The 57,318-nt window shown below is 60.5% G+C and carries 53 protein-coding genes and 2 pseudogenes (1 of these 55 only partly in view); 33 read left to right on the top strand and 22 right to left on the bottom strand.

Going from position 1 to position 57,318, the window contains the following annotated elements:
* Positions 1–312, bottom strand: partial view of a tyrosine-type recombinase/integrase gene (locus IYW40_RS02800; protein ID WP_196399292.1) — the 5' portion only. It extends 258 nt beyond the left edge of the window; 312 of the gene's 570 nt are visible here — the first part of the coding sequence; its start codon is at positions 310–312; the stop codon falls past the left edge of the window.
* Positions 313–348: 36 nt separating this feature from the next.
* Here IYW40_RS02800 and IYW40_RS02795 point away from each other — a divergent pair, with 36 nt between their 5' ends.
* Positions 349–918: a hypothetical protein gene (locus tag IYW40_RS02795; RefSeq protein ID WP_196399291.1), complete on the top strand. Its 570-nt coding sequence runs from the start codon at positions 349–351 to the stop codon at positions 916–918.
* Positions 919–1,418: 500 nt separating this feature from the next.
* Here IYW40_RS02795 and IYW40_RS02790 read toward each other — a convergent pair.
* Both IYW40_RS02790 and IYW40_RS02785 read right to left on the bottom strand, forming a co-directional pair.
* A pseudogene (locus tag IYW40_RS02790) lies at positions 1,419–1,991 on the bottom strand (ParB/RepB/Spo0J family partition protein); the annotation flags it as partial.
* A gap of 76 nt (positions 1,992–2,067) precedes the next feature.
* Complete coding sequence (locus IYW40_RS02785) at positions 2,068–2,445, bottom strand: hypothetical protein (protein WP_109027276.1); 378 nt, start codon at positions 2,443–2,445, stop codon at positions 2,068–2,070.
* A gap of 380 nt (positions 2,446–2,825) precedes the next feature.
* Here IYW40_RS02785 and IYW40_RS02780 point away from each other — a divergent pair, with 380 nt between their 5' ends.
* The 7 genes from IYW40_RS02780 to IYW40_RS02750 all read left to right on the top strand — a co-directional run bounded on the left by IYW40_RS02780 (position 2,826) and on the right by IYW40_RS02750 (position 14,736).
* A complete protein-coding gene (locus IYW40_RS02780; protein ID WP_158273669.1) occupies positions 2,826–3,389 on the top strand; it encodes a transcriptional regulator in 564 nt (187 codons plus the stop codon).
* A gap of 733 nt (positions 3,390–4,122) precedes the next feature.
* Positions 4,123–4,494, top strand: coding sequence for an XRE family transcriptional regulator (locus tag IYW40_RS02775; protein WP_109027252.1), 372 nt, complete (start codon positions 4,123–4,125; stop codon positions 4,492–4,494).
* Positions 4,491–5,810 carry an SIR2 family protein gene (locus IYW40_RS02770; RefSeq protein WP_109027251.1) on the top strand — a complete coding sequence of 440 codons (1,320 nt, stop codon included), beginning with the start codon at positions 4,491–4,493 and terminating at the stop codon, positions 5,808–5,810. Before IYW40_RS02775 ends, IYW40_RS02770 begins: the two co-directional genes overlap by 4 nt.
* A complete protein-coding gene (locus tag IYW40_RS02765; protein ID WP_109027250.1) occupies positions 5,810–6,340 on the top strand; it encodes a hypothetical protein in 531 nt (176 codons plus the stop codon). The genes IYW40_RS02770 and IYW40_RS02765 overlap by 1 nt, the downstream gene beginning before the upstream one ends.
* A complete protein-coding gene (locus tag IYW40_RS02760) occupies positions 6,337–8,385 on the top strand; it encodes an AAA family ATPase (RefSeq protein WP_175095517.1) in 2,049 nt (682 codons plus the stop codon). The genes IYW40_RS02765 and IYW40_RS02760 overlap by 4 nt, the downstream gene beginning before the upstream one ends.
* Positions 8,382–10,700 carry a hypothetical protein gene (locus IYW40_RS02755; RefSeq protein ID WP_109027248.1) on the top strand — a complete coding sequence of 773 codons (2,319 nt, stop codon included), beginning with the start codon at positions 8,382–8,384 and terminating at the stop codon, positions 10,698–10,700. The genes IYW40_RS02760 and IYW40_RS02755 overlap by 4 nt, the downstream gene beginning before the upstream one ends.
* A gap of 46 nt (positions 10,701–10,746) precedes the next feature.
* Positions 10,747–14,736 carry a hypothetical protein gene (locus IYW40_RS02750; RefSeq protein WP_175095516.1) on the top strand — a complete coding sequence of 1,330 codons (3,990 nt, stop codon included), beginning with the start codon at positions 10,747–10,749 and terminating at the stop codon, positions 14,734–14,736.
* A 128-nt stretch (positions 14,737–14,864) separates the two neighbouring features.
* On the opposite strand, the gene IYW40_RS02745 is transcribed toward IYW40_RS02750, so the two are convergent.
* Genes IYW40_RS02745 through IYW40_RS02720 form a run of 6 tightly spaced genes read right to left on the bottom strand, consistent with a single transcriptional unit; the run spans position 14,865 to position 18,843 of the window.
* On the bottom strand, positions 14,865–15,773 hold the full coding sequence (locus IYW40_RS02745; protein WP_175095515.1) for a toprim domain-containing protein: 909 nt from the start codon (positions 15,771–15,773) through the stop codon (positions 14,865–14,867).
* A 2-nt stretch (positions 15,774–15,775) separates the two neighbouring features.
* Positions 15,776–16,339, bottom strand: a complete 564-nt coding sequence (locus IYW40_RS02740; RefSeq protein WP_146190125.1) for a thermonuclease family protein — start codon at positions 16,337–16,339, stop codon at positions 15,776–15,778.
* An 8-nt stretch (positions 16,340–16,347) separates the two neighbouring features.
* On the bottom strand, positions 16,348–17,115 hold the full coding sequence (locus IYW40_RS02735; RefSeq protein ID WP_175095514.1) for a hypothetical protein: 768 nt from the start codon (positions 17,113–17,115) through the stop codon (positions 16,348–16,350).
* A 20-nt stretch (positions 17,116–17,135) separates the two neighbouring features.
* The gene (locus tag IYW40_RS02730; protein ID WP_109027244.1) at positions 17,136–17,858 is read right to left on the bottom strand and encodes a hypothetical protein; all 723 of its coding nucleotides are present in this window, start codon (positions 17,856–17,858) and stop codon (positions 17,136–17,138) included.
* 44 nt (positions 17,859–17,902) lie between these two features.
* Entirely contained in the window at positions 17,903–18,475 is a 573-nt protein-coding gene (locus tag IYW40_RS02725) for a hypothetical protein (protein WP_109027243.1), read from the bottom strand.
* 38 nt (positions 18,476–18,513) lie between these two features.
* On the bottom strand, positions 18,514–18,843 hold the full coding sequence (locus IYW40_RS02720) for a hypothetical protein (RefSeq protein WP_109027242.1): 330 nt from the start codon (positions 18,841–18,843) through the stop codon (positions 18,514–18,516).
* 147 nt (positions 18,844–18,990) lie between these two features.
* Between IYW40_RS02720 and IYW40_RS02715 the strand changes: the two genes are divergently transcribed.
* From IYW40_RS02715 to IYW40_RS02650, 14 genes are all read left to right on the top strand, one after another.
* A complete protein-coding gene (locus tag IYW40_RS02715) occupies positions 18,991–19,836 on the top strand; it encodes a lytic transglycosylase domain-containing protein (RefSeq protein WP_246720593.1) in 846 nt (281 codons plus the stop codon).
* Positions 19,833–20,150, top strand: coding sequence for a TrbC/VirB2 family protein (locus tag IYW40_RS02710; RefSeq protein ID WP_175095513.1), 318 nt, complete (start codon positions 19,833–19,835; stop codon positions 20,148–20,150). Before IYW40_RS02715 ends, IYW40_RS02710 begins: the two co-directional genes overlap by 4 nt.
* Complete coding sequence (locus tag IYW40_RS02705) at positions 20,150–20,440, top strand: VirB3 family type IV secretion system protein (RefSeq protein WP_196399290.1); 291 nt, start codon at positions 20,150–20,152, stop codon at positions 20,438–20,440. The genes IYW40_RS02710 and IYW40_RS02705 overlap by 1 nt, the downstream gene beginning before the upstream one ends.
* Positions 20,441–20,449: 9 nt before the next feature.
* Complete coding sequence (locus tag IYW40_RS02700; protein WP_196399289.1) at positions 20,450–22,885, top strand: VirB4 family type IV secretion system protein; 2,436 nt, start codon at positions 20,450–20,452, stop codon at positions 22,883–22,885.
* Positions 22,875–23,543, top strand: coding sequence for a hypothetical protein (locus IYW40_RS02695; protein ID WP_175095511.1), 669 nt, complete (start codon positions 22,875–22,877; stop codon positions 23,541–23,543). The genes IYW40_RS02700 and IYW40_RS02695 overlap by 11 nt, the downstream gene beginning before the upstream one ends.
* A 12-nt stretch (positions 23,544–23,555) precedes the next feature.
* Positions 23,556–24,272 carry a type VI secretion protein gene (locus IYW40_RS02690; RefSeq protein ID WP_196399288.1) on the top strand — a complete coding sequence of 239 codons (717 nt, stop codon included), beginning with the start codon at positions 23,556–23,558 and terminating at the stop codon, positions 24,270–24,272.
* Positions 24,273–24,472: 200 nt separating this feature from the next.
* Positions 24,473–25,567 carry a type IV secretion system protein gene (locus tag IYW40_RS02685; protein WP_196399287.1) on the top strand — a complete coding sequence of 365 codons (1,095 nt, stop codon included), beginning with the start codon at positions 24,473–24,475 and terminating at the stop codon, positions 25,565–25,567.
* A 5-nt stretch (positions 25,568–25,572) separates the two neighbouring features.
* The gene (locus IYW40_RS02680) at positions 25,573–26,364 is read left to right on the top strand and encodes a type IV secretion system protein (protein ID WP_196399286.1); all 792 of its coding nucleotides are present in this window, start codon (positions 25,573–25,575) and stop codon (positions 26,362–26,364) included.
* On the top strand, positions 26,361–27,209 hold the full coding sequence (gene virB9 / locus IYW40_RS02675; RefSeq protein ID WP_196399285.1) for a P-type conjugative transfer protein VirB9: 849 nt from the start codon (positions 26,361–26,363) through the stop codon (positions 27,207–27,209). The genes IYW40_RS02680 and virB9 overlap by 4 nt, the downstream gene beginning before the upstream one ends.
* A gap of 17 nt (positions 27,210–27,226) precedes the next feature.
* Complete coding sequence (gene virB10, locus IYW40_RS02670) at positions 27,227–28,468, top strand: type IV secretion system protein VirB10 (RefSeq protein ID WP_196399284.1); 1,242 nt, start codon at positions 27,227–27,229, stop codon at positions 28,466–28,468.
* A complete protein-coding gene (gene virB11 / locus IYW40_RS02665; protein WP_196399283.1) occupies positions 28,446–29,519 on the top strand; it encodes a P-type DNA transfer ATPase VirB11 in 1,074 nt (357 codons plus the stop codon). Before virB10 ends, virB11 begins: the two co-directional genes overlap by 23 nt.
* A 15-nt stretch (positions 29,520–29,534) precedes the next feature.
* Positions 29,535–31,949, top strand: coding sequence for a type IV secretory system conjugative DNA transfer family protein (locus IYW40_RS02660; protein WP_196399282.1), 2,415 nt, complete (start codon positions 29,535–29,537; stop codon positions 31,947–31,949).
* A gap of 126 nt (positions 31,950–32,075) precedes the next feature.
* A complete protein-coding gene (locus IYW40_RS02655) occupies positions 32,076–33,071 on the top strand; it encodes an ATP-binding protein (protein WP_196399281.1) in 996 nt (331 codons plus the stop codon).
* Between the two features lie 103 nt (positions 33,072–33,174).
* Entirely contained in the window at positions 33,175–35,568 is a 2,394-nt protein-coding gene (locus tag IYW40_RS02650) for a S8 family peptidase (protein WP_196399280.1), read from the top strand.
* Positions 35,569–35,676: 108 nt separating this feature from the next.
* Here the strand turns inward: IYW40_RS02650 and IYW40_RS02645 are convergent, their stop codons facing one another.
* On the bottom strand, positions 35,677–38,646 hold the full coding sequence (locus IYW40_RS02645; protein WP_196399279.1) for an LPD7 domain-containing protein: 2,970 nt from the start codon (positions 38,644–38,646) through the stop codon (positions 35,677–35,679).
* Entirely contained in the window at positions 38,643–39,050 is a 408-nt protein-coding gene (gene mobC / locus IYW40_RS02640) for a plasmid mobilization relaxosome protein MobC (protein ID WP_175095789.1), read from the bottom strand. Before mobC ends, IYW40_RS02645 begins: the two co-directional genes overlap by 4 nt.
* Positions 39,051–39,467: 417 nt before the next feature.
* Here mobC and IYW40_RS02635 point away from each other — a divergent pair, with 417 nt between their 5' ends.
* From IYW40_RS02635 to IYW40_RS02625, 3 genes are read left to right on the top strand one after another with little or no spacing between them, the layout of a single operon-like run.
* Positions 39,468–39,866: a hypothetical protein gene (locus tag IYW40_RS02635; RefSeq protein WP_196399278.1), complete on the top strand. Its 399-nt coding sequence runs from the start codon at positions 39,468–39,470 to the stop codon at positions 39,864–39,866.
* 11 nt (positions 39,867–39,877) lie between these two features.
* Positions 39,878–40,564 carry a P-loop NTPase gene (locus IYW40_RS02630; RefSeq protein ID WP_196399277.1) on the top strand — a complete coding sequence of 229 codons (687 nt, stop codon included), beginning with the start codon at positions 39,878–39,880 and terminating at the stop codon, positions 40,562–40,564.
* Entirely contained in the window at positions 40,557–40,985 is a 429-nt protein-coding gene (locus tag IYW40_RS02625; RefSeq protein ID WP_196399276.1) for a hypothetical protein, read from the top strand. The genes IYW40_RS02630 and IYW40_RS02625 overlap by 8 nt, the downstream gene beginning before the upstream one ends.
* Positions 40,986–41,070: 85 nt before the next feature.
* Here the strand turns inward: IYW40_RS02625 and IYW40_RS02620 are convergent, their stop codons facing one another.
* The 6 genes from IYW40_RS02620 to IYW40_RS02595 all read right to left on the bottom strand — a co-directional run bounded on the left by IYW40_RS02620 (position 41,071) and on the right by IYW40_RS02595 (position 45,038).
* Positions 41,071–41,706 carry a phospholipase D-like domain-containing protein gene (locus IYW40_RS02620; RefSeq protein ID WP_348644219.1) on the bottom strand — a complete coding sequence of 212 codons (636 nt, stop codon included), beginning with the start codon at positions 41,704–41,706 and terminating at the stop codon, positions 41,071–41,073.
* Between the two features lie 65 nt (positions 41,707–41,771).
* The gene (locus IYW40_RS02615; RefSeq protein WP_196399275.1) at positions 41,772–41,927 is read right to left on the bottom strand and encodes a hypothetical protein; all 156 of its coding nucleotides are present in this window, start codon (positions 41,925–41,927) and stop codon (positions 41,772–41,774) included.
* Between the two features lie 137 nt (positions 41,928–42,064).
* Entirely contained in the window at positions 42,065–42,799 is a 735-nt protein-coding gene (locus tag IYW40_RS02610) for a GIY-YIG nuclease family protein (protein ID WP_196399274.1), read from the bottom strand.
* On the bottom strand, positions 42,792–43,616 hold the full coding sequence (locus tag IYW40_RS02605) for a hypothetical protein (RefSeq protein ID WP_348644218.1): 825 nt from the start codon (positions 43,614–43,616) through the stop codon (positions 42,792–42,794). The genes IYW40_RS02610 and IYW40_RS02605 overlap by 8 nt, the downstream gene beginning before the upstream one ends.
* A 29-nt stretch (positions 43,617–43,645) precedes the next feature.
* A complete protein-coding gene (locus tag IYW40_RS02600) occupies positions 43,646–44,791 on the bottom strand; it encodes a DNA cytosine methyltransferase (protein WP_196399272.1) in 1,146 nt (381 codons plus the stop codon).
* Positions 44,784–45,038: a hypothetical protein gene (locus tag IYW40_RS02595; RefSeq protein ID WP_246720590.1), complete on the bottom strand. Its 255-nt coding sequence runs from the start codon at positions 45,036–45,038 to the stop codon at positions 44,784–44,786. The genes IYW40_RS02600 and IYW40_RS02595 overlap by 8 nt, the downstream gene beginning before the upstream one ends.
* A gap of 80 nt (positions 45,039–45,118) precedes the next feature.
* On the opposite strand from IYW40_RS02595, the gene IYW40_RS02590 reads away from it, so the two are divergent.
* The gene (locus IYW40_RS02590) at positions 45,119–45,712 is read left to right on the top strand and encodes a hypothetical protein (RefSeq protein ID WP_196399271.1); all 594 of its coding nucleotides are present in this window, start codon (positions 45,119–45,121) and stop codon (positions 45,710–45,712) included.
* Between the two features lie 226 nt (positions 45,713–45,938).
* Here IYW40_RS02590 and IYW40_RS02585 read toward each other — a convergent pair whose 3' ends face one another.
* Positions 45,939–46,316, bottom strand: a complete 378-nt coding sequence (locus IYW40_RS02585; RefSeq protein ID WP_196399270.1) for a single-stranded DNA-binding protein — start codon at positions 46,314–46,316, stop codon at positions 45,939–45,941.
* Between the two features lie 678 nt (positions 46,317–46,994).
* Here IYW40_RS02585 and IYW40_RS02580 point away from each other — a divergent pair.
* The gene (locus tag IYW40_RS02580) at positions 46,995–47,222 is read left to right on the top strand and encodes a hypothetical protein (RefSeq protein WP_196399269.1); all 228 of its coding nucleotides are present in this window, start codon (positions 46,995–46,997) and stop codon (positions 47,220–47,222) included.
* Positions 47,223–47,382: 160 nt separating this feature from the next.
* Here IYW40_RS02580 and istB read toward each other — a convergent pair whose 3' ends face one another.
* Together istB and istA are read right to left on the bottom strand one after the other, a co-directional pair.
* A complete protein-coding gene (gene istB / locus IYW40_RS02575; RefSeq protein ID WP_196399268.1) occupies positions 47,383–48,174 on the bottom strand; it encodes an IS21-like element helper ATPase IstB in 792 nt (263 codons plus the stop codon).
* Positions 48,164–49,702 carry an IS21 family transposase gene (gene istA, locus IYW40_RS02570; protein ID WP_196399267.1) on the bottom strand — a complete coding sequence of 513 codons (1,539 nt, stop codon included), beginning with the start codon at positions 49,700–49,702 and terminating at the stop codon, positions 48,164–48,166. Before istA ends, istB begins: the two co-directional genes overlap by 11 nt.
* A gap of 114 nt (positions 49,703–49,816) precedes the next feature.
* Between istA and IYW40_RS02565 the strand changes: the two genes are divergently transcribed.
* The gene (locus IYW40_RS02565) at positions 49,817–51,025 is read left to right on the top strand and encodes an NnrS family protein (protein ID WP_175095641.1); all 1,209 of its coding nucleotides are present in this window, start codon (positions 49,817–49,819) and stop codon (positions 51,023–51,025) included.
* Positions 51,026–51,364: 339 nt separating this feature from the next.
* Here IYW40_RS02565 and IYW40_RS02560 read toward each other — a convergent pair whose 3' ends face one another.
* The gene (locus IYW40_RS02560; protein ID WP_232366180.1) at positions 51,365–51,832 is read right to left on the bottom strand and encodes a DUF4142 domain-containing protein; all 468 of its coding nucleotides are present in this window, start codon (positions 51,830–51,832) and stop codon (positions 51,365–51,367) included.
* A gap of 216 nt (positions 51,833–52,048) precedes the next feature.
* Between IYW40_RS02560 and IYW40_RS02555 the strand changes: the two genes are divergently transcribed.
* From IYW40_RS02555 to IYW40_RS02535, 5 genes and pseudogenes are all read left to right on the top strand, one after another.
* Positions 52,049–52,747, top strand: coding sequence for an RNA polymerase sigma factor (locus tag IYW40_RS02555; RefSeq protein ID WP_175095643.1), 699 nt, complete (start codon positions 52,049–52,051; stop codon positions 52,745–52,747).
* 227 nt (positions 52,748–52,974) lie between these two features.
* Positions 52,975–54,510, top strand: a complete 1,536-nt coding sequence (locus tag IYW40_RS02550) for an FAD-dependent oxidoreductase (protein WP_175095644.1) — start codon at positions 52,975–52,977, stop codon at positions 54,508–54,510.
* Between the two features lie 1,255 nt (positions 54,511–55,765).
* A complete protein-coding gene (locus IYW40_RS02545; RefSeq protein ID WP_175095645.1) occupies positions 55,766–56,086 on the top strand; it encodes a hypothetical protein in 321 nt (106 codons plus the stop codon).
* Positions 56,080–56,313 (top strand): annotated as a pseudogene (locus IYW40_RS02540) (transposase domain-containing protein); the annotation flags it as partial. The gene IYW40_RS02545 and the pseudogene IYW40_RS02540, both read left to right, overlap by 7 nt.
* The gene (locus IYW40_RS02535) at positions 56,271–56,726 is read left to right on the top strand and encodes a TniB family NTP-binding protein (RefSeq protein WP_175095664.1); all 456 of its coding nucleotides are present in this window, start codon (positions 56,271–56,273) and stop codon (positions 56,724–56,726) included. The pseudogene IYW40_RS02540 and the gene IYW40_RS02535, both read left to right, overlap by 43 nt.
* A gap of 98 nt (positions 56,727–56,824) precedes the next feature.
* On the opposite strand, the gene IYW40_RS02530 is transcribed toward IYW40_RS02535, so the two are convergent.
* Positions 56,825–57,318, bottom strand: a 494-nt coding sequence (locus IYW40_RS02530) for a transposase (protein ID WP_196399266.1), incomplete at its 5' end; no start/stop codon positions are given.

Here is a 57,318-nt window from a genome sequence, read left to right as displayed (position 1 = left end):
CGGCGCGTGCGAACGCAGGAACACGCGGTCTTCCGGAACGACTGGGCGAGCCTGCTCGATGTAGGCCAACAGCGCGTCGCCTGCGTCCTGCGGGAGTGGCAGTTGCGCCGCCCTTCGACTCTTGCCATCTACGCGCAACAGCGCATTGGCCCAATCTATGTCGGAGAGCTTGAGTTGGCACACATCCCCAGCGCGAAGGCCGAGGCGAGCGAGCAGAAGGATGATTGCTCGATCCCGGATACCCGTCGACGTGGCGTCGTGACAGGACGTGACGATACGCTCGACAGCTTCCGGGCTGATGAAGCGCGGCAACACGGCGTCGCGCCGGCGTGACGCGTAGGGCACTGCATGGACGAGTTCGGGACGGCACGCGCCGTTGGCCGCAAGAAACCTGAGATACGCCCGCAGCACTGTCGCAGTCAGCTGGACCGAACCGCGGGACCGAGTCACGGGCTGGTCCAACACGATATTGCGGATCGTAACGGCGTCATATTTGCTCGGGTCCTCGCCGAGCGACTGCAGCCAACGCGCCGTTTCGGCCAGATAGCGCACAACCGTCTGTTTGGTGACGCCGCATCGATGAACAAGCCAGGTCCGGAATGCGCGAAGGCGCGGATCTTCTTCAGCGACACCGCGCGTCGGCGCCAGTCCACGGTCGCGCAGGAACTGAAGAAATGCAGCTCCGCTTCGCCGCCGTCGAAGCACGCCCGAGGCGGTCAGCCTGCCGCGTTTGCGACAAAGAAAGCACTGGCAGTCGTGCTGAGCGAACCGTTCGACGTCGGCGTCACTCACGACCTGCGCGCCAACCCGCGACAAGCGGAGCCAATGAACAAAATGCTCCGCGCCGGAAATCAACATGCCTCGGCATCCTCGGCTGTAGCTCAGGGCGACGAGGTGATCGCCATACGCTGGCAGTAGAGCGACCACTGGGCCAAGATCGGGAACGGGAATCGCGCCTTGATCTTCAAGAAACGCGACGAACCGGCGGACACTGGTGACGTAGCCTGGCTGTTGAATGGCTCGCGGGCTGAAGCTCACGCATTGGCACCGATGGCGTGTGAAGCGCTGTACGACTTCGGCATCCACACGGCTTAAGGGCACGTGGCGTAGCCGCACCCAATGGAGGAAATGCCGTGCGGCGCCGGCGCGGTTCCTAAAACTGGGAGAACCAAGTTGCGCGTCGAGATACCGAGCAAGGATTGCATCGGCTCGAAGGCGGTGACCGTGAGCAGGCGGCTCATCCAAAGTAGGCAGTTCACTGGTGATCATGCTGATCCTTTCGGCTTTTAGAGGCTGAACGGATCGAAATTATGCCGAGTAAATCCTTGAGGTCATCCAGGCCGCGCAATGCCCCGCCCACTCTTGCTCGGCATAATCTCCTGCTCGACATAAGAAGTTTTATGCCGATATCGGCATAACACCTGCTCCTGCCGCGCATGGTCGTCGGTGACGCAAAAGGCCATGAGCTGCTCAAGACTCAATTCTTCGGCGACGTAGAGATCAAGCAGCTTCTCGCTCGCCGCCGCGAGTTTCAGTCTTTGCCGCACCACCGGCGCGCCGACGAAAAACCGCGCGGCGATCTCGTCAATCGTGACGCCCTGATCCTGGAGATTCTTGAACGCCCGAAACTGGTCGAGCGGATGCAACGCCTCGCGCATCGTGTTCTCGGCGAGCGAATCTTCTTCTTCGATGCCGTCGGTTTTCATGATGCAGGGTACGGCTGCGTTCTTCGCGAGGCGCTTCTGCTTGACGAGCAGTTTAAGCGCCACGAGACGTCGCCCGCCCGCGCTGACCGCGAATTGACCCGTTTCCGCGCCCTGGTCGTCCACGACAGGCCGCACGCTCAAGGACTGCAACAGTCCCCGCCGCGAAATATCCTCGGCCAGATCCTCGACGCTCACCCCCGCCGTGATCCGCCGCACATTCGCGTCGGACGCCACAAGCTTGTCGAGCGCGATATCCCGCGCCGCCGTCAAAACAATCTTCGCCATATCCCTGAACTCCGCGACGGATGGGCGAGAACCTCTCTCTCACCCTCTTCTCCGTCGAAAAGCCCAAAGGGCCCTCTCACTCTCGGGCTGCCGAGTCCTCGCCGCCGCACCCGGGCATGTTCAGCACATCGGCGCCGGCGCGCGCGTAAGCCTCGGCACCCTCGGCAAGTGGCGCATAGGACAGCGCGCGCCAGGGCGGCGGATCTGGCGGCTTACCGACCGCGATCATCGGACCGCGAAGCGCGAGGTCCGCGACTTTGCCGACATCGACCGTGCGGCTATCGATCACGGGCAAGCCCGCCGCGATCAGCGCGGCTTTGACTGGCTCGCAGTCATAACCACCGCTCAGCCATCCGGTCTCGTAATGCAATGAAAACCCGCCCCTCCCGATAAAGAGATGCCCGCCTTGGGTGGCGAGGGCCTTGGCGATCGTCTCACCGTAATTGTCGGTCATGAGCGAAATCTCCGCGACGAGCGCGCGGGAGCCTTTCTCTCGCTTTCTGTCCCGTCGTGAAGCGCGCTCACCGCTCTCGCTCTTCGCAAAAGCAGCGTGAAAGGCCCGGCGCGCGACCGGGGGCGGCATCCTGTCCTGCCTTCCGCGCTTGTCGAGCCACAGCCTTGCTTCGGATGCCGCGCCGCAAAGCGCAAGCAGGCAAAGTCTAATAAACTGGCAAAAATTCCCGAATTGCCCTTGGCAGCCGCGCGAGAATCTATGACAGTGCTGGGGCGGTGTCGTGATTTTTCCGGGGCAAAATGATCGGCGGCGAGCCAAAGTGGTCGCGTAAGGCGGGTAAAGCGGGGGGAACGGCTCAGGCGGATCGACGACGCCGGCTCATGGTCGTCACGATCGCTGATCGGCTCGAGTCGCCCTATCTCGCAAACCTCTCGAACCGCCTAATCGCCGAACAGGCGAAGAGCGGCTTGTCGAAGCCGGAATTCGCCGAATTCGTCGGCATGTCAGGGTCGCAATTTCGCTATGTGCGTCGCCGGCTCGGGAACCCGTCCATCACAATGTTGGCGGAAATTTCGAAAAAGCTTCGCGTCCCGCTCTACGAGTTGCTCGAAGCCAAGCCGGTTCGCGATCGTAAGAATCCCTCCGGGGCGAAAATGGTCGAGACGATGGGCGCCGTCGTAAACGAGCGCTTCCGCAATAGCGGCCTGACCAAACAGGAATTTGCAAAATTTCTGAACGTATCCCTGCCGCAGCTCTATCTCATCACCGATGGCGTATCGAACCCGTCCCTGCTCGTGCTCGTGGAACTCGCGGAACGATTGGACATCAGCTTGTGGGAATTGCTCGGCGTCGAGTCGCCACGCAAAGCGGCGAGAGGCGCCAAACGCGCGGCGACCCCGAAAACTTCGCGAGCTGCGCGGCTTCCATCTCAACGAGAAGCGTGAGGAAAGAGCGCAGAGGGACCATTTCCTCGTTTTTCGTTACCTGAGGAAGGCAACAATATGACGCTTAGCCGAAGTTCGGAACGTCCGGTATTGGGCATTTCGCCGGCTTGGCTTGTCCAGCGAGGATCGGGCTGAATGCAGAATGGCAGGTTTGGCTTGAACCACTTGGAGTCGTGAGCCGTGCGACCTCAGCATGTGCCGATTCATGCAAGATACAGCTACAGTTTCAAACCAGCGTTCGACCGCGTGATTGCTCGTTGCGAAATCCAATTAAGGAGCATCGGCGATCTCCCTTGCGTTTCCCAGGAGTCCCCGAGGGTGGCAACTGATGCCGTCCTCATCAGCCTTGACCCGACATAGCTCCGAAGCTATATACATTAAATATCAGACTTTACGACGCCCGTGAGGCGGAGTTTCTGGCTGTGGAGCATCGGAGTCAGACCGAACTACTCGCCATTGCGAAGCTGTTCGCCGAATTCGGTCTGCAGCTCGGTCGCCCATCGTCGACACGCTCAAAGGCTCGAAACAGGCCAAGAGAAAGGAGATGCATTCTCTGCTGCAGACGATGAATGTCGTGCAGCCTTCGCGTGCGATCCTGAGAGGAGCACGATCGAGGTCGCGACAAGTCGGCCAGTAGCCAGAGGCGCTTCTACAAGCAGCTTATCGCCAAGGCGGGCAGCTGGTTTTCCGACCATCTGGAAAACCTTAAATCCGTAAAGAAGGGGACGATCCTGTGGGAAGGAGCATCGATCAGGTCATAGCTTCCCTGCCCCGCGACCAGCAGGAGCAGATCGAAGCGCGCTATGACGAACTCCGGCAGGAGGTCGAAGGACTCCGCGGGCTGCGCCAGATCGCGGGCAAGGCCCAGGAAGATGTCGCGACCGCCCTGAACATCAAACAACCCTCCGTCTCCAAGATCGAAAACCAGGCGGATATGTATCTCTCGACGCTACGCAGCTATGTCGAAGCGATCGGTGGCAAACTCGAACTGACGGTGAAGCTGCCGGCCCGGCCGCCCGTACGGATCGAACATCTCGGCGTCCTAACTCAGCCGGCAGCGAAGCCAGCAGCAAGGCGAGCTGGTTCTCGGCGGAGGCTTGCTTGACGCCCGAGACAATCACTCGACTTCTGGCCTCAATGAACGCCGGCCGCCTTTTGGTGGTCTGCGGCGCCGGGCTGTCGATGGCGCCGCCCAGCAGCCTGCCGTCTGCCCGAACTGTCGCCGAGCGCTGCTTCGACAAATATCGTCTTGAATCAGACCCGAACTGCGAGCTTGCTCTACGGGAGAATCTTGAGGCTCTCGCCGAGCACTTCGCGGGCCTCAATGCCCTGCAATCGGTCTTCATCGAACATCTGGTGCCCTGGCCCGCCTTCGTGCGGCCTTCGAACACCGGGCATGCCGCAATAGCCGATTTTCTCATCATTCGCGCCGCCGTTGCCGGCATATCGAGCAACTACGACACGCTTATTGAGCGGCGGGCATGGGACTACGGCGCGGACTTCCGCGGTTCACTCGACGGCGACGAGGCTACCGCCGATGCAGTCCGTCAGGCGCCCCTGCTGAAATTCCACGGCTGCTCCCATCGCGACCGGCCGTCCACAGTCTGGGCACCTTCGCAGATCGACGATCCGATAATATCGGCTCGCATCGCTCGAAGCAAAGTATGGATGGCCGCCAACCTTCGGCAAAAGGACCTGCTCGTCGTCGGCTTCTGGTCGGACTGGGAATACCTCAACGCTGTGATCGGCGAAGCGCTGATTGACGTGCAGCCGCTGTCTGTAACGGTGGTCGATCTTTCGCCGCCGAATGCGCTCGAGCAGAAGGCTCCGCAGCTCTGGGAGATAGCGCACGCTCAGAACGTGACGTTCGAGCATGTCCAAGAGTCTGGGGCCGTGGCGCTCGACGAGCTTCGTCGCGCGTTCTCATCGAACTACCTTCGTCAGGTCCTGGACGCCGGGCGGGCTGCCTTCGAGCACGCCACCGGAGTTCAATGCGACCCGGCTTGGCTAGACGTCGGAAACTTCGACAGCGAGGCCCTTTATGGTCTGAGGCGGGATGCCGAGGGTGTCTCGGCGGCGGAGCCGGCCAAGCTGCTACGCCCGGCGAATCCGGAGGCCTTGGGCTTCTTCCACTTGCTGCTCCGTCAGGCGGGAGCAGTTCAACGCGCCGACGGTTACGAGCTCAACAGCCGGACCATTCGCGTCATAAACGGGGCGCAATCCGTCCTCGGGACGCTACGCGGAAAGTTCGTCGAGCCGCCTGCTGCGATGCAGTCCGACATTGTTGTCGCGGTCGGCGCAACCGACCTGGGAGTCCCCGACAACGTCGTCCGGAGCGGGCGCGCAGGCGATGTCATTCGTCCAGACCCGACGGGCAAGTGGTTCGATCTCCCTGCGGCAAGAGCGGTGTTGGGCATCTGATGGACATCTTGACGCAAGCAGAAATCCTCCTTCGGGACGCCCATTACGAAACCTGGACGTGGACTGGCTCGGCCGGCCCGGTGACCTGTTTGGAAAGCGCGGCGCTGATGGGATTCGTCCACGTCTTCGACACCGCAGATGCGCTCCTCACCACCTGGAAGGAGAACCAGCAGATCGCGCTCGCTCGGCACGCCGCTTCGTTGCGCGGTGCCGGAGCGAAGGCGTGGAACGTCTACTCGGTTTTTCTGACTCCGGATCAGGATGCGCGTCGAGGGCGCGAGATCGAGCGCATCGAAGAGGATTTTTCTTTGACCCGAAAGATCGCCCGGGCCTCGATTACCACAGCCGATGACGTTGAGAAGGCGCTTCTACCTCTGCTGTCCATGCGCTCCAAGCCGCTGCTCGGCGCGTCCAACTTCGAAACGAGATTGCGTACCAGGCTGAAGGACATTCCTGCCGATGCCGTTACCGCGTTCCTCAACGAAACCACGCCGGCGGAGGTCGCTCGCATTTTGGGAGCGACATCATGAGGCTCGATTTCATCGAAGTATGCGGCTTTCGTGGCTTCAGGGATCTCGTCCGGATCAACTTCGGACGGGGCTTCACCGTCATCACCGGCCGGAACGGCGTGGGCAAGAGCACCCTGTGCGATGCGGTCGAGTTCGCGATCACGGGCTCCATCGACAAATACGCCGTCGAGAAGGCGGCGAAGGAAAGCCTCAGCGATTACCTCTGGTGGCGCGGTGAAGGTGTTCCCAATGCCCATTACGTCACGGCCTCTTTCGTTGACGACGACGGGAAGCCATTCACCATCACGCGGACGCGGGAATCCGGCTCCGATCGCTCATCAGAGGAGATCCACGCCGCGCTCTGCCGCGGACCCGCGCCAGACGACGCGCTCAGGCAACTCACTCGGACCTCGATAATCCGCGACGAATGGATCGCTGCGCTCAGCCTGGACCTCACCGAAACGGAGCGATTCGATCTCGTGCGCTCGGCGCTCGGCGCATTGGAAGGCTCCGAAGCGGGTAGCAGAGCCAAGGAGGTCGTGGCGTCCGCCGAAGCCGCTCACTCTAAAGACGAGGCCGCCTATGAGGCCGCCCGTTTGCGCCTCGCGGACAGGCTAACGCAGCAGTCTGAGACACAAGCCTCCTTTAGCCGATCCGGGGATGTTTCTGCCGCGCTCCAGGTGATCGCCGCCGCGGCGCCGGATGCGCAGCCCGAGCTGACGGCGCGGCTGGTAGCAGGTCGAAACGCGCTCGTGAACGGACGGGCCCGATTGGGTCGAATGGGCGACGCGCTTCAACTCGGTCGCGAGGTCGCGTTTGCGCAGGCGGCCTTCAACGCCCCGGAGGCCGTTGCGAACCGGGAGGCCGCATCAGCGGCGAACGAAGCGGCGCAGCGCGAGCATCAGTCTGCGCAGCAAGCCGTCTCGGAAGCCGAACAGCGCCTCGTGCGCGAAGAAGAGATGGACGCGATCGCGGCGTCGCTGAGCCTTCTCGTCGAGCACGGTGAGCGCCTCGGGCTGCACGACGATCATTGCCCGCTATGCGCGGCCCACCGAACGTCGGACGAGTTTGCCGCCGGTCTGGCCGCTGCACGGCGACGGATTACATCACTGGCGTCGGGCGTTCAGGCCGCTCGCGATGCTCTCGCCACCGCGAAAGACAATGCGCGGCAACCCAGCCTCGCGTTCCAGGCAGCAGCTGCCTCCGTTCAAATTCATGCGGACGAGCTGCGCCGCCTGCGCGTCCAGGAAGCGGCGCATGTGGATTTCTACACTCAGTGGGGGCTCGATCACCGCTTGATCCATGATCCTGACGGGCTGGAGCAGGCGATTTCTCTCGAACGAGACCGGTTGATCGACCTTGAGCGTGCGCTCCTCGTGCTGGAGGCCTCACAAGCGGTGGCGCGGATGTCGTCGATCGAAAACAACATCTCGGCGCTGCGAGTTGAAATCGAGAAGCTGGCGCAGGCGGTCAGCCAGTCACAAAATGCCGTCACCGCAGCCCGCGAAATCGAACGCTCTGTCAAGCGCGTGAGCGCTGAGATCATCGACGAGCGGCTCGCTCAGATCAGTCCTCTGCTCAACGAACTCTATCAACGCCTGCGACCGCACGCCGACTGGCGAACGATCGACTACAGCATCCGCGGCGACGTCCGGCGTTTCCTCAGCCTCAAGGTGGGAGACGGCCTGAACCCGCAATTCGTCTTCAGCAGCGGCCAGCGCCGCGCAGCAGGTCTGGCCTTCCTTCTCTCGGTCCATCTTGCGCGGGCGTGGACACCACTCAGGTCCCTTCTGCTCGACGACCCCGTTCAGCACATCGATGATTTCAGGGCTCTTCACCTAGTCGAAGTGCTCGCCGCTCTCCGCTTGGACGGGCGCCAGATAATCTGCGCGGTCGAAGACCCCGCGCTGGCCGATCTGCTATGCCGGCGCTTGGTGAGCACCTCGACGGAGGGAGGCCGGCGTCTCGACATCGAACTTGGACTGCTCGGCACCACAAGCGTAGTCATCGACCAGGATATTCATCCGATGCCGGTCGGCGTTCTACGTGGTGTCGCCACCGCATGATGACCGAGACCGCGCAAATCGAACTTCCGGCGCCGCGCAAACGTCGAGCGCACGGCCCCTGGAGCGATCTGGCGCTCCACACGATCGGCTGGCGCGCGTTTCAGGATCTCTGCTCGCAGGTATGCGAGGTCATACTCGGCCGACCCGTGGAGATCTTCCGTGAAGCCCAGGACGGCGGCCAGGACGCGGTCTTCCTCATCCCCTCTGTAACAGACGCACCGCCCATCGGCACGGTCCAGTGCAAGCATACGTCCGATGCCATGAGGGCATTGAAGCTCAGCGATCTCACCACCGAGCTTGAGAATGTCGAGGAGCTGGTCAAAGCCGGTCAGGCTGACACCTACGCCTTCATGACGAACATGAGCGTAGATGCGCCTGTCGCGGCGGCGATGCGTGACAGGCTTCGGGCGCTCGGCGTGCGTAAGCCGCACATTCTCGGTCGCCAGTATATCGTCCGGGTCATCAGAACCAGCGCGCGCCTACGGGCTCTCGTTCCGCAGGTCTACGGCCTGGGGGACCTCACCTCAATCGTGGATGAGCGGCTAAGCGAGCAGAGTCGGGCGCTGCTTGACAGCTGGATTCCAAAGCTTCGCACGTATGTGCCGACAAAAGCCCATCGCGACGCCGTCAACGCCATTTCCAACCATGGCGTAGTGCTGCTGTTGGGCAATCCCTCAAGCGGCAAATCAGCGATCGGCGCGATCGTCTCGACAATCGCTTCTGAAAATCCGGATAACACCGTTCTCGCTTTGACCAGTCCCCGCGACTTCGAGGCCGGGTGGAATCCCAACGATCCGGGTCGCTTCTTCTGGATCGACGACGCCTTCGGCTCGAATGTGCTACGCGACGACTATGTACAGGACTGGGCGTCGGCATTCTCCAAGCTCCGGGCAGCGATCAAGCACGGCAACCGCTTTCTCCTAACCTCCCGCAAGCATATCTATGAAGCGGCGCGGCGTCGCCTCGGACAGCGCAACCTTGCCCAATTCGCTGATGGCAGCGCCGTAGTCGATGTCGGCGAACTGACGTTCGAAGAGAAGGCGCAGATTCTCTATAACCATGTGAATTTCGGCGAGCAGAGCCAGAGCTGGCGATCAAGTGTCAAGCCACACCTGGCCGCCGTCGCCGCCGTTCGTGACTTTCTTCCTGGGATTGCCGAACGCCTTGGTGACTCGAACTTCACCAAGGGGCTCTCGCCCCGCGAAAGTTCGCTCGTGCGTTTCATGGAAGAGCCAACAGAGCATCTGATCGATACGGTCAACGCCTTGGATGATCAGCTGCAAGCCGCGCTCATCCTGGTTTACGTCCATCAAGCCGGCTTCAATCCCAGGGACCATGATGTGTTGGCTGCCCAGGCGGTCGCGGAGCTGACCGGGTACACCCTGACTAAGATCCAGGATTGTTTCGCTGAGCTGAAGGGCTCGTTCCTGAAACTCTCCGGATCAAAATGGACCTTCGCCCATCCGACGATTTCCGACGCCCTGACAGAGATCCTCCGCCAGAAGCCGCATATGATGGCGGCGCTCATTCGGGGCGCGACGATCGACACCATTCTCAGCAGCTTTACGTGCGAGGGTTCGCCTCTCATTCGAGACGCGCTTGTCATCCCAACGATGCTCGACGATGCTCTGGTCGCCCGGCTCGGCCACACCCCCGATGAATGGCACCGCAATTGGATGCTATTCCACTTCCTGTCTTATCGAGCGAGCGGGCCCGTGTTCGCCAGAGCGGTCCAGCAATTTCCAAATTTACTTCGACGGTCCTGCTGGCAAACCGACCTCGCCGGCAACGATCCCCAGATCGCGGCCTACGCCCGAGCCCACCACCTCGGCATCTTACCGGACGATCTGCGCTCGGAGGCGGCCGACACCCTGGAATCCGCCGTGCTCACGAACCTAGATGCTTCCTTCTTCGACGAACCAGAGATGCTAGCGCTTGTACCGCCGCTGAGACTGGTCGGCATGGGGCTGGCACTGCGAACAACTGTGCTGCCTTCGCTCGAAGAGCGGATCGACGAGATCGTCGCCGACGCTGATTTGGACGAGGAGCCTGATAGCCACTTCAAGAAGCTTCTTGGCGTACTCGATCGCATTGAGGCGATCGGTGTCGACGCGGACGCCACAGCCCTGATCGACAACGCGCGCAATCAGGTGAAGCGGTCAGTCAAGGGACTGGAAGAGCGCAAGCGCGAGCAGGAGGAAGGCTCGGAAGATGAAGCGGATTGGACGCACATCGTGACGCAAAAGAAGGAAGAAGCTCCGGCTTCCACTCCGGTCGCCACGAAGCGCTCGGTGTTCGACGATGTCGACAAATAGTCGTGGAGATATCAAGCGATTGCACTCCAACCAGTCGGACTCGCCCTTGACCAACAGCGCGGACGCAAAGCGTCCCCTACGAGGTGCCGCCGCCGCTCAAGCAGGTTTCGACTATCAGCTCGACGTCTCAATCCTCGCTGCCTTGCAACTCCTCCTTATTTCCAAGGCGGCTACGCGCCTCGTGCTCGAACCAGCGAACGATGAGGATTTGGAAGCGGATCTGGAGCCCCACGTGCCAGGACGCCTACAACCCAGTGCGACCGTCGCAGGCGGGTACAAGCTTGTCGTCCAAGTCAAAATGGACAACGGTGAGCCTTGGTCGGTCGAGGATTTCGAAGCCCTGCTCAAGCACGGCTCCGACAAAAAGGGTGGGCGCCGAAAAGCACTACATCATCTCGACGAGCCGAACACCCGCTATCTGCTCGTCACCAATGCCGATGTAAAGGGCGCAGCGCGTGGACTGCGGGTCGAAGGCTTCGAAGAGCTCTCCGACAAGGCAAGCTTTCCTCCGAGCCTGTACGCCACATTGAAAGCGTCGCCCGAAGGCCGCGTCGCGATCTGGGGCAAGCTCACCGAGAAACAGCTCGCATCCGATATCCGAGCGCTAATGTCGGACCTGCTGCATGTTCCCAAAGTCGAGCAGCAAAATCTCATCCAAAAGCTGCGTCTCGAAGCCGGGCGGCGGACCCGAGGCAGCACGCCCGGTCTATGGACGAGCGATGACCTTCTCGCAACGGTGCGGGCGCACGGCGGGTTACTGGCCAGCTCCGCCAGCCTCGAGCATTTCGTGCCCCCTGCGAACTTCGACGAGATGCTCAAGATCCTGAACGACAAGAACGCAGTTGTCATTCGGGGGCCCTCGGGCACGGGCAAGACGCAGGCGGCGCTCAAGCTGTGCGATATAGCGCGACGGCGCGATGGTGCGTTGGAGGTTGTCACTGTTGGGGCGGACGATGCGCCGACTAGCGTACGCAAGGTCGTCAACAATGGACCGACACTCTTCTATGTCGATGATCCATGGGGCCAGTTTAGCTTACGCGGGGGCAGCGAGGCATGGACCGAGCAGCTGCCACGCCTCCTCTCCAAAGCTACGCCGGATCATCAGTTCGTCATCACGTCCCGCAGCGACATGATGCAGAGCGCCAAGGTCGGCGATAGTCTCAACGCGTGGTCCATCGAGCTGGATGCAGGCCATTACCGGGACGGTCAACTCCGCGACATTCATGACAGGCGCATGGACCAGCTACCGGCCGCTTTGCAGACCAAGGCGTACGCGTTTCGCAATAAGGTGCTCGACAGGCTTGGCACGCCGCTCGAGATCGAGCTGTACTTCGCGCATATGCAAACCGGCCCCGATGTCGGCGAAGAAGAAAATGCCTTCTTTCGCCGGCTGCTTGAGCTGGCGCAGCGCGATGCGGTGGAAGGTGTTGTCCTCAGAGCCCTATCGTCGATCGACACTTGCGGCACCTCAGCCATCGTTTGGGCGCTGCTGGCGGCACGCGGTCAGTTCGACCGCAGCCGACTCCACCCTCTTCAGCGCGCGCTACGCGGGCTTGATCGCGCGCTCGGCGACGGCCTAGACCGTCTGATCGACCGCATGGTCGCGGCCCGCCATTTGCGTCAGCCGGCCCGCACCATCGCCTTTGCTCATCCCAGCGTCCGACAAGGTTTTGAAGCCTTCGCTAGAGACAACTGGGGCCAGAGCGAGTTTGCGATCGAGACTCTGATCGCCGCGCTCGTTCAGCTGCCGTCAGCGCATCGCAGTTGGGGCATGGAAACCGCAGCCCGGATTTTTGAAGTGACGCGCTCGTTCGCTCGCCGAGAGGACGTTGATCAAGCCTTCGACATTGACTCCGGCAGCCAGAAAGCGATCGATGCCTGGCTGGACGAAAGCCTCATGGATTCGGCTTCCAAGTTCGCGCCTTTGCTGGAGCTGGCGTCGGAGGTGGGCAGCGATGCGTCCATACCGAGCCGCGTCGCGCGGTGGCTGTTGAAAGGAACGCAGCGGGGGGCTTCCTTCTTCGTCCGTAACTGGCAACCGCCGGTCTTCGACAATGCCTGGTACGACAGCGTGTCCGCGAGCCCGCTCGCAGCCAAAGTCGCCGAACGATTTATTCGTGAGGAGCTTGGCTTCGACCGAGGGAATTACGGATCGGGATTCGCCAAGCGGCTCGATCGCTTCGCACCCAACCTGACCGCTGCCTATCTCGACGCCGCGCGCCAGATGGTCGGCAACGGCTTCGAGCTTAATGCCGATGCCGTGGCAGCCGGCGCCGTGCGCGACCTAAATGGATTTGAGAGCGTCGTGCAGGCTGCGCTGGATGACCTCGCGAGCATCCACCGTCAGCACGTTCAGAGCGGCCGGGAGGAGTGGCGCGCGATTGAGGATGGCGAACGGGATCATGCCGTCGAAGAGGCCGCGCAGTCGAGCCATGAAGGCGACGGTTACACTTCCGGTGTCTTCATCGACGCCTATATCCGCCAGCTTCGCGCAGAGGGTCGCTGGTTGGTCCTCGCCAACCATCCGCGGGTCGCGGAGTTAGTCCGCGCCTGGTCGCAGGCGCTCGTGACGTCCCCCGGGCCGGTGGATGAAGACGAGCTTCTGGCTATTCTCGCGGCGGGCAAGGAGATGGATGACGAGCCAAATGTCTGGGCGGCGGTGCGAGAGCACTGGCGTGCAGCGCTGGAGCCTGCGCTTACCGCGCGCATCGGCCCTGTCCCCTCTGCGGTGCATCTGCGTGACGAGCTTGCGCTCACAGCGTTGAAAGTCGCACCAAATGCGCTGGTCGCCGCATTCCAGGAGAATGGCGAGCAGCCCGACCGGCAAGTCACGCTGCTCACTGCCATGCAGGGAGCTCGCCGGCGGCTTGGGAAAAACAGTCACGCCAAGCTGAGGCGCATCACTGGTGCACTTCCAAAGGAATTCGAGGAAATTTTCAAAGCCCTTCCCACCACGAAGCGGAAAGCTCGCCGGGTCAACGGTCCGGCGCTCGCGCTCCTGACGGGCTGTGCATCGCAACTCGATGCGGAGGTACTTGATCTCGTGGTGCCGGTCATCATCGAAAGCAGAGGCGACGCCTCGCCAGCGATTGCTCAATGGCTGACGATTGCCAGCCGCAAGGAGCATGCCGTCAGTGCGACCGAGGCGGCGATTGCAATTGGCGATACCACCCTCGTTCAAGCGGCGCTGCGGCATCAGCGCGCCGATGCGCGCCGTACGGCGCTACTTCATCTGGTGCCGACATTCCCGGATCCTTTGCCGCCGGCAATCCTCGAAATGGCATCCGATCCCGGTAGCCGCGTTCGCCGCGCTCTGGTCGCTCTGCTCGCAGAACGGCCGCATCCGGATCACCTCAAAACGCTGTTGGCTCTGATCCATGACACTTGGTCGAGCGCTGAACCGTACCACGACGAGCCCGAAAGCTTTGATATCGCCCAAGAAGCCGTCGTTGCCCTTGCCGCCAACGGTACCTTATCCGATGCGATCGGCGATACGCTTGTCGATCTTGCCGATACGACGGTAGACCGAACGCTCAGCCAATACGCCCTGATCGTCGCAGCAAATTGCTGCAGCGCCGGAATCCAGCAGAAGATCTCGAACCTCGTCAACATCCCGGAAGCGCGCTGGATCCGGCTCGACGCCCTTGATGCCTTGGCCGATGCAGGTTCCGTGGACCCGAGCATTGTCGCGCGTCTGACACCCGCGTTTCTACTGAGGTCGCCGGCAATCCTTGCGGCGCCAGCCGCTCATCTCGTCGGCGCCCATGCTCCCGCGGAAGATGCGCTTAAACTGTTTGAGCGAGTCGCCAGCTCGAACAAGCGACGCGCTCTGCTGCTCGTCGGGGCTAACGCCATGGCCAGGCGCGACAGCACGACTGCCGAGCGAATTCTCGATCTACTGGAACCCGGTCATCCGGGGCGTCAATTGTTCACTGCGGCCGGACCCCTTCCAGCGTCCATTCTGGGCGATCTTGGCAGCGTTCAAGTGCGAGAGGCTGTCCGAAAGCGGCTAGGGGATCGACTCGCCCACTCTTGATTCCAATTATTGTAAGGTCTGATTTTGAACGGTCCACTCGAAGCGTTTGACGACCGGTGTGGGGTTCGGAGCCGAACGCCCGCTAGCGGGCGACGAGCTAATTTCTGCTCTTGGCGCCAAGCAGCCGCTCATTCCTCAATGATGCGTTGCAAGGCTTTGCCCCGATCCGCTGCGACGGTCTTGTAAAGCTTGTCGAAGTCCTGACCCTCCGCAACGCAATGGAGGATTCGAACCGTAATTTCAGGATGCGCGGCGCGCAGTTCACGTGCGGCCTTGAGGCCGGGCGCATCGTTGTCGGCATAAATCGTGAGCCTCGTCACGTCGTTGGGCCAATTGACGACGCCGAAACGGTCGGCGCCAAGCGTCGCCCATACAGGCTCGCCGAATAGCAACTGCGCGGCCCATGCCTTCTCGAAACCCTCGGCGATCCCAAGCGAGGGAGTGGCCTGTGCGAGGCGGAGCATAGACGCGCCAAGCGGGCCGATTGTGCGCCGGGGAAATTCGACATCGGCTTTACGACGGCCGCCCGGATGCAAAAATGTGAGTTGAACGCCGACGATCTCGCGTGTCGGCTCCTGGGCGGCAGCGATCAGGCAGGGCAGGGCGCTTCGCGCCCGGCACCGATCGTAGCGATACGACGGCAGGAAGCGAATTGACGCCGGCGGCCTGGTCGGCAACCCGCGCTCGCGCAGGAAGCGTTCTCCGATCGTGCCCGGAACACTGAGCGCCGATCGCCAGAGACGACGCGCATACCCGCTGGTCGTTTTCGGCGTGCTCCGCTCACTGAGCGCGGGCCGATCGACGATTCCTCTGCGCGTATTGGGACAGAGCCCGTTAATGGCGGCAAATACATCGCGCGGATCGCAACCGGCGAAGCAATGCAGGATCACGCCCTTGTCGCCGTCATTGACGCTGAGCGAGGGACGCTTGTCGCCGCGCTGCTTGCCATGGGTCTTTACCGGGCAATGGCAGAGATAGCCGCGCCCCTCGCGTCGTCCTCCAAGGATTTGAGCGACGGCGTGAGCACTCCCAAGCATGGCTATTGCGGTCGGGCCGCGCGCGCCGCGTTCATCAGAATCGTGGACGGGTGCGGCAGATCGGACGCTGACCATAAGCCGCGCTTCGCTCTGGAGGCCTCACGCTCGGCGACGGCGTATTCAAATTTCGTCGGCTTACCAGCGGCGTCGGTCGCCGCGAAGGCAAAGCCCTGTGTGATTAGCACGGTGCCGAGGTCGAGTGTGTTGTTCCCAATATGGGCGGCGCAAACCGCGAAAATCATGGGCGGCTCGGCGGCCTGTGCAATCGCGGTACATCGGGGCTTCGCGTCGCGAACAAGCGCAGCGAGATAGGCGACCGACGCCTCCCCGCAATCGGTTAGTTTCTGCGCAGCATTTGTGAAAAACGTCCCGCGAATACAGCTCTGAACGCCATAGAGGCGGAAAGCCTGGCCGTTCGTGGACCAGCTGTCTCCCGTCTGAAAGGTGACGCCGGACTGCGGAAAGTCAAACACGGGGAGCGCAGGCGGTGTCTGCGTCTGTGCGCGGCCGACCGCGGGGAGCGCCATCGATGCGATGACGAGGGCGAGTCGTACTACGGTGCGCATGACTTTAATCAAGCCAGATTTGGGGGAAGTTGCACGGGCGCATTGCCCGGCATCGGCGGAATGACGCCGTTCGGCGTCGTGCCGTTGCCGGGGCACTCAGTGCCGCCATTGTTTCCGCCATTACCCGGTTTGCAGGTGGCGGCCGCCTGGTTGATCTTGCTCTGGATCGCGCCGCCCCAAGAGCAAATCGACTGGTTATTTCCGTCGAGGTTTGCGGAACCGTTCGCGAGGGTCGCATTTGTTGCCCGCACACCGCCATTGCCTGCAGTCGGACACGCGCCGCCGTGTGACTGCATCGACGCAATGTCGCTTTTGCAGATAAGCGGACCGAACTGAAAGCAAGCCATCAACATTCCTGATGTGACGCGAGTTCCGCCGATATTGCCGTTGTTGGCGAGCGTCTGATAACCGCCTTGCGTGTTCGAATTGCCGACCTGTTGCGCCCATATGCAAACCTGTTGCTGCATGGGGAGGTTCAGATATTGATCCGAGGAGATCCCGGTGCCGTTGAGATTACTCCGAGTAAGCTGCAGAACGCCGAAATTGTTGCCGTTCGACTCGCACGTGTTGCCTCCGGACTCCGCCATCGCCGCGCCGCCAAAGTTACAGGCGTTGTCCTTCAACACGTCGTTCGCGCTGTCGCACTTTTTGAGAGCGGAGGCGATATCGGAGGCTGAGTAATGGGAGTTCGAGCATCCCGATGCCAGAATGGCGTTGACCGGCGAGTTCCCCGCCGCGGCGAGCAAGGCGAACGTAATATAAGGCAAGCAGCGCATGTCGGTCCTCGCGAAACGGCCTATTCTAGATTGATGCGAATGGGCAGGGTGGTTTGCCGGCCGTCGGAAACATCGGTGAAGGTGAGCGCCCGCGTCGCGGGATCGAATGATGCGATCGTCATGTACCGTGATTGCGCATTCGTCTTGGTGCCCGTCGCGTCAGGTTGGAATGACACCACAAAATTGGGGACTTCTTGTATCAGTCGCGGCGTGCTCCCGCTTATTTCAGCGATCCGAGCCGGGCACGACAACGAATGTTCCAGACCTGTATTTACGCATTGATGATTGAGGACTGAAACCACATAAAAGCGCCTGTCGACCTTAAACTGAGTTTCGTATACGAGCCCCGTAAGCCCGATGTTCGCGTCCGGCGCAGCTGCTTGGAGATGCTTGCGGCCCGAAAGCAGCGCGGGCAGTTGATCGGACCAGATTCGTGTTTGCAAATTGCTCGTCGTTAGGCTGAAAGATTCCGCGACAAGGCGATGTGATTCGGGTTGCTGAGCGCCAGCGGTGAAGGGGATCAAAAACGCGATCACGCTTGCGGCAATCATGACGACCTCCTTCGCATAGCGAGCCAATGCGATGGATACGGCGTGACGGCGCGGCGGCGTCAAAGGCGCGAAGCGCCGACAGAAAATCCGAGCGTCCGCTTGTGGAGCCGGATTTTGTGATTGACGATCATAGCCGCCCGCTCGCGCCATCATCCGCATGGTCGATCGCGAGAGAATGGCGATGTGCTTCATGGCGTTGCTCCTTTTCATCAGCAGCTGACGGCGCGTTACCGCGTCTAATTCTCCGGGTGAAGCGGCACGGATTGAGCGCAGCGGTCGATCTCTTGATGCGACACAGTGTAGCGCAGGCGAATCGAGCGTGACGGAACATCATAAGCCGCGTAGGTGACAGTCGCGGTCGAGTCCTCCGCCGGCGCGCCTGGCGTCTTCTCGACAAAGCATGCGGCACCGTCGATGACGCTGTAGCTGTTGCTTTGAAACGTCACAAGACGCGATGGGCAAACCTTGATCCGGATACCTTGCGTCGGCGACGGATATTCATCCGTGCACAAGTAGGGCGTACTGAGCACGCTAAGGGCGACAAGTTTCGTCTGGAAATTGATCGAAAAATGCCACTCGCTGGCGCCGCGATTGCCAACAGCGATGCTCATATTGAGCAGCCCACCAGAATTGATGGGCGCCGACTTCTTGTTGCTCTCGTCGAGCCGGTCCTGCCAAAGCGAGGCGTATGATTCTGCTTCGCCCAGAGGAAAGAGAAGGTCCGAGTAAGCTACAGGACGCCACGCGCCGGGGTCGGACGTATAGGTCTGCGCGTGCGTGACCGATAAGCAACACGCGCCAAGGAACATTGCCGTTGTTGCAAAGTAGCGAACCGACGTCGAAGTCATTAGGGGTGCACCGATCGGGAGCGCTTGACAAGAGAAAACAAAGCTTTTGAAAGGCGATAGACAGCGCAAAGAAGCGCAAACGTCGGCAGGGCTATAAACAACGCAACGGCATTGCTGCGCAAGGGCGTCTGAACTTCCGGAAAGAAGACGGCGTTCGACAGATATTCGATCGGAAAGAGAACCCAGCCAATGACTTTTAAGGGCTGTGCATCGAGCCATGCCACAGCCGCAATTGCGGCGGCGATGGCGAGCGTGACGGCAATTCCGAACAAGCTGACGCCAGACATTTCCGCGTCGTAGTAGTGATTATTTTCGCCTTCATTTCTCATGAAACGCCCCGCCTGACTGGTTGTCGCGCGCGGTCGCGCAAGCGCCCGCCGCAACGACGCGCTCGAAAGCTTAATAGCGCACTTTTTTGGAGATTGCCATTTTATTAGATGCGCGTTACAGGAGGGGCGACTCCCGGGAGTTTCGCCATGCGGAAACTTTTGCTGCCTGCCCTGTGTTGCGTGTTCCCAGCGCTAAACGCCCACGCACAAGAGCACGGCGCGCGCATAAGCGCGCCGACCGCGGTGATCGCGAGGGCTGAAGGTGTTCATCAGGATGCGCCGACCAAAGTCGTGCCAGAGAGGTTCGGGCGGCTCGTCGCCGTTGACGCGGCGGCACAATCGGACATCCCCGTCGCTCAGCCTCCCGCCAAGATGCGTCAGCCGTCGATCGACGCGGCGCTGACCGGAATAGGCGCTCTCAGCGAGCGTTGTGAAAGCGCGATGGACGACGCAAGCCTGCGTGAGCTTGTCGCGCGCGAGGCGGCAAGCGTCGGCGTCGATGAAAAACTCGCCCTCACGATTCTTTGGCTCGAATCCAATGACGGAGCGGCGCTCAATTCATACAAGGGCGCGCGCGGCCCCCTGCAGCTGATGCCGGACACAGCGGCCCAATATGGCGTTCACGACATATGCAATCCGGCCGAGAATGTGCATGGGGCGATGCTCTTCCTGAGAGACCTCAGCGCACAATTTGGCGGAAACCTGATGCTGATCGCCGCCGCCTACAACGCCGGGCCTGAGCGGGTTTATCAGTCGCGCGGCGTTCCGGCGATTGCGGAGACGGTGCGCTACGTCGCGAACGCAACCAACAAATATTACGGCCTTGAAGGGGTTTCGACGCGGCAATTCGGGGGCGTGACCAAGCAATCCAGATTCCACGAGCAGACCGTTCAAGAAACTTCGGAGAAACCCAAGACTTACGTCAAAGGACAGCAATGGATCGGCGGCTCGGTGCTCTACGTCAGCAGCGATGATCAGGGAGAGCAGAAATGAAATTTGGGAATGGGCGCGATTGTCGATTGTTGAGTTTGATTATCTGCATTTTGATTTTTGCGGCAAGCGACGCGGCGCTGGCCTCATCCGCAACCTTTCAGCCACTCAACACCGCGCTGTCGAGCGTTCTCGATTTTATGACGGGGACCTTCGCTACCACAGCCGCAACGGTCGCCGTCGCGGCTGTCGGCTATCTCGCGCTCACATCGCGCATTCCGTGGGGATGGGCGTTTTCTGTCGTCATCGGCGTCGCGCTGATCTTCGGGGCAGCGCAGGTCGTCACGTCACTCACCGGCGGGATGGGGGGACGCTGATGGCCTTTAGAAGGCCCAAACTAGACCCTCTCGTTGGCGGCCTAACGCGGCCGCCTATGATGCTCGGCGTTCCCTATGTGCTGTTTGTTCTTGAATGCTGCGTTGTCGTGCTGATCTTCATCAACACGAAGAATCTGGCGATGTTCCTGCTGTTTCCGCCGATTCATGCTGTGGCCTATGTGCTCACGGTTCGGGACAATCGCTTTGTCGATGTGATCCTGACGCGCTTCGGCAAGTGCCCGATTACCCGCAATCACCGATTTTGGGGCGGCGACTCCTATCAGCCATAAGGTGGCGACGTGGCGAAACTCGCAAAGCACATTCTGCGGTCTCTAACGTTTGGCGCGATCGAGGCGAAAGAGGCCGCGATTGCGAAACATATTCCCTATCTGCGCCACATAGAGGAACAGATAGTCAAAACCAAAGACGGTCATTTCCTCATGGTCGTGCAAATCGGCGGCTTTTGCTTCCAGACGGCCGATCAAGCCGACATCGACATGCGGCTCTCTGCGCGCAACACGCTGCTGCGCGCGATGAACGATAGCCGCTTCGCCGTCTATTGCCACACGATACGCCGGGAGGTCGTCCCCGAAATCGGCGGCGCTTTCGACAACTGGTTCTGCCGGGAACTGGATCGCCGCTACATGGCGGGACAGGCAACAAAACGCATGTTTGTCAATGATCTCTATGTGACGATCATCCGGCGCGGCTTCGTCGGCAAGGTCGGTATGGCGGAGAGGGCCGCGACTCTCTTCCGCAAGGGCTTTGGCGTCGACACAAAGGAAATCGAGCGCGAGGCGATCCGCGAGCTGAAGGACACGACGGCGAACTATTGCCGGGAGATGGCGAGCTATGCGCCGCGCACCCTCGGCTGTGTGATGCGAAAAGGCGTCGTCTGCTCTGAAATCGCCGAGTTCCTGGCGATGCTTATCAATGGCGGCGCGCCGCTGAGCCTTGCGCTGCCGCGCATGCCGCTCGACGCCTATCTCCCGACAAAACGCGTCACCTTCGGCAAAAAGGCGATGGAGCTGCGTGGCGCGTCATCGGCCGATACGCGTTTCGGGGCCCTGCTCTCGGTACGTGAATATCCCGCATATACAGGGGCGGGGATGCTCGACGGACTGCTCCGCATTCCCCATGAGCTGATCGTGTCGCAATCCTTCGCGCTCGAGGATCGCGCGCCCGTCATGACGCATATTTCGAAGGTCGAGCGCCAGATCAAGGCTTCCGACGAAGCCGGAACGGAAGTCGAGGCCGCGATCACGATCGCCCGCAACGAGCTCGTCACAGGGGCGACGGTGCTTGGCTACCATCATCTGACGGTCTTGTCGCTCGGCCGCACGATCCGCGAGATGGAATCCTGCGTGCAGGCCGCGACGCAGGAGCTGCAGAATTTCGGGACGATCATCGTTCGCGAAGATATGAATGCTGAGCCGTGCTTTTGGGCGCAGTTACCGGGCAATTTCGGTTATATCGCGCGCCGCTCGCTGATTTCTTCGCGTAATTTCGTCGGCTTTGCGTCGCTTCACAATTTCGCGGTCGGTCAGAAGGACCGGAATCGTTGGGGCCCGGCGATCTCGGTCCTGGAGACGACGAGCCAGACGCCCTATTGGTTCAACTTCCATCGACGGCAGGTTGGCAATTTTACCGTCGTCGGCCCGACCGGCTCCGGCAAGACCGTCGGGCTCGGCTTTCTGCTCGCGCAAGCGATGCGTGTCACGCCGCGCCCGCGCGTCGCCTTCTTCGACAAGGATCGCGGCGCCGATCCGCTAATCCGGGCGATGGGCGGCTCCTATGACGTGCTGGCGCCGGGCGTGCCAACCGGCTTCAACCCGCTGCAACTGGCGGGGTCTGCCGAAGACCGCGCCTTTCTCCACGACTTGCTGAGCTTCATGGTCCGGCCACGCGATGGCTCGGACCTGTCAGCACTGCAAATCAAAATCATCGAACGCGCGGTCGACCAGATTTTCTCGATTCCCGCGCGCGAGCGCCGGTTTTCCGACGTTGCGCAATTGCTGCGCGGCGCGGAACGAATGGGGCAGGACGATCTCGCGTCGCGCTTCGACGTCTGGACCAAGGCGCGCGGCTGGCTGTTCAATAATGACGTCGATCGCTGGTCGGCCACAAACGGCGTCTTCGGCTTCGACATGACGAAAGTGCTCGAAGACGACGATATTCGCACCGCAGCGCTCGGCTACATTTTCCACCGCATTGAAGCGATGATGGATGGCGCGCCCATGATGCTGTTCATCGATGAGGGATGGAAAATCCTGACCGACGACAGGTTTGCGTCCTTTCTCAACGACAAGCTGAAAACCATCCGTAAGCTCAACGGCATTGTCGGATTCGGAACGCAGTCGGCGAAAGACATTATCCAGTCGCCCATGGGGCACACGCTGCTCGAACAAACGCCGACGAATATCTTCTTCCCGAATGCGAAGGCGGATCACGCGAGCTATGTCGAAGGCTTCAAGCTGTCGGAACGCGAATTCGAATGGGTTCTCAACACCCACCCCGACTCCCGTCAGTTTTTGATCAAGCATGACCAGGACTCGGTCATCGCGCGTCTCAATCTTTCGGACATGCCCGATTTTGTGAAAGTGCTCTCGGGCAATGTCGAAACGGTCGCCGAATGCGAGGAATTGCGCGCGCGGGTCGGGAATGATCCGCGCATCTGGGTGCCCATCTTCTGCGATTGGACCGAAGCCCGAAAGGAGGTCGCCGATGCGGCTTAGCCTTGGCGTCGCCGTGGCCGGCTTCTTGTGGGTCGCCACGGCGGGCGCGGTCGTGCCTGTGATCGATCCGCCACGCGAGGGGACGGAAAAGAGCATCGCGGACTGCATGAAGAAGGCGCGGGTCTATAAGGACCAGACGCTCGAGCCGTCTAAGGGGATCACAAAGAGTCACAATACGCCCGGTTCAGCGGCCGGCTCCGTGCCGCCTGCGGGCGGCGCTGATGTGTCGGGTTCGCGGGCAGACGCGTCCGGTGGTTCGCTCTCCAATATGGATCTGAGCAATCTAACGCCGGCGCAGCCGACAAGTGGGCCGGCCGCCTATACACCGCAGTCCCTGAATTTGAAGACGTCGGCGCAAACGGTTTCATCGCTGCAAAATATGGCGCCAGCGCTCGCCTCGAATACGTCGGAACAACGCTACGCGTCGCTGGCGATCGGCGCGCTGCCGCTCGCGCAAGGCGCATGGGACCAAAACAGCCAAGCGAGATCGAATAATGGCGCGCTTTGGAACCAGCTGATTATGGCCGGGCTTCTGACCACGCAACTCGTGAATCAGCGCAATGTCAATGTCACAGGCGGCAGCAGTTACGCCGCCAATATTTTTAGCTTCGACCCCGCACGGGCGACATTCGTCGACCCGCGTGTGTCGCCTCAATAGGGGAGTGCGATCATGAAGACTCTGCTTTTCATTTGCCTCGCATTAATAGCCGGCGCCGGCGCCGCCCATGCGCAAATGGCGGTGCATGACAATCCAACATTTCTGCAAGCGCAGCAAACAGCGTCGCATACGGCGCAGATCATGAACTCGAATGAGAAAATATTGAACACGGTGAATCAGACGCTCGCCGCCGTCACCGGAAACCGCTCAACCGGGTCGCTGTCCTCGATGGGCCTTGGCGGCGGCTTTCAAATGTCGAGCGTGCCGGAGCTGGGTTCGCTTCTTGGCGGCGGCGGCCTGTCGATGAACGGCCTCGGCTCCTATGGCGCGCTGGCGTCGGATATCGTCAACGGGCTCAATCTTGTCAAAACGCTCACCGGCGGCTCGTCCGCCGGGGCGCCGACCGACCAAGCCTATTCGGGCGCGGTCAACACATCCGCGGCGGTTACGGCGGCGGTGGCGGGCGGACAGGCGGCCTCCACCGCGCGCTCCTCGGCCTTCCAGGGCGCGCAAGGCCAAATCGGATCGTCCGCCGACATCAAGGCCTCGGTCGATCAAAACTCGCAGATACAGACGCAGACGGGGCTGACGATCAATGAGCTAATCGGCTCCGTGAATCTCACCAACGCGTCGCTCAATGCGCAGCAACAGCAGGATCTGGCGGCGCAGTCGAAACTCTCGAACATGATGTCGTTCGATGCGTCAAAGGCGACGCTGGTCGGGCAGTGAGAAAGGGCAGGCGAATGCGGCGATGGTGGATAAGATCGGCGCTTGTCGCCGCCCTGGCGGTCGGGACGGTTGCGCTTTCGTCCTGCGCGCACAGGGATTTGATTGCGCCCTGCACACGCGATAGCTGGATGACGTTCGGCGCCGCCTATGCCGACGATTGCGGGCCGATGCGCCCTGTCAATCGCTGAGGCCGCGCCACCATGGATATGGTGACGCAGCTCTTTCAGAGGGTCGACACGATCGCGGTCAGCGCCATTGAAGTGATCTACGATTCGATCGCGACCGAGCTGCTTCCCGCCTTCACCGTCGCTTTGACGGCTTACATCGCATATTGGGGCTATGAAATGGTCTACGGCCGCGCGCCGCTGACAGCGGGCGCGTTTCTGTGGCGAATTTTTCGGATCGGCCTGATTTACGCCGTTGGCTTCTACTGGAGCGACTTTTCGACGCTCGTCGTCGAGGTGTTTACGAAGACGGCGAACGGAATCGCGACGGCCATTTGCACGGGAACGGGAGGCACGTCGTGCGGCGCGCCGGAAACGACCGTCGCGGCGCAGCTCTCGAATTTGTTTTCAACCGCGATGCAAGCGGCAAAGGTGATCGCCGCTTCCGGCGGATGGGGAGCCGCAATCGGACTTTCGCTAATGGCGATTGTCCTGGTTCTGCTCACAGTGATTTTCGTGGCGCTCGCGATCACCTACGTTTTGGTCGGCAAGATTGCGCTCTTCATTCTGCTCGGGCTCGCGCCGCTCTTTATCGCAATGGCGCTATTCGAGTTCTCGTCGGCCCTCTTTTCCGGCTGGCTGCGGACCTGCGCCCAATACGCAATCGTTCCCGCGATTGTCTATGGCGTTCTCGGCTTTCTGCTCACGCTGATGACGGCGACGGTCAACAATCTCAGCGGGATCACAGACGTGAGTTCAGGTCTGACGGTCATCGCGCCGTTTCTGATTTTGTGCCTTGTGGGATCGTTCATCTTGCCGCTCTCCCTGTCGATCGCCGCGTCGATCGCCGGCGGCCATGCGTTGCACAACGCCTTGCCCGGGACCGCTATGCGCGGCGTGAGAGATTATGCGTATTGGCGTATCGCGCGAGGCTGGCGAAATGGCGGCGGCGCGCGGTCGGAGCCGCCCGCGCTCCCGCCCCCACATGCAACCATAACCCAAGGGGCGGCGACGATTTCGCCGGGGGCGGGCAGTCGCGACTTTTCCGCCGATCCACGCGCCGAGCAAGTGGCGGGCGCGCTGATCGAAGCCCGCGTCGCGCAAGCGCGCGCCCGAAATCGTGAAGGCTGAGGCAGATGCAAATCGAGGCGGGAAAGGGGGTCGACCAGCCCCTCGTGAACGAGTCCTACTTTCACGACGGCGCGCGCTGGGAGCGGGATATTTACCGGCGTCTCGAGATTTCAAGAAATGTCTGGCGCGTCGTCGCGGTCGCGGCGCTTATCTGCCTTGCGATCGGGCTGCTGACCCTGCTGTCGCTGGTCCCGCTCAAATCGACCGAAGTCGTGACCTTGCTCGTCGACAAGGCGACAGGCTTCGTCGAGGTCGCCAAACCTTTGGAAGAAGGCGGGCCGATTTCGCAGCGCGAAGCGGTCACGCAAGCCAATATCGTTCGCTACATTCGCGCCCGCGAAACCTATGATCCGCCCGCCCTACGGGACAATTTCGAGCTGGCGTCGCTGCTCTCAGCCGGACAAGCCAGCAAGGATCTGCAGGAAGCCTTCTCGCCGAACAATCTTCATAACCCGGTCAAGCTCTACGGGATCAACGGCCGCATCCGCGTCATCGTTCATAGCGTGAATTTTCTGTCGCAAGGGTGGATGGAGAACCCCAAATCGCCAGCGACAGCGGCCGTGCGCTTTACCTCCGTTCGCACAAGCGATCGCGAGCGGATGGAAGAGCACTGGGCCGCGAATGTGCGCTTTCGCTACACGGCGGAGCCGATGAAGAACGAATGGCGGTGGGACAATCCGCTCGGCTTTCAGGTTATCGAATATCGGAAGGACCAGGAGACTGTCGCGCCAATCGTCGGCGCGGCCCCGGTCGAAGCGCCGACCGTTGCGCCACCGACGGGAGCGCCCGCGCCATGAGAGCGATTTCCCTTCTTCTGGTGTTGACTATGTTCGCCGCCGCTCCCGCGCTGGCCGAACAGGCGCCGCGCGCAGTCATCCAGGACTCCCGTATCCGAACCGTGCCGTTTCAGCGTGACAATGTTGTCGTGGTGCATGGCGCGCTCGGCGTCTCGACGATGGTCGCGTTTGGTGACGATGAACGCATCGAAACCGTCGCGATCGGCGATTCCGTCGGATGGCAGGCTGTGCCGGACCAGTCGAAGCGCTTTCTCTTCATCAAGCCGCTCGAAACCCATGCCGTCACCAATATGAACGTCGTGACGCGAAAGCGCATCTACAATTTTCTCCTGCGGGCCGTCGATAATCGGGCGTCGGTGGTGTTCAAGGTCCGCTTTACCTATCCCGATGTCGAAGAGGATCAGCGTCTCTTGGCGCTCGCGAAAGCGAAGGCCGCGATGCCCAATTATCGCGCGCTCATGTCGCGGCCCGGCACGAATTTCGATTACAGCTACAAAGGCCAGGTGACGGCAAAGCCCGATTTCGTCTTTGACGACGGGATCAAGACCTACTTCCGTTTCGGCGGTGAAGTCCCGGCGATCTTCCTCGTGAAACCCGATCGCAGCGAAACGCTCGCCAATTATCGGCGCGAAGGCGAGATCATTGTGGTCGATAAGGTCGCCGGGCAATTCACCATGCGTAACGGCGACGAGACGGCCTGCGTGTTCAATCTGCGCGCCGAGTCCATGCCGGCGCCGGTCACGCAGGAAGCCGACGTGCAGCCGCAATATCAAACCGAACACGCGCCGCAACCGTTCTGGACGCAGATTTTGGCGCCGGCGCAGGCCGCGTCACCGGCGCAATAGACGAAGGGGAAACCGTCATGGCTGCGGATTTCGATGAGGAGGGACGCCTCGCGGGCGAGACTATCACGCGCCAGTCGTCCAATCCGGGGATGGCGCTCGGCGCGCTCTTCTTCGCCCTCGCCGTGCTTGTCCTCGGCCTGTTCTGGTATGCGACCGCGCGCAAGCAGAATCGGCCGCAAAACGTCGCCGAAGAAACATTCGCGACGGCGAGGTTGCAGCCGGGGCTCGGCTTCAACGCGACGCCGGCGCCCGCGCCGCCTCAAAACAAATTCGTGATCCCGCCGCCGGTCGTTGTGAATGATCCACCGCCCGCGCCGAAGGCGGAACCTTTCGACGATAGCGAAGCGAAGCGCCTCGCCGAACTGGAACGGCTGCGCAAGGAGACGGAAGCGAAAATACAGGCGCGTCTGCGCTCGCCGATGCTGATCGTCAGCGACAAGGAAGGCCTCACGAATGGCGATCCGTCAAAACTGACGGCCGAAGACAAGGAGGAAGATCCGCATCGGCGATTTCTCGCGAATTCCGAGCATCAGGTGACGAAGGCTTACGCGGAAGAGGTCAGCCGGCCTGATGCCCTTGTCCCGCAAGGCTACATGATCCGGGCGACGCTGGAGACCGCGATCCAGTCTGATCTGACGGGCATGGTGCGGGCAATTACAACGGAAGATGTCTATTCCTTTGATGGCCGCCGCGTTCTGATCCCGAAAGGAACGATGCTCACCGGCGAATATAAATCGGGTCTCGCCTATGGGCAGACCCGGGTTTTCGTCGTGTGGACGCGCCTGCTTCGCGCCGATGGCGTGTCGCTGATGCTGCAATCGCCGGGAACGGATGCGCTTGGTCGTTCGGGACTAACCGGCGAGGTCGACACCCATTTCCTGCAACGCTTCGGCAGCGCGACCCTGCTGACGCTGGCCGGCGGGGCCGCGCAATTCGCGTCAGCGCTCGGCCAAAACTACAATCAGTATCAGGGCCAGCAATTCGTTCTCGATCCGGCGTCGGGAACGCTGATCCCGCTCAATGCGGTGTCGCAGGGGCAAATCCTGCTGAATGCGCGCCAGATCGGCGCGCAAACCGTGGCGCAGAGCGTTACGCGCATGGCGCAGGAAGCCCTGCGAAACGACATCAAGGTTCCGCCGACAATCCATATCGACCAGGGAACGCCCGTGATCGTGTTTGTGAAACGCGATCTCGATTTCTCCGATCTCTACCCCGATCCTGTGAAAGAGGCGTTGTATGAACTTCGTCACCCTAAGTAAGCCGCAGGCGCTCGACGATGCGACGCGCCCGCTCTGGGAGACGCTGCCGGTCTACTTCCGCGAGGCTGCGCGTCCGATTCAGCGCTGGTTAGAAGATATTGACGTCATCGAAATCTGCGCCAACAGGCCGGGCGAAGTCTGGGTGGAAGCGCTCGGCAAGCCGCATATGGAGCGCTTCGACGTTCCCGAGCTGACCGAGGAAGCGATCACGCGGCTGGCAACGCATGTCGCCGCCTCGACGCAGCAATCGGTCAATTCCTCGACGCCGCTGCTCTCGGCCGCGATGCCGCATGGCGAGCGCTTTCAGGGGGTGCTCGCGCCGGCGACGCCGCATGGCGGCTCCTTCTCGATCCGCAAGCAAGTCATCGCCAATATGACGCTCGCCGACTATCAGGCGCTCGGCGCGTTTGACGGCGTCAAAGTCCGTGGCCCCAGGACGTTTGAGGCCGACGAATACCCGGAAATCGAACGGGAGCTCGCGACTCTCCTCAAGGATCACTCGCTGGATGGCGTTCGCCGCGCGATCGAATTCGCCGTCGTCAATCATGTGACGATGATTATTTCCGGGGGAACGTCCTCGGGTAAAACGACGTTCCTCAATGCGCTGCTCAAACATGTGCCGGAGACGGAGCGCGTCGTATCGATCGAAGACACGCGCGAACTGAAACCGCCGCAGCCGAACTGGCTGCCGCTCGTCGCCTCGAAAGGCGGGCAGGGCCTTGCCGATGTGACAGTCCAGGAGCTGCTCGAAGCGAGCCTTCGTCTTCGGCCCGATCGGCTGTTTCTCGGCGAGATTCGTGGCGCGGAAGCCGCGACCTTCTTGCAGGCGGTGAATACGGGTCATCCCGGCTCTCTGACGACGCTGCATGCCGACAGCGCCTATGGCGCGTTTCAGCGGCTGGCGCTGATGACGCTGCAATCCAATCTGAAACTGACCAAGGCGGAAATCATCGAATACGTGCGTTCGGTGGTGCCGATGGTGATTCAGCTCCGCCGGCGCCCGACGCGCGGCGTCGCGGAAATCTATTTTCGCGGCTACGGCGCGCAATAGCGAAAAGGGCGAGTCATGCGAGCTCTCGCCTATGGGATCATCGGGCTGATCGCCCTTGCCTGCGCCTTCTTCGCGTGGGAGGCGTCCTTCACGGCGCTAGTCGGCCTGCAAACCAAGTCCTGGGAGCTGTGGCGACGTTTTTCGCATGGCTTTGAGCTGATCTTGCCCGCGCAAGTGGCTTATCAGCAATGGGCGTCTCCCGTAGTTCATCAGCTCGCGATCAAGGCCGTCCTCGGTGGTCTGATCGCGCTGGCTCTCGTGACGCTCGGATTGGCGCAGGCGTTGGGGTCGCTGGGCGGGGCGCGTAAGCCGTCCGGCGGCGCCCGGCTGGCGACCGAACGCGATTTGCGCAAGGCGGGGCTGCTGAACGGCCGGCCCGGCTATTCCGTCTTCCTCGGCCGCTTCAACGGCAAGGACATACGCTATAGCGGCGCCAGTCACATTTACCTCAACGGCCCGACGCGCTCGGGAAAGGGCGTCGGTTTCGTCCTCCCCAACGCGATCGAATGGCGCGGCTCCTTGATCGGCCTCGATATCAAACGAGAAATGTGGGACCAGATCGGCGCGGCCCGCGCCGCGCTGGGGCAGGACGTCTTCATGTTCTCGCCGGGCTCTGCGCAGTCGCATTGCTGGAATCCGCTCGATCTCGTGTCGCCATGGCCGGAACGGGCGACCGATGTCGCGAATATCGCGCACAGCCTGATTCCGCTGCCGCAGTCGGGCGATCCCTATTGGGCGGAAACCGCGCGTGGTCTGTTTGCGGGTCTACTGGCCTATGTCCTTGACGCGCGCGAGCCGCCGATAGGAGGGCGCACGATCAAGGCGACGCTAAAAATGTTCAGCCGCGGCCGACCGCTTGTCGCGGAGATGGCGAATATTCTGGCGGATGAGCCCGGGCTTAACGCGTTCGTGCAGGACAAGTTCCGCCAGCATATCAGCCGCGAAGAAAAGCAGCGCCAATCCTTCGAGTCGCACATCGTCACGGCCCTGGAGCCGTGGAACAACAGCCTGGTCGACGCGGCGACAAGCCGGTCCGATTTCAACATTGCGGAGCTGCGGCGACGGCCGTTCACGATTCTGATCGGAACGCCCGTCGGAAACTTCGCGGCTGTCGAGGCCGTCGTGCGGCTGCTCGTGCAACAGGTTCACGACGTTCTGCTGCGCAATCTGCCGGGTCTCGATGAGCCGCATAAGCTCCTGCTGATGCTCGATGAATTTTTTCAGTTTGGCCGCATGCCTGAAATTGTCGATCGCGCGCCGCTCGTCGCCGGTTACGGCTTTCAGATCGCGGTGATCGCCCAAGGCTTGACTCAGCTCGACGTGCGTTATGGCAAGCCAACGCGCGACATGCTCATCGGCAATATGGACGTGAAACTGCTCATCGGCGTCGGCGATGAGACGACGGCGCGCTATTGCGCCGACGAATTGGGAAAGCACTATGTCCGCCGCGAAGGATGGGGAACGTCGGTCGGGGCCGGATTCGGCGGATCGCAGGGCAGGGCGACGCGCACAACGCAAGGAAGGTGGGAGCTGGAGCCGCTGATGACGAGCGAGGCGATGCGCCGCCTCGACGCGACCAAGGCGGTGCTGCTGGTGCGCGGCGAATATGGCGCAGTCGTCGACAAGGCGCATTTCTTCAAGGAAGCGAGTTTCAAACGACTGGTCGAGGCCGCGCGGGGGTTCGCGCATCGGATCGCCATTCCTGACGTGACGGACGCGGGCGGCGGCGAAATCGAAACGGTCGTCCCCGGCGCGCCGGGCGGCTTCAAGCATCTTGTGGCGAAAGATCGTGTCATGCGTGAAGCGCGGGCGCTCTATCTCGACGCGTCGGCCTTCGAGGCGGCGTTTGTGCGCGCGATGACCGAAGCCGGGAATGGCGCCACGGCGGACCTGCTGAACGTGCTGCGGATCGAGCCGACACGATTTGGCGAGCTGCGCGCTACCCGAAAGCGGATATTCGCAGAGGCGCGTTCAACAGAGGCGGCGACAGCCGCTTTGAGGCGCGAAGTCTATTCGGCGCGGCGGCTGTTGAATGATGAACGCGCCGAATTGGCGCCGTCGATCGGGGCGGCAGCCACGCCAAAAGCGGCAGCCCCGGTCGCCGCCGCGACCATCGCCAGTTCTGGCCCGTTACTTGATCTGGCCATGGGTAATGGCGCGGCGTCCAGTGACAGCGGCTTGCCAGAGAGACCGGCGCGGCGCATTGACGACGACATGCTGGCCCGGTTGAATGACTTAAAGGGTAAATCGGATATCACGGCTGAAATTGTGAAGTCGGCCGCGACGTGCGCCGACAAAGATGGCGCGGAAAACTTGGACGAACTGGTTGACAGCTTATACACCGACGCCGCGTTGTTCATTGATACGCCGACGCCCAGCGATCTGACAGGGCTCACCGCAGTTATAGAAGCGGAGACGGCCGAGCCATGAAGGTTGAATCCCGCCGGGCGCTTCTGTCAGAAGCGCCCGTTTGACCCTCCTTCAAAACGTTAATAATGCTTCAAAGCTCTTCCGCCACATATGATTCTGTCTTAAGGTTGCGATCAGGAATTGCTCATGGCCAGCGCCGATCAAGTCAAAGCGCTCATCGCGTCCCTAACCGAGGGAGATGAAGCGCATTTTTACGCGATCGCCATGCAGATTGCGGCCCATGAAGCGCGCATGGGCCACGGCAAAGTCGCCGACGAAATCCGACTGATGATTGATCGCGCCAAGTCACGCCCCCAGCTGCCGTCGAAGGCGCCGATCCCCTTAGCCCGCCCGCGCGGCGAGGTCGCCGAGCTTCTCAGCGTTTCTTATCCGAGCGTCAGACTGAGCCATATGATCCTGAGTGATCAAACGCGACAAAAGCTGGAACGCGTTATTCGAGAGCAGCGGGCGATTCAAGTCATACGAAGCAAGGGCCTTTCGCCTCGACGCAAACTCCTGCTAATAGGGAATCCTGGCACGGGGAAAACGCTGACCGCCTCGGCGCTTGCCGGAGAGCTCGGCTTGCCGTTGTTCGTCGTGCGGCTGGATGGCCTCATTACGAAATTCATGGGTGAAACAGCCGCCAAACTTCGGCTGATTTTTGAGGCGCTCAATCAGACGCGCGGGGTCTATCTGTTTGATGAATTTGACAGCATTGGCTCGTCGCGCGGCATGACGAACGATGTTGGCGAAATACGGCGCGTGCTCAATAGCTTCCTACAAATGGTCGAGCAGGATAACTCGGACAGTTTGGTAATTGCCGCCACCAATCATGTCGGCATGTTAGATCGAGCGCTGTTCCGCCGTTTCGATGACGTGATCGAATACAGCTTGCCGGATGGCGAGAAAATTATCGAAACACTCCGTTCCAAACTAAGCGGGTTTCCCGCGAAAAGAATTCAGTGGGCAAAGGCCGCAGCGCTTGCCGACGGCCTCAACTTTGCGGACATTACCCGTGCCTGCGAAGACGCGATAAAGGATGCGCTGGTTGGCGAGCGTAATTCTGTCACTCAGGCCGACCTCGCGCACGCGATTGAAGAGCGAAAGTTCGCCGTAAACCACAAGCAGAATTCCGGCGAATAACAAATTTTCATAGGGCAGCATGGCTCAGCACCCACATTTAATCGTTCCTCAAAATTCAGAACCTACAAGATTTACCAGTCCGAATTCTGCGCCGCACGAGCGCATGAATCTCCCGGCTCGAAATCGACCGCAGCACGCTGCCGACCTGCTCACAAAAATCCAAGCCGCCCAGCCGGTCGCTGATCAACGTGTCGGTGAGCAAAGAGCGTTTGGACTCGATGCGGGATTTGGCATTTATCTAGAATTCGAAAGCGAGCCTAACTTTCCGCTTAAATTCGAAAGCCTCGACCTGGCACCGAGCGGCATTGAACTTTGCGCGGTCAAAACAACTCCCCAAGATCGGACGCAGGCGACCGTTTTCGTTCCCGAAGGTAAGCTCGATTTGTTTCTTCGTCGGATTACCGATTACCGGGACAACGATACAACGCCGCGTACCGCGACAGGCGTGTCGCGCCCAAAAAACCAAGACCTCGTTGAAAGCATCAGCGATATCAGGATTGCAGCGCTTGAAGCTCTTTGGACCGAAGAAACACTCCCGTTCCCCGAGCCGGATACCGAGCTTACATGGGAGCTCTGGTTGCGCCGTTCGGGAGGGGTGGACCACCTTGCTCGTCTGAGGGAGTTTGCATCTCGATTTGAATTGTCTGTCAAGGACCAGGCCATCAGTTTCGTTGATCGGACGATCGTGCTTGTCCGCGGGACAGCCGCCAATCTCGCACGCTCGATTGATATTCTTGGCATGATTGCCGAGATCAGGCTGCCTAAGGTAACTGCGGCATTCTTTGCCGATATGACCGTGACCGAGCAGCAGGAATGGGTCGACGACTTGCTGTCGCGCACAACAGTTGGTGGCTCCACGCCCCCCTATGTGTGTCTCCTCGATACCGGTGTTAACGCCGGGCACCTGCTGCTCACCGCAGTTGCTGACTTGCGCGACCTCCATACATACAGGCCCGCTTGGGGTCTCGATGATCGTGTTGGCCATGGCACGCCCATGGCGGGGCTCGCGGCCTATGGCGATCTTACCGATGCGCTCGCGTCAAGCAATGGAATCGAAGTCGGGCATCGGTTGGAATCCGTGAAGATTTTTCACAGGGATGATCCGCACGACCCTGAATTATATGGCGCTGTTACGCAGGAAAGCGCCTACCGCGTTGAGGTCACGGCTGATCGCAACCGCGTCTATTGCATGGCCGTTACAGCCCAAGACGGACGAGATCGAGGCCGTCCTTCTTCCTGGTCGGCAGCGATCGACGCGCTCAGTGCCGGCACGGATGGTGGACCACGCCGATTGTTCGTTATCTCCGCAGGAAACACCGATGCGGCTCAGCGTCACCTTTACGCCGACTCAAACCTCACGGAGGGCATTCACGATCCGGCGCAGACATGGAATGCACTAACGGTGGGCGGCTATACCGAAAAATATGCCATCGACGCTGCGCGATGGCCGAGTTGGACGCCGCTCGCTCAACCCGGCGATCTTGCTCCATGCAGCTGCACGTCGACGACATGGGGCAAGTGGCCAATTAAGCCGGACATCGTGATGGAAGCGGGCAACATGGGGACGAACCCCTCTGTCCGGGAACCTGATTATCTCGACGATCTACAGCTTCTTAGCACTTCACACGGCGGCATTGGGCGCGCTGCGCTCGCAACATTCGGAGATACAAGTGCTTCAACCGCGTTGGCGGCAAGACTTGCCGCAATGGTATGGGCAAAATATCCCGACCTGAGACCCGAAACTGTGCGCGCGCTATTGGTCCATTCGGCGCAATGGACGCCTGCGATGAAGGCACGGTTCACCGACTCGCGCGGCGATATCGACTTTCGTTCGCTCGTTCGTTGTTTCGGGTACGGAACACCAAACGTCCGCCGCCTCTTATCGAGCCTCGATAACTCGCTGACATTAATTGCCGAAGACGAAATTCAGCCCTTTTACAGAGACGACGGAAGAATAAAAACGCGCGAGATGATTTTGCACGCTTTGCCATGGCCGCGAGAGGCACTTCAGGCGCTGCAAAATACGGAAGTCGTCATGCGTGTCAGTTTGTCGTATTTTATTGAGCCGAGTCCCGGCGCACGCGGTTGGACGCAGCGATATGGCTATCAATCGCACGGACTTCGCTTCGCCGTGCGCAAGCCGCTAGAAACTGATGCAATGTTCCAGCAGCGCATCAATGCCTTTGTCCGAGACGAGGATTATCAGGGCAGCTCCATCCCGGACCCAGGTTGGGATTTTGGACGCCGCCATTCGTTAGCTTCTTTGGGTTCGATTCATTCTGATACATGGCGTGGAAGAGCAGTCGATTTAGCGAGCCGAGGACATATCGCAGTTTATCCGACGATGGGCTGGTGGAACAAAAGGTCCCATCTTGGCGCTTGGCAAAAGACAGCGCGATACTCGCTGCTCGTGTCAATCGAAACGCCTGAAGTTCAGACGGACTTGTACACGCCTGTAGCGAACCAGATCGGCATCCCAATTGTGATAGAAACCTAGTACACACCATCATGCTGAGTTTACGCTTAGACTTTTGACTTTCACAAATGACCCGCTGAACTTGAAAGCTGCGCTGCACCTCAAGGGTAGCGTTGAAGATCGAGCGTACTATCGACCTTCACCCTCGGATTCCGACCTCCGGGGCTGCGCCAGCTCGCGATTGATGCGCGCCGCGTTCTCCTGGTCGACGCGCCGCTGCTCTTCCTCCTGTTTCAGAACGCGCGACTGCTGCTCGCGAAGGTTCTGCATCTGCTCGCTCTGTCGAGGATCGGCCGGCATTTCGCGGCGCGTGTTGTCCTCCATGGATCGATCGGCTTCGCGCGCGCTTGCGGCCTCGGCCTGCGCGCGATAGGGCGTCTGCTCGTTCGATTGCGCGTCATGGGCTTCTTTCGCTTCCCTGGCGCGGTAAGCCTGTTCCGTTTCGCGCGCCGCTTCGCGATCTACCCGCCCCCGAATCTCCTGTAGGCGAATATCGCGCTCGGCCGCCGTCGAGGTCGGACCTTCGGCGCGGGCAGGCTCGTCTCGTTTGTCTTGCCGCTCCATCGGCGCGGCCTCGTGCCTTTCATCGGGCTGCGCCTGGCCTTCGGCAATCCGCGCGCGGTTTATTTCGATCTCGGCGCGCAGTTCGTGAATACGACCCTGCATCTCGGGATTTGTGATTTTATAGCCATGCTCAGCCGCGAGCCGCGCCACCGTCTCCTTATAAGCGTCGCTGCCGGTGACGTTGAGCGCTTCCCATTTTTCGGATGCGACTTTCAGCGCGGCGTTGACGGAATCCGCGTTGTTCCAGTCGCGAATATCAAGCTGCTTCCCATTGTCGACAAAGGCAAGGGTTTGCAGTGCGCCGGTCGCATCGTGTCGGTGGTAATGGATCTCGTCGCCCTTACGCTCGAACGTGATAATCGGCCCGAGGTCACGCGCGGGCTCCGGCTTCACGTAGCGGTCGCCCTGCACATCCGCCTTTTGCTGTTCGAGATTGGTTTGCGCGGCGATGGCTTCGTCGGCCTTGTCGAGCAGCCGGCGCGACTGTTCGGCGAATTGCGCGCGCGCCTCATCGTCGGGAAGCGCCTTGTCGATTTTCGTAATCGTATCGGCCATGCTGTCGCGCGCGGCGATCATCGTTTCGGCTGTTCGCATGGGTCCTGTCTCCTCTGCGTCGGTCGAGGGCGCGCGACCTCGTAGAGCGCTCTCGGCGCGTTTCTGAAAATGCGCGACGGCGGCGCTCGGCGCACCGTCCAATGGTCGGCTTTGAGCGCTGATAGCGCGCGGCACGACAAAAACCTTGCCGGGCTGCGTTCGCGAGGATTTCAGCTCGCTTGCGCGAGCGGCCGGCACGTCCACATAAATCATCCGTGTGGCGACGCCTGGCTTCGCATAAGCCGCAGCCGTCGCCATATCAGCGGCGAACAGCGCGCCGCGTCGATCGCCGCCGCTATCGAGACGATAAAGCCGCACGGCGCCGGGCGCTGGTGGCGGTGGCGCGCCGCGAGTCGACAGGGCGGCGACGTTCCGCCATTGGCGGGCGGCGTCCTGGGCGCGACGCCGACCTTCCTCGCGCGTCGGTCTGTGAATTTCCCGGTTTTGCACGCACTCGACGCGCCGGCGAACGCTCGCCGGCGCAATACCGCGCGCCATCATCTTCACGTCTTTAAGCTTGTAGGCCGGCGCGTGCGCCTGATCGAACCGCCGGACATTCTCCATGGCGATCCCGCGGGCACGGGCTTCGGCCGCGAGCGTATCGCGCCATCGCGAAAAATCCTGAATTTTTGGGTCGAGCCGCTTGCCGTCGTCCCGGACAAGTCGAACCGCCGCATGCACATGAATATGCTCTCGGTTCGTATGCATCACGAAAACATACTCATGTCCGGCAAACGCGTGCGCCAGCGTCGCCCGCGCGGCGTCCATAAACGCCTCTTTGTCCGTGCCGGGTTTCGCGCTCAAAATGACATGCGCAAAGTCGCGTGGCGCGCTCGATCGCATATGCGGCCGCCAGGATTTGGCGATTTCGAGGCTGATATTAGCCTCACGCGATGCGGCGCGCGGCGGGCGGTTCGGCCGCTCGCGCGTCAGGCGCTCGGCTTCATCTTTGAGCGCACGGCCGTCCGGCCCATAAGCGTCAATCTCACCGCCGCGGGTAAGTCGGGCGAGCGCCGACGTGGCGCCCTCGACCCCATGCGCCCATTTCGGGTCGGTAAATTCGGCGTCCCGGCCGAATGCGCCCTCCAACCGATCGCGCAAACCGTCAATCGACCGCTGATTGTCGTAGATCCGTTGAAGCCGGCCGCCCGCATTGCGCTCGCGACTCGCGGCCGTCATGACGATGTCGACGCGGCTATGCGCGCCATGCTGCGAAAGCCGCCAGGCATAGTGATGGCCGCGAAGAGCCTCCGCAAGCGCGTCTTGCGCCTCCGTTGTCTCCAGCCTGCGGTCGAACCGCATTTCGAACTGCAGCACGTCGTTGGACGGCGCGCGGCCATCTTCGGCGCGCCACGTGGCGGCGAAGTCGGCGACGGAGCGCTGCCCGGTGATCATCAACCCATCATGGCGCTCCAGCGTCAGTTCGCCCTTGTCGCTCTGATAGTTCAGAAGCGATTTCGCCCGTGCCGCGCCAGAACCGAAACTCGCGATCTTGACGACCGCCGCCTGCGACCCGGCCGCAAGATTAGCCTTCGCGATCAAGGCGGACCGCACGGATGCAATCGCTGCGCCCGTCGCCGGCACGCGGCCGCCCAGTGCCGGCGATGAGGGTCGCGCCGTTTCCGCAACCGCGGCGGGCGCACGCGTCGAGACGTCGGTCTGCGAAACGCTGCCCTTCGCTGCGACCGCGCGCTTCACGCGCAATTCATCGTCGGCCCGGGAGTTCTCGCCTGGTGCCGGCGCGCGCGGCCCTGTGTCCGGCCGCTCGTCGTGTCGGGGCCGGGGCGCCGCGCGCGAGCTGTTGGCTGTTTGCGCGCGGTAACGCTCAGCCGATTGTACCGCAGCCGCAAGATCGTCCAGCGCCGCCCGATTCTTCGCCGCAAGACGACGCTGCAAGCCTTCCGTCAGAATCGAAAGATCAAGCGCCGCGAGAGTCGTCATGAGGCGCAGTCCTTCTCGATCGCCGTCTCGGCGCGTCTCCGCGCTCGATACGTCAATGACGCATAGAGCGCGTCGAGCGCCCGCATGATCCCATGCGCTTCGATAAGCCACGCGCGCACATTCTCTCCCGGGAAAGCGTTGCCCGCGTTCATATGATGAACGGCTTGATTGAGATTAACGCCGATCGCGCGCAGCTGTCGCGTCAATTCGACGACTTCGACGCGTCCTTCGCCGTCAAACGTCGGCCCCATGTCGCTGGCCGCGCGAACCATGCGACGCAGCGCTTCTGTTGTCGTCAGATTCCTCGCTTCGCAGAATGACAGAAACGCCGCCGCCTCCGTCTCATCGACGCGGAAACCGATAAATCGCGTCTTGCGCCGATCGTAATGTCGCTTGTCCGCCATTCGTCGATCGTCCTTAGCGTCCGGTTTGCCTTTGGCAAACTGCCGGACGCGAACATGGCCGGCGCGGCGAGCGCACATAAAGATTTTGTTTCACAAAATCCCTATCCTGCCATTCATCACCACTCTTCGCTTTGTATACGGCAAAACCCTCATTTTCTCAACGTTTTTCGAGGCTTTGTGCGGTTTTCAAAGCAGTCTCAAAACACTCTCAGCGCACTATCAAGACAGTCTCACGAGGCTCTTAGATCAACATCGAAAGCGTCTCACACAGAGACCCAACGGACTCGCATAAAATTCTCACCGTCGCATCAGGCGCATATCAGATCGATCTCCAAGAAGCTCTCACATCGTTGTCATAAAGGTCTTGCGTAAGGAAGGGAGTGGGTCTAAACAGTTGCCATTTTATTAGAGGCTCGCATGAAGCTCACCGCTGAGGACCTGCAGCGTCTGAAGGAGGGGATTAACGCGCTGAAGCCGAACCGTCGGCTCACGCTGCGCGAACAAATTGGCGCGATCTATGGGCCTTTGATGAAGGCGAAAGGCCGCGGACTGACGAATGCTCAACTTCTCGATTACCTCAGAGAGCAGGGCATTATGATTTCGGCTCCCTCGCTATTTCGGGTGCTGAGACAGCTTGCCGAACAAAAGGCCCGGCGCGGCTCTAAGCGGGGAAGCCATCCCTTCCGCGCGAATGGGAAAATGCGGGTGCCCACGTCATCGGAAATTACGAGGCCCGTATCCACCGGGACCATCGAGTCTGAACCTGTGCCGCGCGCGTCGTCCTTCCGCGTGCGTCGCGACCGCGATGAAATCTAGGAGATCGGTGAATGGATAAGGCGATTTACATGGTCGGCGGCAGCAAGGGCGGCGTCGGCAAGTCCATGGTGACAATGGCGCTCATCCATTTTCTGACGGCGCGGGGCGAGGCGGTTGTCGTGGTCGACGCTGACACCTCGAATCCTGACGTCATGCAGAACTATGAGAAGGAGATCCCGTGCGAGGGCGTCAATCTGGACGATGCTGACGGCTGGATACGGCTCGTCAATCTCTGTGACGAAAACGCGGATAAGACCGTTATCGTCAATACGGCGGCGCGGAACAACCAGGGGGTAGGGGCCTACGGCGTCACGCTGAGCGGCACACTCGACGAGCTGAAGCGGCGATTGGTGACCTTGTGGGTTGTCAATCGTCAGCGGGATTCGTTGGAGCTGTTGCAGGATTTTCTCGAAGCGATCCCGAATTCAACCGTTCACGTCGTCAAGAACGGCTACTTCGGCGCGGATGAGAAGTTCGAGCTCTATAACGGCTCGAAGACACGGAAAGCGATCGAAGGGCGGGGCGGCAAGAGCCTGCTGTTTCCCGATATGGCGGACCGCGTCAGCGATGACCTCTACAGCAAGCGCCTCAGCATTCGAAAGGCGCTTGCGGATATGCCGATCGGCAATCGCGCCGAATTGAAACGCTGGCTCGCGCAGGTCGATGGCGTCTTTTCGGCGGTCGTTCCCAATGGCTGATGGCATGGAAGCCCACGACGCGACCGGCTTTGAAAAGCTGATTGGCCGGACGGCGACGGAAACAGAACGCCGACAGCTTCGTCGTGTGAAGGAGGTTCTCGGGCTTCGCGACAATGACGCGCTGTGGCTCGTCATCTTCGCGCTTCAATATTACGACAGCCTCTATCGCCAGTTTCCCAAGGCGATTGCCACCGAGGCGTCGGCCATATTGGCGCGCACGCGCGAAACGGCGGACGCGCAAATGCGCGCCGGGGTCGAACAGGCCAAGGCGAACCTCGCCCGCGCCGTTGCGCTCGCGGCGCAAGACGTGGCGCGCGACGTTGCGCGACGGCAGACGACGCAATGGCTCATCTATGGCATGACGGTCGGCGCGGCCCTCGTCGTCACCGGGATCGCGATTGGGCGTGCGCTGGCGCCGTAAGCGGCGCCCCGGCTGTCATCGACAACGGGTTGCAGGGATGCGAACTCGACAGGGATGATGACCGAGGCCAGTCCGTACACCGTCGCTATTTTCCCGCCGCCGGCCTCCAGCCTGCCGCTGTCGCTTCCGCCACGGAGCAGAACATACGTTCTTCGGCGCCCGTGATGGTGACCCGGGCGTAGTCGCGACTGCCGGGTACGTGGAAGATTTTCTCGCCCTTGCGGTTGACGTTGCCCTTGATGGCGCAGTCCTTTGACGCCGGCTCGGCGTAAGCGGCAGAGTTGGGAAGCGGCCGGGAAACATTCCATAGCTGCTGGAAGCGCGCCTCGAAGGACTTCGCTGCAGATGGGTCGCGAACAACGACGAGATCATTATCCTGCTGTTTGAGCCCGGAGGCCGACAGGTTCGCCGACCCCGACCGAAGAAGGCGCCCATCGACGGCATAGGACTTCAGGTGCATGTATGCGCCCGCCGGTTTCATCCGGACATCGTCGGCAATGGAGCGAAGCCGGTCGAGCGCGTGCTGCTGGCCTGGGTCTAGGACGATGCGGAGGGCGACCCCGCGCCGGCGCGCCTCGGTCAACGCGTCGACGACGGCCCAGTCCGTGAGCGAGTAGACCGCCATGTCGATCTTCGCGCGCGCCAAGCGGATCAGGTCGACGTCGATGCGCTCAAGGTTTTCATCAGGCGCGTAGTGGATTTCCACATCGCCGGCGCGCACGGGCAAGGAGCCGATGCCGCAGAGGAGGGAAGCGCCAACAACGATCCGAAACCAGTGCCGGTGGATCACTGCCACTGGCTCCAGATGATAAAAATGAGGACGACGATGGCCGAGCCAATCGATGTGAATACAACCCGCCAGTTATAGCGCTCGCGGAATGGAAGCTGCCGCCAGCGCGCATCCTCGTCGTCTTCTCGGTTTTGTTGTCCTCGCCAACCCATTGACGTATCCTTTGAGGAGCAGATCCCGACCGACTCCACACGACGAAGCCACAATGGCAGGCGTGTTCAGGGAGCGGCAAGTCGGGACGAAGGCTCCAATTTGTCACCGAAATCCAAAATATTTTCGCTGCACGCGGTCAACCATCTTCATCGCCTTCTTGCTCAACCGACGCAGCGCCACCCAGCGCGTCATAGCGACGCGACGCCAACCACTGAAGACGCAAGGCCTGTGTCAGCAATACGCGTCGTAATCCACCCTGGACCTTTCGCTCGGAGATCACCTGCGCAAGCCGCGAAATAATGAGCGCTCTTCGAGCGATCCGAAAATCGGGATGTGATCGGAGCTCATAGACGCGGTCGGAAACAATTCTCGCGCGCAGGGATCGGGGCGCTTCGACGACGAGCGACCCAGGCGGTGGATCCTTCTCGTTCAGGATCGCTTTGAACTCTGACCGATCAACCGCGCGCTGCGTGATCAATCGCTCCAAAGCATCCAGTTGCTTGCGCGCGTCGGCATCCTTGCCACTTGTCTCCTGATATTGTGGCAGCGGCCAGACCTCGATTTCGAGCACTTCAAACGGGTCAAGCACTGACATTGCAACAGCATCAGTGCGCTGATTGGTCAGGTGACGACGAATACGCGTGCGAAGCATCTCGTTCGTCTGCCCGACATAGATCGGTTCGCCGTCATAATCGAAGAAGGCGTAGACGCCCCATTTATAATTCCCGACACGTCGAGTCTGACCCATAGCTTCTTCGAACGACGTATCGAGAAACCTCGCCAGATTGGCTCGCAGATCCTCCGTCTCGAACGGTGGAAAGTTTATGAAATCGGGATCGCGACGAGTAGTGGGCTCGTTCGGATTAGGCATGTCGGATCGCCGTCATGTCGGAGGAATGCTGCACGACTCCTCCCCGCTCGATTGTGGTGCGCCGCATGGTCTCGTCACCGAGAGAGGCGGTTTCGAAGCTGACATGATTAATCTCGTCGCCGCGACCTCCAAAGCCGGAATGGAATGCAGCGAGGAATTTGATGTTCATCAGTGATTGCGCGCCGACTTTCGGCGCTTCACGAGAGGGTATGGAAGATGGGAAAAGATAGATGCACGGCGGCGGCGCACAGAAAGGACCGATCACGGTCGTTCTGGCATCGCTCTCGTCCAACAGCTTTGGACAGGCGCGTCCCATCGTTCCGCACACCATATCCCAGATGACGAGGCCATCAACGCGCTGATTGCGAGCGATGATCTGAGCGCTTATGCGCGTATGAACTCCAGACCAGGCGTTTCGCCGCGGGTCGGCGCCAACATTGGTGCACAGGCTCCAAATGACAAATTCATCTGCGCCGTCCGGGCGCTCGAAAATTTTCGAGTTGTCGCCGTCCAAACAGCCTTTCAGGTCGATGATCGTCGTTCGACCGCTTGGTAGCGTCACAACATAGTCATAAAACACGCCGCGCTTGGCCCGGTCCCAGCCCGCGATGAAGCCTCCATCCTCCATGTGGTTGAGAACATGCTGGACGAACTCTCGCTTGCCTCGCATCGCTGCGGCAAACTCTCCACGCACCTGTTGAATAGCGCCGCGGAAAATCGGCGAGGCGTAGAAGTCTTTCTCCGCAAGCCCGTGGTCGCCGAGCTTATGGGCTTGCGTCTTGAGCCCTTCAGCAAATTCTGCGATCTGCTGGCGCACGCTTGGGTCCTGCTCGCAAGGAATAACGCTCACGCGGCCCTCTCCGCCTGAGCGCAGACGTCGAGAAGCGGTTCGAGCAGATAGCGCGTAAGATGCCGAACGACATCGACAGCAACGCCGTCGCCCGTCAAATGGTACGCCTCGTTGTAATTTTTTGGCAGCTTATACGCGTCATCAAGTCCCATCAATCGAGCGGTCTCCCGCGACGAAATCAGGCGCGATCGAATCTTGTTTCCATCGACGACGACGATCGTCTGGCGGCTTGAACCGCCTGCGGGCGTCCGCAGACATCCCAAGATATCGTCAAACCGAATTTCCGCCCGTTGGACCTTGACGCCATTTTCGTCGAGACGGGTGCGCTTGTAGACCCCGCCCACCATCCGACGCCCCGAACGCTTGGCGGCCTCAACCTTCGCCTTGTTGACCGGCGACATCATCGCCAAAATTTGCTTGGTTTCTGCGGCAGTATGCCAGTCGACGCTCGAAGGATTTTCTTCGATGATATCGGCGAAAGAAATCTTGCGACGCGGCGGCGTCGGTAAATTCCACCACAGCATCTTCTTCCTGGCGCGGGAGGAAATGCCGTCAACAGCTCTGCGCAATCCCAGCGTATGAAATGGCTCGATTGGCCCCGGCGACAGGAGCGACGGGTCTATCGTCACATCGTCTCTTACGCCGATCACAAACAATCGTGGCCGGGATTGCGGCACGAACAGAGAGGCGTTGATGATCAAGGCGCCGTATCGATATCCGGCTTCGCCAAAGGTCTTGCAGATCGCTTCAAAATCTCGTCCGCCGTGGGAGGTCAGCGTGCCGCAAACATTCTCGATCGCGATAATCTTCGGCGCGCGATTGTCGTCGATCAGCCCCGTGATGACATCCCAGAACGGATAGAAGGTTCCAGAGCGCTCTCCCTTCAACCCGGCTCCGCCCCCAGCCAAAGATAAATCCTGGCAGGGGAACGACCCCCAAATCAGGTCTGCGTATCCTGACAACGCATCCACGGTAACCTGGCGAACATCGCCGACCTTGAGCTCTCCGCCCGAACCCCAGTTGGCTTGATAGGCGAGGCCTTTTTTGTGATCGAAATCATTCGCGAACAGACATGTCCAACCGGACCCAAGCCCTGCCCGGGCCATCCCGCCACCGGCAAAGAACTCATAAAAATTAGGCATGACGCTTCCGCTCAATGGCTTGGTCGTCGACCAGAACATCGTCCCGTTCAAGCTTTTCCTTGATGGCCTCGGCAATCCAGGTGTTCCTGGAGACATTGCCGGGACGCGCGCTCCGCGCTTGATCGATCGACTCGAAGGTCTCGGGTGACAACCGAAGATTGATGCGATCCAGCGGACGAATCGCCTGATTTTTTAAAGAATCGAGCATGCAGCGAAGCTGGCGCCTTTTTGGCGCCATGTCCAGCATGTTCTATATATGTTCCGAGCCGACGAGAGAGCCTATCGAGCCCATCTCACTTTAAATTTTCTCGTTTCCAGGTGACCTCCATGCGTTGGGCTCCGCGCTCGTTCCCCGTAAAAATCCATCGCCACCTGAATGTCGCGGACTTGGCCGACATATCGCCCGAGGAACTCGAACAAGCGGAAGCGGAGGGCACGCTCGTAGGCAATCGCTCCTACTGCGATCTGCGGGGCTGCGGCTGGGGCGTCGTTCGCACAGCCCTCGATATCGAGACGAAACTGATTGACCGACTGAAGATGGCGGATGATGTCGAAGCGGAAATGTCGGCCTTCGAAGAGGAGCGCGCGACCGCATTCGAGGACGAACCCGCACTCTGGGGGCTGGATGTCGGCGTCGCCTCCGCGACAATCGCGATTTCGGCCTACGGCTCAATCCCTGTGTCCAGCTGCAACGCAGGCGCTTTTGGCGGATGCCACTCAGCGCGCTATCCTTACGTTGCATTTTTTCTTCCAAAGGACTTGGCGCCTGAAATCATGCGTTGCGCCGAGGCCGCCGACATTGGGCTGCTCTGCGATGAAAGCGGACTCGCGCAAATTTATGGCCAAGGAGAAATGGATCTCGTCCGTTTCGCGCAAACTGCATGGCAAAGAAGCGCGGCTGGCGAAGAAGAGGCCCGATGATGAATGTATTTGAGCGATCAGCGGCGCGTTAGCCTTTTTCGTGATCAAGGTGGCGACACGCCGCGCCAAGCTGATGGCGACAGAGTCTCTTGCGGCGAGCAGATCGCCGCGCCGGTCAATGCGCGCCAAGCTTGGGCGCCGTTTGCTGACCGCCGCGACAAGCAATCTCATGATGCAAATTGGTCTGCTTGTGTTCGAGGGGCCGCGCGCGGCCCCTCAATCGCGCTCAGCGGGACTTCTTGCCCTGCGGCTTCGCGGCGGGCGCTTCCGTCTTCTTCGCCGGCTTGTCGGCAAGGTGCTGAATGTCCTCTACCGCGAAAGTGTAGCCGAACCGGCGCTCGCCATTAGCGGCTTTCCATTCGGTCTGCTTCGGGCGCGACGTCACTTGAACCAGGTCGCCGGATTCGAGTTTTTCGCGCGCCCATTTGATGCGCGATTCCTGCCGGGCAAAGATCGTATGTTCGATCCACTCGGGATTGTCGATCCACTCGCCATTGCCGTTCTTGTAGGGGTTGTTCGAGCAGACGGTGATGACGAGATTGGCGCCGACTTCCTTGAGCTGACCGACCCGGCCGACCTGAATGTGTGTGTTGAGCTGCGACATTTTCTCTCTCCTATCGTTGGGCCTCGGCCCGTTGCGATGGCGGTCTGAAAGCGCCGGGGTATGGAGACCACAGAGCCGCAAGGCCGTAAGGCCGCAGTGGGCAAGCGAAGCGCTGCGCGCCGGCCGCGACGGAGAATTTTGAAAGGGCGCGCCGCGCCCGTGCGCGAGGAATTGCCGCATAGCGGCAAGGGGAAAATTATTCGACGCAGGCGCCGACGTGGCTCCGCCGGCGCTAGACAAGCCAGTAAAGAGCAACGGGCGAAGGCACAAACATCACAAGAGAGATCTGTGCTGCGCTCGACACGCAACCAGGTCAGTCGAATTGTCCGCCCAGCCTCGAGCCTCTTCGTTCTCACACCATCGCGCAATGCCGAGAATTGGCTTGGCGATGATCGATCCCGCGTGGCCGTATCAATAATGCCATGGCGCGTCGTTCAAATGGGCTGATTATGAGAAGCCCGGCGCCTATTGAGTGACGGCCCCTACGCCGCGCAAACAGTCGACTCGGCTTGGGCGCGTGCACATCCGAAGCGTAAGGAAGCGAGTAAGAGACGAAGCCATGTCGCCGCGGGATGCGCCTGTTGCACGCAATCGAAGAACGGGCGACGTTGCGCTTTGTCTGCGACGCGGGGGCGGGCGGCTATCCAAATATAGGTCGATCTAATGCAGGGTGTTACGATGAACGAGATTGTTTTAGCGGACGCCGATCGCGAAGGTGAAACGATGACGGCGCGCGTCATACGCTATGATCGGGAGCAACGTCGCCTCGAACTTGCGGTGCCCAACACAACTGTTGTTTTTACACTTTACGGCGATGGCGAACGGTTCACGGGAGTGCTCGGCGGCCGAAGCTTCTATTGGGATGCGCCGCGCGCCGAGCCCGCGAAAAAGCGGGAGAAGCGTTAGCTCCGGCGCGTATCCCAATTGTCGTCACGAATTCGGCATTTTCAGCAGCTCCAGATAGCCCTGCTGCGTCATCCATCGTGCGCGGGCGTGTTGATTTCCGCCAGGATTTGACCCGGGTTTTTCACTGAGGACTGACCCACGTGGATTTATGGTTTGGTCTTTATGCCGGGGTCAAGTTTTTAGCTTTCTCCTTTCGTCCTTTTGTTGCGGCGGCGCTCGCCTTGAAGCGGAAGCTGTCATTGCCAGTTTCAACGATGTGGCAATGGTGCGTCAGGCGATCGAGCAACGCCGTCGTCATTTTCGCATCGCCAAACACGCCGGCCCATTCGCTGAAGCTCAGGTTCGTGGTGATGACCACGCTGGCGCGCTCGTAAAGCTTGCTAAGCAGATGGAAGAGCAAGGCGCCGCCAGACGGACTGAAGGGCAGATAGCCAAGTTCATCCAGGATTACGAGATCGTTGCGAACCAGCCGTTCGGCAATCTGACCTGCTTTGCCCTGCGCTTTTTCCTTCTCGAGCGCATTGACCAGTTCGACGGTGGAGAAGAAGCGAACCTTTTTGCGATGATGTTCGACGGCCTGAACGCCGAGAGCTGTTGCCAGGTGCGTCTTTCCCGTTCCAGGCCCTCCGACGAGGACGACATTGTCGGCATTGTTGATGAACTCGCAGCGATGGAGTTGGCGCATCAGAGCTTCGTTGACCTCACTGGAGGTAAAATCGAATCCGGTCAGATCCTTGTAGGCAGGGAAGCGCGCCGCCTTGATCTGGTAGGCGACCGATCTGACCTCTCGTTCGGCGGTTTCGGCTTTGAGCAGTTGGGAGATGATGGGGACAGCCGCTTCAAAAGCCGGCGATCCTTGCTCCATGAGATCGCCCACGGCCTGCGCCATTCCGTACATTTTCAGGCCGCGCAGCATGATGACGACCGCCGCGCTTGCAGGATCATGACGCATGGCGGGCCTCCCGCGTTGTTCCTTCGCCGCGTAGCGCGTCATAGCGTTCGACGTCGGCGCGCGGTTCCTGGCTCAAGGTCAGGGCCTGCGGCGCTTCCACTGTCGATGTGACCGGCGATTTGCCGTCGATCAGCCGGAGCAGCAGGTTCAGGATATGTGTCTTTGTCGGAGCGCCAGCGTTCAAAGCCAACTCGACGGCGCATAGCACGGCCTCTTCGTCGTGATGGAGAACCAAAGCCAGAATCTCCACCATTTCCCGGTCGCCGCCAGGGTGTTTGAGGAGATGCTGCTGTAGCAGTTTGAAGGCTTCCGGCAGATCGGCGAAGGGAGCGCCATTGCGCAAGGCGCCGGGCTTGCGCTGGATCACCGCCAGATAATGGCGCCAATCATAGACCGTGCGCCCCTGGCGATCATGCGAGCGATCGATCAGCCGCTTATGCTCGCAAAGCACTTGCCCTTCCGCGACGACAACAATGCGCTCCGGGTAGACGCGCAGGCTGACTGGTCGATTGGCGAAGGACGCCGGCACGCTGTAGCGATTGCGCTCCAGATGAACGAGGCAGGTTGGCGATACGCGCTTGCTATATTCGACAAAGCCGTCGAAGGGCCGAGAGAGCGGCATCAGGCTTGCCGCTTCGCATTCCCATGCGTCCGCAATCGTTCCTGGTTGGCTACCATGAGGCATCTCGCGCCATAGCTCCTTGCAACGCTGCTCCAGCCAGTCATTCAAGGCGTCCAGCGTCGAAAAGCGCGGCATCGGTTGCCATAGCCGATGGCGGGTGTCCTGGACGTTCTTCTCGACCTGGCCTTTTTCCCAGCCAGAGGCCGGATTGCAGAACTCCGCGTCGAAAAGATAGTGGCTCGCCATGGCCGAGAAGCGGGCGTTAACCTGGCGCTCCTTGCCGCGACCAACTCGATCGACCGCGGTGCGCATGTTGTCGTAAATGCCGCGCCGCGGAACGCCGCCAAATACCCGAAACGCCTGATAATGGGCGTCAAACAGCATTTCGTGGGTTTGGAGAAGATAGGCGCGGACAATAAAGGCCCGGCTGTACGACAACTTCACATGAGCGACTTGCAGTTTGATCCGCTCGCCGCCGACGATCGCCCAATCCTCGCTCCAGTCGAACTGGAACGCTTCGCCCGGCTGGAAGGCCAACGGCACGAAGACGCCTCGACCAATCGTCTGCTGTTCTCTTTGTCGATCCACCTTCCAGTCGCGGACAAAGGCAGCCACACGGCCATAGGAGCCGTCGAATCCGAGAGCAATCAGATCAGCATGCAATTGCTTGATCGTGCGCTTCTGCTTGCGCGGCTTGCTCGATTCCGTCTTCAGCCACCCCGCCAATTTGACGGCGAAAGCATCCAGCTTGCTCGGTCGGTCAGGAACCTTGAACTTCGGTTCGACAGTGCCGGCGCGCAGATATTTGCGGATCGTGTTCCGCGACAAGCCGGTTCGTCGCGAAATCTCTCGGATCGAAAGCTGGTCCCGCAATGCCCAGCGGCGGATAACGCTCAACAACGCCATGTCTATCACTCCGTCGACCCCCGCTGAAAACAGCCAGGGCGGGTTCAAAACATGGGTCAGTTCTCAGCGGAAAATTCTCGATCCCCGGGTCAAATCCTGGCGGAAATCAACATCATGGCTGCAATTCCCCGCTACCGCCCGCAGGCCGGCCCCGCCGTGCTTTCGGCCGGATTTCGCCCGTTCTTCCTCGTTTCGGCGCTCTGGGCGTTCCTTGTCATCCCGATCTGGATCGCCTTTTTTGCCGGGCATGGTCAAGTGCCGACAGCGCTTCCGCCGGTTGTCTGGCATGTACATGAGATGGTCTTCGGCTTCGGCGCGGCGACGGTTGCTGGGTTCCTCTTGACTGCAATCCCGAACTGGACGGGGCGTATGCCTCTACAGGGCGGGCCGCTCGCCTTGCTCGTGCTGCTCTGGGCGGTTGGACGGATTGCCGTCCTGTTTTCCGCGAAGATCGGCGTCGATAGCGCGGCTGCTCTCGATCTCGCGTTCCCGATTCTGTTCCTTCTCGTAGTCGCCCGAGAGATCATCGCGGGACGAAATTGGCGTAATCTGCCGATGCTGGGCGCGCTCCTGTTTCTGCTCCTCGGCAACCTGCTCGTGCATTTCGAGTCGGTGGGGATTGCCAGGACCGCCGAACTCGGCAATCGGCTTGGCGTCGCCACGCTACTCATGCTCATCAGCTTCATCGGCGGCCGCATTGTCCCGAGCTTTACGCGCAATTGGCTCGCCAAGGAGCAGCCCGGAGTCGCCATGCCGGCGGCGTTCGACGTTGTCGATCGCACCGTCCTTGCTGTGACGGGCCTGGCGCTGGCGGTCTGGACGTTGACGCCCGAAGGGGTAGCGACGCCCTGGATCGAGCTTGCCGCCGGTCTCATGCTCGGCGTGCGTCTAGCGCGTTGGCGCGGCGAAGCGACATTGCGCGAACCGCTTCTATGGGTATTGCATCTTGGCTACGGATGGCTATCGCTCGGTTTCTTACTCCTCGCGTTCAACAACCTACTTCCATTGCTGCCGCAGACCACGGCCCTGCATGCGCTCACAGTCGGAGCAATCGGGACCATGATTCTCGCGGTCATGACGCGAGCGTCGCTCGGCCACACGGGGCGTCCGCTGGTCGCCGGACCAGGTACGACGGCGATCTACGTATTGGTGACGCTCGCCGCTATTCTACGTCTTCTCGCGCCGCTCGATAGCGCGTGGTACCTGCTCATGCTGTCCCTCGCCGGAGCGGCTTGGAGCGCTGCATTCGGGCTCTTCGTGTTGCTATATGCGCGGCCGCTCGTGCGGCCTCGTGTCATTGGCGAGGATGCACGGCCGATCTGACCACGCCGGATGAATTTGCTCCACCGGCGTTTGCGGGAGGAGCGTACGACAGCCTTGGTCTACCCATCACTGTCATGTGAACTTGCGCAAACGCACCTCGCGCCCGCTGCCAGCATTGGGGCGGTATCCGACGGCTCTAGTCAGCGGGTCTTCGCCAATTGAGTGGCGCTCGTCGAGGCCGCGCTACTGATCGCCATTGCGCACGTCACTCGGCGTCCATATTTTCCTCAAAGGACATCCTGCAAAACGCTGCGGGAGCTTGATGGAAGCTTTTCGACTCGCGGCCGAGGCACCGAGGTTAGGCTTGCCGCCATAAGGGATCGAACGCCCATCGAAAGCCTACTTCAGCTGGCCAACGAGATGCTCGGCGTGCTGCTGATGTTCCTTAAACAGCTTGAGGCCGGTTTCAAGCAGGCTCTTCAATTCACCGTTTTGGGCGTCGGGGATGAGCACGGTTGCAAGCGCCCCGTTGACGGTCTGATGATAGGCGACTTCGTTCTGCGCGTACGCCTTGTCAAAGGCGGATCCGCTCAGCTTCGACAATTCCTCGCGCTTCTTGGCGGCGCCTTCCGTCAGAGATTTACTGGTCTCATTGTCTTCAGGCTTAACCTTTAGCTTTTCGACTAAGGCAAGCGCCTGCTTGTTGACTGCAGTGTGATCGCGGACCATTTCCTCAGCAAAGTCCTTGACGGTTTTGTTCTGCGATGTTTTCAGCGCGAGCTCTGCGGCCGCGATGTCGAGTTGCCCTGCAGTATACGCGATATGCGCAATTTGCGGATCGGTTGGTTTGGCTGCAGTTTGAGCCATTGCCCCAGACGCTGCGAAGCTCAATGTGACGGCGAGCAAAAGACGCGGACTACGGATCATGTTGGTGTCTCCTTAAAATATCGACTTCCCGCGCATGCGGGGGATGGCGCTTTATTAGATGCAGGGACGATCCAAAGGTTCGCGATAAATTTTGCGGGAACCTTTCTCGTCCCGGCGCATCCAACGGATATTGGAATGAATGTCGGAAGGGCTGCAATGAAAAATACCCAGGCAAGAATCGTGGACGCAGAGTGGAGGGGGTTGGCCGATGTCGACATCGTCGCGCATGTGGTCACAGGCGATGCCGGAGCTTTTGCCGAACTCATGCGGCGCTACAACCGCAAACTCTATCGTACCGCGAGGGCCATGACGGGCGATAATGGCGAGGCCGAGGATATTGTACAGGAAGCTTGGATGCGCGCCTACGCTCATATCGCGGATTTCCGCAATGAATCCGCGATTTCCACTTGGTTGGTCCGCATTGTCCTGAACGAGGCGCTTGGACGAAAACGGCGTGCTAGGTCGACCGTAGAATTGGACGAGACAAACGAGCGTCAAATGTCGAGCGTGATCATGCTTCCCAGCTGCGGGGCCAATCCCGAAAGCTCAATGTCGAGGACCCAGGTTCGGCATTTGCTCGAGCGGACGATCGATACGCTTCCACCTGACTTCCGCACGGTTTTCGTCTTGCGCAGCGTTGAAGAAATGTCCGGTGCCGAAGTCGCGCAACAGCTCGGGATTCCGGAAGCCACTGTCAAAACCAGGCTACATCGCGCCCGCGCGTTGATACGTCAGGAGCTTGAGAAAAACGTCCTGATTGCTCTCTCCGACGTGTTCCCCTTCGATGGCGCGCGATGCAAAGAACTGTCCAATCGTGTGATGGCCAGAATCGGACTGTTGCAAGATAAGAGTTAGAATTTGTACCGTCTCCATCCCAAAAGAAACATACATACCTGACTTCGACCGCGATTCGGAGCTGGTTCACAGACAGTTTATCTAAAGTCGGTAACAACTAGGTAAAACCACTCTCGATTTGTGCAGCTTCGCCTGCGGCGTTCCTTCTGGTGATCGGCGCGCCGGAAACGCACCCGTTGTGGTGTCTAACATGCGATGTCGTCGATTGATCACCTATGGAGACGGAAATGACTGAAGAGCAGGCTGGACCGAGCGGTCCCGATCTGACGCTGGGTGTGGCGCTCGCTGAGCTTGTCGACAGCGGAAAATTGGTTGGCCATGTCGGCGATGAAGAAGTGCTCCTCGTCCATAGCGAAAAAGAAGTGTTCGCTGTCGGGGCTCATTGCACGCATTACCACGCGCCTCTCGTCGACGGGTTCGTCGTTGACCACAGCCTGCGTTGTCCCTGGCACCATGCCTGTTTCGACCTGCGCACTGGAGAAGCCTTACGAGCTCCGGCTCTCGATCCTATCGCGTGCTGGTCGGTTGAGCAGCGTGACGGCAAAATCTTCGTGCAAAGAAAGCACGAAGCGGCGGCGCCGACGCTGCACGCCGCGACATCCGGAAAGACCCCCAAAAACATCGTAATCGTCGGCGGTGGCGCGGCGGGATTCGCGGCGGCCGAGCGATTACGCCGTGAGAATTATCGAGGAAGCATCATTATGTTGAGCAATGAGGATGTTGCGCCGATCGACCGGCCTAATTTGTCCAAAGATTATCTCGCAGAAAATGCGCCTGAAGAATGGCTTCCACTGAGACCTGATAATTTCTATTCCGAGCATGACATCGAACTTCGGCTTGGGGCCAATGCGACCCGCATTGACGCGCGTTTGCGTGAGGTCGCCCTCGCGGATGGGAGCAGGCTTTCCTACGATCGCCTGTTGATCGCGACTGGCTCCGAACCTATCCGCCTGTCGATTTCAGGCGCGAGTCTGCCGCATGTGCGCACATTACGTTCGCTCGCTGATTGTCGGGCTATCATCAAACATGCCGAAACGGCACGCCGAGCGGTCGTGCTCGGCGCGAGCTTCATCGGACTCGAAGTTGCAGCGTCTTTGCGCGCTCGTGGGATTGACGTCCATGTGATCGCTCCGGAGAAAAAGCCGATGGAGCGTATTTTTGGCTCTCAAATGGGCGATTTCGTGCGTGCGCTCCACGAGGAGCATGGTGTCGTTTTTCATCTTGAAGATGTTGCGAACGCCATCGACGAGAAACGGGTAACGCTGGGAAGCGGTCGCGTGCTCGAGGCGGATCTCGTGGTTGTCGGCGTCGGAGTGCGACCGCGGATCGAACTCGCGGAAATGGCCGGTCTCGCCATCGATCGCGGGATCGTCGTGGACTCTTATCTCGAAACGAACATCCCGGGGATCTTCGCGGCCGGCGATGTCGCGCGCTGGCCCGATCGCTACACTGGCGAGAACATTCGTGTCGAGCATTGGGTCGTTGCCGAACGGCAAGGACGAACCGCGGCGCTCAACATACTCGGACAGCGCGAAGAATTTACTGCCGTTCCGTTCTTCTGGAGCCAACATTACGATGTTCCGATTAACTATGTCGGTCATGCGGAGAAATGGGACGAACTCCAGATCGAGGGCGACATCGCAAGCAAGGATTGTCTTGTGCACTTCAAGCGCAACAGGCGCACGCTCGCCGTTGCCTCGATCTTCCGAGATATTGAGAGTCTGCAAGCTGAAATAACGATGGAACAAATCGGCGCCAGCTGAATCATCCACAACTTGGTAAGTTCTTGCTCGACGGTTGTGGTGTCCAAGACGGAGCGATAAACCGGTCTTCCCCTTTTGCTGGGACCGGTTTGTTGCGCGGTTGAAACGATGCTTGATAAAGGAGGCCCCGACAAGAAACACCCGAGCTACGGAGGCTCGCGACGGTCCCGTTCCGACGCTTGCATCCGATGATGATCCGAGGCAGCGGCACGCCGCACCCTGACATGGCCTTCGCGCCGTCCAGAAGAATGGAGCCGCCGCCCGGAGCTTGGCCGCCGATGCGTACTACTGCATCATGGTCAGGGTCCTTCGATCCTCCGCATACAAGTATGTGACGCGGTGATAACCCGCGTCTTTGGTGAACTCCCCTCGGAACGTTGAAATCCAGCGATCGCCTCCACTACAATGGCGGCCTGGTTCTACGGGTGCTACCGCGAACGTTTATCAGCGAGGCGTCGAAAAAAAGCGGTGTAGCAAATGAACCCTTGACTAAGACAACCCCATACAAGTCAGGGTCCTTTCCTCCGCCGGAATTACCCGACATCAACGGTCATACAACCCTGTCCGACTCCCGCCCGATCCACCGCCAACAGCGGTGTTGAAGCCGCGACCTCCGATCCAAACGGGCCTCCCCCGATTACCCGCATCACCCTTCCAACGTGCTGTGCCCACTACCCCGATGAATTGGTCCGGGTGCATCTGTCGATTGCTTCCCCGTCCACGCGGCCTTCCCCGTTATTCAGGCGGGTCGGCATCCATACCTTCACTTTCGAGGCCTCCTCGGACTTCACTCACGTTACGGCCCCTTGGATTGCTCAACCGCCCAAGGCGGCCTTTGTCACGAGGCTCCGATCCGGCAAGTTACCCAGCCAAACCGCTCGTCAGCTACCAGATCAATCGACAACTCTCTGGGTGGAACCTGCCTCCACTGGTGACACGCGCCGTTGGGGCGCACTGAATAGGATGGGCTAGTCGCCACTTGATGAAAGTTCAGGGGCAAGTCACGAATCATCAAAAAAGGCGGTGCCTATTAAGTAAGATTTCTTTGCGAGCGAGCATCTAAATCGTGACCCCACGAGAAAGGCGAAGCTTGTTCCTGTCCGCCACTTGCTTGAGGGCGAGCATGAAATTAACTTGAGGAGACGCCAATCATTCTTCAGCCGCGCGCACGAGTGCCGTGGGGAAGACTCAGCGGCTACGGCGCTCGGTGCATCGACATCGTACCATCGGAACCCCCGAAATTCACGCTGGTGCGATGGCGGGGGCGCTACGTGTTGTTGCGCCCCCGCACCTGTTCTACGAAGCAGACGTGTACCCCGCCTTTCAACCGACGCTGCAGCTCGACAAGCGCGGCCACGTCAACGCGCGGCGCGCCGATCGCCATGCCGGCGCAAACCACGGGATCGAACATCCAGCCGGCGATCGAAATCGCGACGCCGGCCGGCCCTTGCACTTGAAGGAATGGGCCAGTTGCGCGCTGCTCAACCCGACGAATCAAAACATTGCTGCCGCAATATGGATGCCATCGGTAGTGGACTTCCAATTCCTGACCGACATGGGCAGAATGAACGGGTGATGGCCCTCAATAGGAAGAACGCTCTCTTCGCGGGTTCCGATGGCGGGGCTGAGAACTGGGCGATCGTTGCCTCGCTTATCGAGACCTGCAAGATCAATGGCGTCGATCCGCAAGCCTATATGGGCGACGTCCTCACGAAGATCGTCGACGGCCATCTCGCCAGCAAACTCGACGACCTCATGCCCTGGGCCTACGCGCAGCCGGTCGCACTCAAAGACGTGGCCTGAAAACAGCGCTTACAGAGCAACGCGTAATCCTCCAACTGTTGCGATATCTCAGCAACGAACTCAAAGCGTCGCTCGTTTGCCTCGGCGTGATGGATGCCCGCGACGCGATCGCAGGCGATACTCAACTCTCGCGGCGTCTCGATCAAATCGTGCTGCCGCGATGGAAAGTAGAGGAAGAATTCCACGAGCTCATCAGCGCAGTTCTGCGAAGTTTGCCGATCAAACAACCTTCAGCCCTATCGAGCCAGGGCTTGCGTCATCTCGCGCGTATCAGCGACGGGGTCACTGCGCGTGTTTTCGCCATACTCAACGAATTGGCAATCGAGGCGATCCGGGCAGGCGCCGAGCGCATCACCGATGAGGACATCGAGTCATGGAAACCTGCCATTGAGAAGGAAACCATGTTCGCGTGACGCCCAAGCAAAGAAAGGCATTTCAAATGAGACTCGGTGTAAGCATCCGGTGAGGCACGTGGGCTGATCATTTTCAGCCAAGGACGGCTGCGCGTAGATCAGGCGGCGAGCTTTTTGGCTTGTAGGTCGGCGGCCCAGCGCCACGGTAGCAAGGCGGCGAGATCGGTTATCTTGTGATCGTTGATGCGGGCCAGCACATCGGCGAGCCAAGCCTGTGGGTCGACGCCGTTGAGCTTGGCGGAGGCGATCAGCGTGTAGATCACAGCGGCGCGCTCACCGCCGCGATCCGAGCCGGCGAACAACCACGATTTTCTTCCCAGCGCGACGCCGCGAAGGTTGCGCTCGGCGCAATTATTGGTCAGGCAGATGCGGCCGTCGTCGAGAAAGCGCGCGAATGCGCTCCAGCGTCTGAGCATGTAGTCCATCGCCTTGGCAACCTCGGCGTGACGCGACAGCCGCGCCCTCTCGCCGCGCATCCATGCCTCGAGCTCGGCGACGAGCGGCGCGACACGCTCACGGCGAATGGCCAGACGCTCCTCGGTGGGGCGGCCATTGATCTCGCGCTCGATGTCGAAGATCGCGTCGATGCGTT

The sequence above is a fragment of the Methylocystis sp. H4A genome (assembly GCF_015709545.1).
In the GTDB taxonomy this organism is placed as follows: domain Bacteria; phylum Pseudomonadota; class Alphaproteobacteria; order Rhizobiales; family Beijerinckiaceae; genus Methylocystis; species Methylocystis silviterrae.
This window is presented reverse-complemented; position numbering and strand designations above follow the sequence as displayed.

Coding starts and splice junctions, on each gene's coding strand:
- IYW40_RS02715 (WP_246720593.1), top strand. CDS start 18,991: ATGCGGAAACTTTTGCTGCCTGCCCTGTGTTGCGTGTTCCCAGCGCTA.
- IYW40_RS02645 (WP_196399279.1), bottom strand. CDS start 38,646: ATGACGACTCTCGCGGCGCTTGATCTTTCGATTCTGACGGAAGGCTTG.
- IYW40_RS02685 (WP_196399287.1), top strand. CDS start 24,473: ATGGATATGGTGACGCAGCTCTTTCAGAGGGTCGACACGATCGCGGTC.
- IYW40_RS02650 (WP_196399280.1), top strand. CDS start 33,175: ATGAATCTCCCGGCTCGAAATCGACCGCAGCACGCTGCCGACCTGCTC.
- IYW40_RS02560 (WP_232366180.1), bottom strand. CDS start 51,832: ATGGCTCAAACTGCAGCCAAACCAACCGATCCGCAAATTGCGCATATC.
- IYW40_RS02615 (WP_196399275.1), bottom strand. CDS start 41,927: ATGGGTTGGCGAGGACAACAAAACCGAGAAGACGACGAGGATGCGCGC.
- IYW40_RS02635 (WP_196399278.1), top strand. CDS start 39,468: ATGAAGCTCACCGCTGAGGACCTGCAGCGTCTGAAGGAGGGGATTAAC.
- IYW40_RS02765 (WP_109027250.1), top strand. CDS start 5,810: ATGGACATCTTGACGCAAGCAGAAATCCTCCTTCGGGACGCCCATTAC.
- IYW40_RS02595 (WP_246720590.1), bottom strand. CDS start 45,038: ATGCTGGACATGGCGCCAAAAAGGCGCCAGCTTCGCTGCATGCTCGAT.
- IYW40_RS02795 (WP_196399291.1), top strand. CDS start 349: ATGGACGAGTTCGGGACGGCACGCGCCGTTGGCCGCAAGAAACCTGAG.
- IYW40_RS02740 (WP_146190125.1), bottom strand. CDS start 16,339: ATGCGCACCGTAGTACGACTCGCCCTCGTCATCGCATCGATGGCGCTC.
- IYW40_RS02600 (WP_196399272.1), bottom strand. CDS start 44,791: ATGCCTAATTTTTATGAGTTCTTTGCCGGTGGCGGGATGGCCCGGGCA.
- virB9 (WP_196399285.1), top strand. CDS start 26,361: ATGAGAGCGATTTCCCTTCTTCTGGTGTTGACTATGTTCGCCGCCGCT.
- IYW40_RS02725 (WP_109027243.1), bottom strand. CDS start 18,475: ATGTTCCTTGGCGCGTGTTGCTTATCGGTCACGCACGCGCAGACCTAT.
- IYW40_RS02555 (WP_175095643.1), top strand. CDS start 52,049: ATGAAAAATACCCAGGCAAGAATCGTGGACGCAGAGTGGAGGGGGTTG.
- mobC (WP_175095789.1), bottom strand. CDS start 39,050: ATGGCGGACAAGCGACATTACGATCGGCGCAAGACGCGATTTATCGGT.
- virB11 (WP_196399283.1), top strand. CDS start 28,446: ATGAACTTCGTCACCCTAAGTAAGCCGCAGGCGCTCGACGATGCGACG.
- IYW40_RS02680 (WP_196399286.1), top strand. CDS start 25,573: ATGCAAATCGAGGCGGGAAAGGGGGTCGACCAGCCCCTCGTGAACGAG.
- IYW40_RS02580 (WP_196399269.1), top strand. CDS start 46,995: ATGAACGAGATTGTTTTAGCGGACGCCGATCGCGAAGGTGAAACGATG.
- IYW40_RS02735 (WP_175095514.1), bottom strand. CDS start 17,115: ATGCGCTGCTTGCCTTATATTACGTTCGCCTTGCTCGCCGCGGCGGGG.
- IYW40_RS02730 (WP_109027244.1), bottom strand. CDS start 17,858: ATGAAGCACATCGCCATTCTCTCGCGATCGACCATGCGGATGATGGCG.
- IYW40_RS02625 (WP_196399276.1), top strand. CDS start 40,557: ATGGCTGATGGCATGGAAGCCCACGACGCGACCGGCTTTGAAAAGCTG.
- IYW40_RS02550 (WP_175095644.1), top strand. CDS start 52,975: ATGACTGAAGAGCAGGCTGGACCGAGCGGTCCCGATCTGACGCTGGGT.
- IYW40_RS02545 (WP_175095645.1), top strand. CDS start 55,766: ATGGCGGGGGCGCTACGTGTTGTTGCGCCCCCGCACCTGTTCTACGAA.
- istA (WP_196399267.1), bottom strand. CDS start 49,702: ATGGCGTTGTTGAGCGTTATCCGCCGCTGGGCATTGCGGGACCAGCTT.
- IYW40_RS02610 (WP_196399274.1), bottom strand. CDS start 42,799: ATGCCTAATCCGAACGAGCCCACTACTCGTCGCGATCCCGATTTCATA.
- IYW40_RS02630 (WP_196399277.1), top strand. CDS start 39,878: ATGGATAAGGCGATTTACATGGTCGGCGGCAGCAAGGGCGGCGTCGGC.
- IYW40_RS02705 (WP_196399290.1), top strand. CDS start 20,150: ATGGCCTTTAGAAGGCCCAAACTAGACCCTCTCGTTGGCGGCCTAACG.
- IYW40_RS02690 (WP_196399288.1), top strand. CDS start 23,556: ATGAAGACTCTGCTTTTCATTTGCCTCGCATTAATAGCCGGCGCCGGC.
- virB10 (WP_196399284.1), top strand. CDS start 27,227: ATGGCTGCGGATTTCGATGAGGAGGGACGCCTCGCGGGCGAGACTATC.
- IYW40_RS02785 (WP_109027276.1), bottom strand. CDS start 2,445: ATGACCGACAATTACGGTGAGACGATCGCCAAGGCCCTCGCCACCCAA.
- IYW40_RS02760 (WP_175095517.1), top strand. CDS start 6,337: ATGAGGCTCGATTTCATCGAAGTATGCGGCTTTCGTGGCTTCAGGGAT.
- IYW40_RS02695 (WP_175095511.1), top strand. CDS start 22,875: ATGCGGCTTAGCCTTGGCGTCGCCGTGGCCGGCTTCTTGTGGGTCGCC.
- IYW40_RS02585 (WP_196399270.1), bottom strand. CDS start 46,316: ATGTCGCAGCTCAACACACACATTCAGGTCGGCCGGGTCGGTCAGCTC.
- IYW40_RS02655 (WP_196399281.1), top strand. CDS start 32,076: ATGGCCAGCGCCGATCAAGTCAAAGCGCTCATCGCGTCCCTAACCGAG.
- istB (WP_196399268.1), bottom strand. CDS start 48,174: ATGCGTCATGATCCTGCAAGCGCGGCGGTCGTCATCATGCTGCGCGGC.
- IYW40_RS02660 (WP_196399282.1), top strand. CDS start 29,535: ATGCGAGCTCTCGCCTATGGGATCATCGGGCTGATCGCCCTTGCCTGC.
- IYW40_RS02755 (WP_109027248.1), top strand. CDS start 8,382: ATGATGACCGAGACCGCGCAAATCGAACTTCCGGCGCCGCGCAAACGT.
- IYW40_RS02590 (WP_196399271.1), top strand. CDS start 45,119: ATGCGTTGGGCTCCGCGCTCGTTCCCCGTAAAAATCCATCGCCACCTG.
- IYW40_RS02745 (WP_175095515.1), bottom strand. CDS start 15,773: ATGCTTGGGAGTGCTCACGCCGTCGCTCAAATCCTTGGAGGACGACGC.
- IYW40_RS02710 (WP_175095513.1), top strand. CDS start 19,833: ATGAAATTTGGGAATGGGCGCGATTGTCGATTGTTGAGTTTGATTATC.
- IYW40_RS02720 (WP_109027242.1), bottom strand. CDS start 18,843: ATGAGAAATGAAGGCGAAAATAATCACTACTACGACGCGGAAATGTCT.
- IYW40_RS02565 (WP_175095641.1), top strand. CDS start 49,817: ATGGCTGCAATTCCCCGCTACCGCCCGCAGGCCGGCCCCGCCGTGCTT.
- IYW40_RS02780 (WP_158273669.1), top strand. CDS start 2,826: ATGGTCGTCACGATCGCTGATCGGCTCGAGTCGCCCTATCTCGCAAAC.